The organism is Lysinibacillus sp. F12 (assembly GCF_057773605.1).
Genome location: NZ_JBYMLP010000004.1, coordinates 115,344 through 173,014, shown reverse-complemented (window position 1 = coordinate 173,014; position 57,671 = coordinate 115,344). Strand labels below are relative to the sequence as shown.

The window sequence follows — 57,671 nt, the reverse complement described above, 5'->3', positions numbered from 1 at the left end:
CAGCAGGGAAATTAGCTACTTTACAGTTGCGTAGTAGCCTAGTCGATGAAGAAGCCTTTTTAGCTCACTTTACGGAAGTAGTTGTAGTTGGACAGGAGGAAATTGGTAGTGAATGAATTAACAATTGCAATGCCAAAGGGGCGAATCTTTGAAGAGGCCTATCAGATGTTATTGAAGGCAGGTTTTCATTTACCAGAAGAGGTCGAAATGTCGCGTAAATTAATGATTGAAATACCAGAAGAGAAAATTCGCTTTATTTTATCTAAACCAATGGATGTGCCTGTCTACGTTGAGCATGGCGTAGCGGATATCGGTATTGCTGGCAAGGATGTTTTGTTAGAGCAACAGAGAGAGGTACATGAATTACTGGATTTGAATATTAGTAATTGCTATATCGCGTCAGCTGGTTTACCAAATACAGATATGAATGAAATTGCTCCTAGAATTGCGACGAAATATCCGAATATTGCGATGAAATACTATAAAGGCATCGGGGAGCAAGTCGAAATCATTGAGCTTAATGGATCTATTGAATTAGCACCTATGATTGGTTTAGCTGACCGAATTGTCGATATTGTTTCTACAGGACGTACATTAAAAGAGAACGGCTTAGTTGAATATGAATTTATTTCGACTGTGTCATCTCGGTTAATTGCTAATCCGGTTAGCTATCGTATGAAGGGTGAGCGCATCATTGACCTTGTTAGACGATTAAAGAAATGTGTGAATGAACAAAAAAGTAATCATATCTAGCTACATATGAGTAACTGAAGGGGTTTAATTCAATGAAAATAACTAAACTAGCAAAGGGTATTTCCTTAAAAAGACCACTTGAAGGTGGAAATGAGGAACAGTTAAAAGTTGTAAGACAGGTGTTAACAGATGTGAGGACACAGGGAGACGTAGCGTTACGTGCCTATACAGAACGTTGGGACGGGTATATGCCTACAAGCCTGCGTGTCACGAAGGAGGAAATACAAGAAGCTGTAAATGCTCTTGACCAACAACTCTATCAGGATTTGGTGGAAGCAGCTCAAAATATTCGACTTTATCATGAACAACAGTCACGACAGGGTTATCGCTTAGAGCTAGGTGACGGTTCTTGGCTAGGTCAACGAGTAACAGCTCTAGATGCAGTAGGATTATATGTTCCTGGCGGTACAGCTGCCTATCCCTCATCGGTGCTAATGAATGTGATTCCAGCACAGGTAGCAGGTGTGAAGCGTATTGTGATTGCTTCTCCAGCAGGCCTTGATGGAAAAATGCCAGCAGGTGTCCTAGTGGCGGCTCAGCTTTTAGGAATCGAAGAAATTTATAAAATAGGTGGGGCACAAGCAATTGCTGCTCTTGCATATGGCACAGAGACCATCGCACCAGTCGATAAAATTACAGGCCCAGGAAATATTTTTGTAGCCCTTGCTAAACGGGAGGTATTTGGGGAAGTTGCCATTGATATGATTGCGGGACCTAGCGAAATTGCAGTACTAGCTGATGACACTGCATTTCCAGACGAAATTGCTGCAGATCTGTTATCTCAAGCAGAACATGACCGATTAGCTTGTGCTGTTCTCGTCACGACCTCAGAGGAATTGGCCAAAAAGGTAGCTGAAGAAGTTGAAAAACAATTGGAGATTTTACCACGTCAAGAAGTAGCGCGTGCTTCAATCGAAAATTTTGGGGTCATTTATATAGCTGAAACGGTATCAGATGCAGTGGAAGCGATTAATTCATTAGCACCGGAGCATTTAGAAATTATGACAAATAATGCTGAGGCGATCGCTGAACAAATAAGGCATGCAGGTGGTATTTTTATTGGTCGTTATAGTTCAGAGCCTGTTGGTGATTATTTTGCGGGGACCAATCATGTGTTACCAACTAATAGCACAGCACGTTTTGCTAGTGGCTTAAACGTAGATGATTTTGTGAAAAAATCAAGTGTTGTTTATTACAGTGAAAAAACTTGGCAAGAGCATGCACCAAAAATTGCACGTCTCGCACGTATGGAGGGTTTAGAGGGCCATGCACGTGCAGTGGAATCTCGCGGATGGAAGAAGGAATAGTACAATGACGGAAAAGAAACGATATGCACAAGTAGAGCGAACAACCAATGAAACGCAAATTTCAGTAGCCATCGATTTAGATGGTGAAGGGAAGGCAGATATTAAAACGGGCGTAGGTTTTATGGATCATATGCTGGATTTATTTATCAAGCATGGTCTTTTTAATGGGACCATCCAAGCGAATGGGGATACCTATATTGATGATCATCATACAACGGAGGATCTAGGCATTGTGTTAGGGCAAGCTATTCGAGAAGCACTTGGTGATAAAAAGGGCATTAAACGCTATGGAACGGCATTTGTACCTATGGATGATGCACTTGCGCAGGTGGTGGTTGATTGCTCGAATCGCCCCCATTTAGAATACCGAGTGCCCCCTTTAAAAGAAAAGGTGGGAACTTTTGATACAGAATTAGTGCATGAATTTTTGTGGAAATTTGCCTTAGAGGCACGAATGAATGTACATGTGATTGTACCCTATGGGCATAATACGCACCATATTATTGAGGCAATTTTTAAAGCCTTAGCTAGGGCGATTGATGCTGCCGTAGAAATTGATCCACGTGTTAAAGGAGTACCATCGACTAAGGGGCTGTTAACGTGAAAATAGGTGTGGTTGATTATGGTATGGGAAATTTATTTAGTGTGGTACAAGCTTTGAATCGACTTGGCTGTGAGGTCATAGTGACAGCTAATCAACAATTGCTAGATACTACAGATGCACTCATATTACCAGGAGTTGGTGCATTCCCAGATGCTAGAAAGCGTTTAGCAGAGACAAAATTAGATTGTTATCTAAAAAATGCCCAAAGCCAGCATCGCCCTCTTTTAGGCATTTGTTTAGGGATGCAATTATTATTTGAAAAAAGTGATGAGGTCACACCAACAAATGGCTTAGGTTTCTTTAAAGGACATATTAAGCGATTTAGTGGCACAAATGAGGGGCGAGCATATCGGGTGCCACATATGGGCTGGAACGAATTAGTTATGGCGAATCGTCCTGCTTGGTTAGAAAATAGTGCTCCTGCAAAGCATGTCTATTTCGTTCATTCATTTTATGCCACTAATATTGAGAAGTCTGAACTTGTTGCTTATGCAGACTATTGTGGTATACAAGTTCCAGGTATTGTAGCGAAAGGTTCTGTGACAGGTATGCAATTTCACCCTGAAAAATCAGGTGAGCTGGGCGTATATTTATTAGAGCAATGGCTGAAAGGAGTGAAATCATGCTAACGAAACGAATTATTCCTTGCCTCGATGTCAAGGAGGGACGCGTTGTAAAAGGGATACAATTTGTATCCATTCGTGATGCTGGTGACCCAGTGGAGCTAGCAAAATTTTATGATGAACAAGGCGCGGATGAGCTTGTATTTTTAGATATATCTGCTTCACATGAAGGCCGCGAAACAATGATAGAGGTTGTCCAACAAACAGCAGCTACTCTAGCGATTCCGTTTACAGTTGGTGGTGGTATTCGAACGTTGGATGATATGAAGCGTATTTTACGCGCTGGTGCGGATAAAGTTTCTGTCAATACTTCTGCTTTAGAGCGCCCTTCCCTTATTCAAGAAGGCTCTGATTTCTTTGGTGCCCAATGCATCGTGGTAGCAATCGATGCTCGCTATAGTGAAGAGGACGGTACATGGATGGTTTATACACATGGTGGGCGCAATAAAACTACTTGGTCAGCTATAGACTGGGCAAAGGAAGCGGTGCGTTTAGGAGCTGGTGAGATTTTATTAACTAGTATGAATCAAGATGGAGAAAAATCTGGCTTTGATTTGGGATTAACAAAAGCGGTACGAGAGGCTGTGTCAGTCCCAGTTATTGCAAGTGGTGGGGCAGGTTATGCCGAACATTTTTACGAAGTATTAGCCGAAGAAGTTGATGCAGATGCAGCACTTGCAGCTTCTATCTTCCATTATAAAGAAACAAGCGTAGCCCAAGTGAAAGAATACTTACGTGCAAAAGGAGTGGCAGTGAGATGATAGAGCGAATTCGATTTGATGAGAAAGGTCTTGTAACGGCAGTAGTACAGGATGCCAATACGAAAGAAGTATTAACGGTGGCTTATATGAATAAAGAGTCATTCGTTAAAACGATGGAATCAGGTGAAACTTGGTTTTATACTCGTTCACGTCAGGAGCTTTGGCATAAAGGTGCCACAAGTGGTCATACGCAAAAGGTTGTAGCAATTAAAACAGACTGCGATTATGATGCAATAGTTGTGGAAGTATTACCAGAAGGTCCAGCTTGTCATAACGGTACAGCTTCTTGCTTTACGGAGGTTGTACAGCAAAATACTGAGGTAGGTTCTGTAGAAATAATTGCAAAACTTGTCCGTGTAATTGAAAAGCGAGAACAGGAAATGCCTGTGGGAGCTTATACTACATATTTATTTGAGAAGGGCATCGATAAAATCTGTAAAAAAGTAGGTGAGGAAGCAACAGAGGTGGTTATTGGGGCAAAAAATCGCGATGCCGAAGAAGTAAAGTGGGAGGCAGCTGATTTAATTTATCACCTTCTAGTATTACTACAAGAACAAAAAGTAAGTATATATGATGTCCTAGATGTGTTGAAAAAACGTCACGAGGAGAAATAACAGCATATTATAAATTGTGTGGTATAATAGGGTTTACTGTGTAAAGGAACGTTTAATACGTTCCTTATTTCTTGTTTCGGAGGAAATGTATTGGAAAAGAAACGTCAAAATAAGAACCAATCGAATATAGTGTCGTTCATTCCAACAGGCGACTATTATTATAAAAAATCAATTCAAGCTATGAACAGTGGACAAATGAATAAAGCCTATAAATATTTGCAGCGTGCAGTTGATCTTAGCCCTGATGATCCTATGATAATCTTGCAGCTTGCTATTATAGAGTTAGAAGGTCAACGTTTTGAAGAAGCGTATGATTTGCTTCGTCGTGCCTATCAAATTGATCCCGATAATCCAGAAATTATTTTTTACATGGCGGAAGTATCAGGTTGTGTAGGAATCATGCAGGATGCGAAACGCTTTGCTGAGGAGTATTTGCAGTTAGAGCCTGAAGGTGCTTATGCAGATGAAGCAGCAGAAATTTTAGAATTTGTTGCATTTGAGCAAGATGAGTTTGAGGAGCTTGAAGGATCTGGTGAAGATTTATATCGTCAGGAACAGGCTCGCCGTCATATGGAAAAAGGCGACTTTCCTGAAGCTATTACTATTTTAGAAGATTTAATTGAAGATCGCCCAGCCTTTTGGTCGGCGTATAATAATCTTGCACTTGCTTATTTTTATGTGGGAGAAGAGGAACAGGCAAAGGCTCTCTTACATACCGTATTACGTGAAAATAAGGGAAACTTACATGCACTATGTAACTTAACAGTGATTGCGTATTACGAAAAGAATGAAGAGGATTTGCAAGAGCTATTAAATGTGCTTGTTAAAATTCAGCCATATACATGGGAGCATCGTTATAAACTAGGTGCTACATTAGCTTTAATAGGGCAATATGAATTAGCTTATAAATGGTTGCGCAGTATGCAAAAAAGAGGCTATGTAGGCGACGCGGGCTTTTACTTTTGGTTATCTCATGCCGCTTATTTTTCAGGGCATGAGGAGGTTTCCAAAAGTGCTTGGGGTCAACTGCTAGAGGTAGATCCAGATAAAGAAGGCTTTGAGCCTTGGCGCCAACATGATAACGAATTTGCGCTAGACGCGTTGGAACATGATCGGAATTTCATCGTTGAAAAATTAGAAAGTAGCTATTTAAGTGAGCGCATCTTTGGTCTGTTTTTATTAAAAGCTACGGCTCATAAGCAAGAAATAATCGCCCATCCTAAATGGGTTAATATTGAGCAATTCGGTGCTTTTGAGAAATTATTTTTAGCATATGCACTTGGACATGAATTTGATAAGAAAAATAAAGTAGAGGCAAGCTTTCTGCGTGCTGTAAATGTGCCAGAAATTTTATTAAAGCAGTACGGCAAATTATCAACATTGATTGTACCTATGTTTCAAATGTGGTTTGTCCTGTGTGAACAAGCTTTAATTCAAAATTACCGTTTTACAAATCCTGTTGCAATTGCAGGAGCAAATGATTATCTATTTAGATCCTCTCAAATGCTCAAAGTAACAAAAAAAGAAATAGCTCAACAATATGGAGTATCTGTTGCCACTTTATCGAAGTATATTGATGAAATTTTAGCTTTTTTACCAAGCAGTCATAATTAGTGTGTGAGCAACATAGTTGAATAACTTTATACTTTCACATACGATGAACATACTAACGTTATCATTAATTTGCCCTGGCAACATTGCGTTCGATTGTTATTCCTTGCTAGTTGCCAATGGTTTATCTTCATCCCCTCTATTGTAAGTTGGGATCATATGTAGGTGACGTTACACTTTCACTACTATTTGTTGAATGAAGATAAAAAGTATTCTGTTTAGGGGGAAGTATTTATGTCGGAAGAAAAAATTTATGATGTAGTCATTATTGGTGCAGGCCCTGCTGGGATGACTGCTGCTGTTTATACATCACGTGCTAATTTGTCAACGCTTATGATTGAACGAGGAATCCCAGGTGGACAAATGGCCAACACTGAAGAAGTAGAAAACTATCCTGGTTTCGATACTATTTTAGGGCCTGAGCTGTCTACCAAAATGTTTGACCATGCTAAAAAATTTGGTGCAGAATATGCCTATGGTGATGTCACAGAAATCATCGATGGGGAAGAATTTAAAACAATTAAATCAGGTACAAAAGAATATAAAACACGTGCCATTATTATTACAACTGGTGCAGAGTATAAAAAAATGGGTGTGCCTGGTGAAAAAGAACTTGGCGGCCGTGGTGTCAGCTACTGTGCAGTTTGTGATGGTGCGTTCTTTAAACAAAAAAATCTGGTAGTTGTTGGCGGCGGAGATTCAGCTGTAGAAGAGGGCGTATATTTAACACGCTTTGCTGATAAAGTAACAATTGTCCACCGTCGTGATAAATTACGTGCACAAAAAATCCTCCAAGATCGTGCCTTTGCCAATGACAAAATTGATTTCATTTGGAATGCTACAGTAAAAGAAATTAATGAAGCAAATGGTAAAGTGGGCAGTGTTACATTGCAATCAACTGTGGATGGAACTGAGTCAGAGTTTACAACAGATGGTGTGTTTGTGTATATCGGTATGCTACCTTTAACAAAGCCATTCGAATCTTTAGGTATTTTAAATGATGCTGGTTATATCCTGACAAATGATAATATGGAAACGACAATTCCAGGTATCTTTGCAGCGGGAGATGTACGTGAAAAATCACTTCGTCAAATTGTTACAGCGACTGGTGATGGCAGTATTGCTGCACAAGCTGTACAGCATTATGTAGAAGAACTATTAGAGAAAATTAATGCATAACATGGCTATTATAAGGAAAAAAATACAATTTTAATGTGGTTTTAATATTGTTGTAACTTGAATGACATATAAAAGGTGTATGATTTAAAGTGTAATTAGCAATCCCCCTTTTATTTTGTTTAGTAGGTTGTTTCCGCCTCAATTAGGTGGGAACAACCTACTTTTTTATTTGTATAGAGTATGAAAAGAGCATGCGCTTTTTTTCATTAATTTCTTAGTTAAAACTAAATTGTTAAATGTCTAGGTATGAGAGTTGTAAATGAGGACAAATCCTGCAGTGTCTTGCTATAATGGAGAGTAGAATGCAAAAGTGATTAGAGGTGTGCCGATGCAAAGAATTGCAAATTTAATTGCCGTAAAAGACGGTAAAGTATTATTACTTCAGAAACCAAGACGAGGTTGGTACGTTGCTCCAGGTGGAAAAATGGAAAGCGGTGAGTCCATCTTTGAGGCTGCTATTCGTGAATTTCAAGAAGAGACAAATGTTATACCTTTACATGTACACCTAAAGGGTGTTTATACGATGGTCATTAAAGAAAATAATGAAGTCGTAGATGAATGGATGCTTTATACATTCGTTGCTAGGGATGTAGAAGGTGTACCGTTTGTAGAAACTAGAGAAGGTAAACTTGCATGGCACCCAGTAGAGGATTTAGTACATTTGCCAATGGCTGAAGGAGATCGCACTAATTTACAATTTGCTGTTTCGCAATCTGGTATTCAGTATGGCACGTTTGACTATACAACGAATTTTGAATTACTTCATCAGAAAATACAAATATCAAAAGAACAATAAAGGAGTTGCATGACAGTGGTGGTTGAAGGCCAACAAAGAACACATGAATTGGTTATTATTACAGGAATGTCTGGAGCTGGGAAGACCGTAGCTATTCAAAGCTTTGAAGATTTAGGGTATTACTGTATTGATAATTTACCACCTGCGTTACTTACAACTTTTTTAACTCTGTTAAGAGATTCTGGAAAAAATAGTACACGTATTGCGGCAGTGATGGATATGCGGGGAGGCAACTTTTTTGATGCGCTTATTGGGGCGTTAGACCATATACTAAAAGAAGGCGACATTGTAGCACGTATTTTATTTTTAGATGCGGATGATGCCACATTAGTAAGACGCTATAAAGAAACAAGGAGGGCCCATCCATTGGCAGTAAGCGGCTTACCTTTAGATGGTATTAAGCAAGAGCGAGCGCTTTTATCGGAAGTAAAGGGTCGTGCTAATTTTGTTTATAATACATCCAACATGAAGCCTAAGCAATTGCGAGAAAAGATAGTCAAAGAATTTGCCAGTGAGGCAGATACTATTTTTACCGTCAACATCATGTCTTTTGGCTTCAAGCATGGTATGCCAATAGATGCAGACCTAGTGTTTGATGTTCGCTTCCTTAAAAATCCTTATTATGTGGAAGAACTACGTCCGAAGACGGGTCTTCAAACAGAAGTTTCCTCCTATGTTTTAGCCTTGGAAGATACGCAAATACTTATACAAAAACTAACAGATTTGTTCGACTTTATGATTCCTCTTTATCGCCAAGAAGGTAAATCACAACTTGTCATCGCTTTTGGCTGTACAGGTGGTCAGCATCGTTCAGTAACTTTAGCGGAGTTTTTTGGGGCTTATTTAGCCAGCAAAGAGAATACGGTTATTACGCATCGTGATATTAATCGTAGAAAGGAATGAGTGAATGGGGAAAAAGCAAACAAAGCTTGTGGTAATTGGTGGTGGAACAGGACTATCTACATTACTTCGTGGGCTCAAGCACCATCCATTTGATATTACTGCTATTGTGACGGTAGCGGATGATGGCGGCTCTTCAGGACGTTTACGAGATGATTATGATATCCCACCACCAGGTGATGTTCGTAATGTCATTGCGGCATTATCAGATATTGAACCGCTAGTGGAGCAAATGTTTCAATACCGTTTTTCTGCATCAGAGGATTTACGTGGCCATTCCTTAGGGAACTTAATGTTAACAGCACTTACTGATATTACAGGTGATTTTAACCATGCTATAAGTGAGATGGGAAAGGTTTTAAAAGTACATGGCCGTGTAATACCAGCAGCCAATAAAAAAATCAACTTACATGCTGTCTTAGAGGATGGTTCTATCATTGAAGGTGAATCCAAAATCCCAACAGCGACAAAACGCATTGATCGCGTTTTTTTAGTACCCGAAAACGTGCAACCGTTACCAGAAGCTATTCGAGCAATTCAGCGTGCAGACTATATATTAATTGGTCCTGGAAGCTTATACACAAGTATCATTCCAAATCTACTTGTCAAAGAGATTGGGGAATCTGTTGTAAAAGCAAAAGGAAGGAAAATGTATGTATGTAATTTAATGACACAAAAAGGTGAAACCATTTCTTATACAGCAGGTGACCATGTATCTGCCATACATAAGCATGTTGGCGCTTCCTTTATTGATTCGATTTTAGTGAATGACGAAGAACTACCAAATCCTGTAAAAGAATTATATAAAGAGGAAAGAGCAGAGCCAGTGACATTTGATGTGGCAAAGCTTGAAAGTATGGGATTAGAGGTTATAAGGCGCGATATTGCTACAATTCGTCCAGATGGAACGGTTCGACATAATGCTACGAATGTTGCAGAGTGGTTGGTGGATTATGCCGGTATTTATGACCGCTAAGAGAACCAACCGGATAATAGAAACATAAAGTGTTTGTTGTATATGGTAAGATGAACATATACATAGAAATTATGATTGAAAGGGGGGCGTGATATGTCTTTTGCTTCAGAAACGAAAAAGGAATTAACCCAAATAGAAGCGGACAATCATTGTATGAAAGCAGAAGTTTCTGCCCTAATTCGTATGAATGGTTCATTATCCTTTGCGAATAAACAACTAAGCTTGGACGTGCAAACTGAAAACGCTGCAATTGCCAGAAGACTATATACGATTATGAAAAAGTTGTATCCATACAATGTAGAATTGCTAGTTCGTAAGAAAATGCGATTGAAAAAAAATAACGTATATATTTGCCGTGTAAGAGAAGGAGCACGCGAGCTGTTAATTGATTTAGAAATCATCTCAGACGACTTTCAATTTAATCATACGATCTCAAGAAAGCTCATTAAAAAAAATGGCCAAAAAAGAGCCTATTTAAGAGGCGCATTTTTAGCAGGAGGCTCTGTCAATAACCCAGAAACATCCGCCTACCATTTAGAAATTTATTCTTTATATAAAGAACATGGCGAGGCATTGATGGATTTAATGAATGAATTTGAACTCAATGCCAAAACAATCGAACGCAAAAAAGGCTTTGTTACTTATTTAAAGGAAGCAGAAAAAATTTCTGATTTTCTCAATATTGTGGGTGCCCATCAGGCAATGATGAAATTTGAGGATGTTCGGATATTACGAGACATGCGCAATAGTGTCAATCGTATTGTGAACTGTGAAACGGCCAATCTAAATAAAACAATTGGAGCAGCATTACGACAGGTAGAGAATATTCGATTTATTGAAAATTCAATTGGTCTTGATCAACTACCCGAAAAGCTGCGTGAAATTGCACGATTACGAGTAGAGTATCAAGATGTTACGTTAAAAGAGCTTGGCGAAATGGTATCCAGTGGCACTGTCAGCAAATCAGGTGTCAACCATCGTTTAAGAAAAATCGATGAAATAGCAGATGCATTAAGACGCGGTGAAAAAATAGGTGGTTAAGTTTTCATACTTTTCAGGTATGAATGTCATGCGTAATCGCTTATTGTTCTTTTGCTAGTAAGTAAGGTAAGATAAAACTAATAGATGAACGGTAGTGAAGGGGAGTTTTGAGAATGATCGAGAGAAGAGTCCAGGTTAAATTAAAATTAGGACTACAAGCAAGACAAGCGGCACTATTTGTGCAGGAAGCAAATCGTTTCAGTGCGGATATCTTTCTAGAAAAAGATGAAAAAAAAGTTAATGCCAAGTCGATAATGGGTGTCATGAGCTTAGCAGTTGCTAAAGGTACGGAGGTAACTTTAAGTAGTGAAGGCAATGATGCTGAGCAAGCGGTTACAGCATTAGCAACAATTATTGAAAATGAAGATTAACTAACAAGTAAAAAAGCCTCACAGAGGAAATTCTGTGAGGTTTTTTATTACTATTTATTATCAGTACTACGGTGCATAATGTGATCAATTAAACCATACTCTTTTGCACGTTCAGCTGTCATGAAGTTATCACGATCTGTGTCTCTTGCAATAACTTCAAGTGGTTGACCAGTACGTTCAGATAAAATGCCGTTTAATTTTTCACGTAAGAATAAAATACGTTTAGCAGCAATTTCAATTTCTGTCGCCTGGCCTTGTGCCCCACCTAGTGGTTGGTGAATCATTACTTCGGCATTTGGTAATGCAAAGCGTTTACCAGGTTCACCCGCAGCAAGTAGGAATGCACCCATTGATGCAGCCATACCGATACAAATCGTTTGAACTTTTGGCTTAATAATTTGCATTGTGTCATAAATTGCCATACCAGCCGTAATTGATCCACCTGGTGAATTAATGTAAAGAGAAATGTCTTTGTCTGGATCTTCTGCTTGTAGGAAAAGTAATTGTGCGACAATTGAATTAGCCACATTGTCGTCAATAGCACTTCCTAAAAGGATAATGCGGTCTTTAAGTAGACGTGAGTAAATGTCATATGCACGTTCACCACGGCTTGTTTGTTCAATAACTGTAGGAATTAAATTCATGTTAAATCCTCCTTCAAAAAACTAAATTCGATTACCTTTGCTGAAATCTCATTGTTATTTCAGCTGTAACCTTATCATACACATTATAGTCAGGGAAGGTCAAATATTAACCCTGCTAAAGTGAAATTAATTAAATAAAAAAAAATAAATTCTTTTTGTATTATATGGTTGAAATATATGTGATACGTTTGTATAATAGGTAAGGTTATAAGATTGAAAGTACAGAACACTATTTTGCAGGTATGCTCCAAAATGAGGATTATCTACATCATGCTTTTCGTAAGCCTAGGGTGAGTACTTTTTTTTTGTTTTTTTTGCCCTCGTGGTGTAATGGATAACACGTAAGATTCCGGTTCTTGCACTGGGGGTTCGATTCCCTCCGAGGGCGCCATTTTACTGAATATAGATATACTGTAATAGCTCAATCTCCTAATAAGTAGTTTAGCAGCCTGCTTAGTGGAGATAGAGAGGAAAAGTAATGGGAATACTGTCCTAGTTGGCATTATTCCCCTATTTATGCCTTTCAAACCTTCAAAAAAGCAACAACTCCAAATTATTTTTTAGTGAACATACTGACCGTGAAGGCTAGTAATAGCCGAAAAAAAGAATCCTTTCTGAGGGGATTCTTTTTTTTTGTTTAAATTTATCGAAATTTAGCATTTTTTCAATTGTATATATATTAATTTTAGGTTCATATTCTTGTTATTAATGCATTTTTTTTCTATTTAAATGATTTCTTTATTAATGAATATGAAAAAATATTTAGTTTTATGCGAAAAGTTGTTGTACAAATACTATAATATTAATATAATTGACCTAATAGTCTAATATTTCCGAATTGCGAAAAATAATACGCAGAATGGAAAATTATCGAAATAGGGGGAAATGCAATGAAAAAAACAGCTTGGATGTTACTTATGATAATAGCAGCGCTAACTTTAGCACTTGCAGGATGTGGGACAAAGGATACTGCCTCTTCGGGTAGTACACCTTCAGAAGGTGGAGATGGCAAGAAAGTTTATAAAGTAGGTACAGAAGCGACTTTTGCACCGTTTGAATCTGTTGACGATAAAGGGAAAATTGTGGGGATTGATGTCGATATTTTAAAAGCAATTGCTGATGAAATGGATTTCGAAGTAGAGTGGAATAATATTGGTTGGGAACCCGTTTTCCAAACAATTAAAAACGGTGAAACACATATTGGTGCTTCAGGGATTACCATTACAGATGAGCGCAAAGAATCATTTGATTTTACTGAGCCATACTATGAGTCTCAATTATTAATTGTTGTGAAAGAAGATTCAAAGATTAAATCATTAGATGAATTAAAAGATAAAAAGGTGTCCGTACAAATTAATGCTACGGGTCATATGGCAGCTAAAAAGCTACAGGGTGAAGCAAGTACAAATATCATGGCTTTTGAAAGTCAGCCAATCGCAATTCAAGAGATGTTAAATGGTAATGTTGACGCAGCTATTGGAGACAATGCAGTAGTATACGAATATATTAAAGCGCATCCAGATCAAAAAATTAAAGTTATTCAAGATGATGCATTCGAAAAAGAATACTATGGCTTTATGGTTCAAAAGGGGAATAAAGAGCTATTAGATAAATTAAATGAAGGTTTGAAAAAGATTAAAGAAAACGGCAAATTAAAAGAAATTACAGGTACTGATTTCGAATAACAAACTGGTAATGCCACTCGCAAAGCAGTATGCTAGCGACTCATTTAATGGATGTAACTTTAAAGGGGAAATGGGGTTTTCGGATGGACATCTTTGACCTACGCTGGGACATTGTCTGGAACTACCGAGATATGTTTATACGAGGTATTGGCGTAACACTTATTTTGACACTTAGCGGTTATTTTGGCGGTATTCTTTTAGGCCTATTTTTAGGACTAGGGAAATTATCAAGTAAAAAATGGATATACTGGCCATCAAAATTATATATTGATTTATTCCGTGGAACACCAATGCTTGTTCAAATTTTATTAATACACTTAGCTGTTATTCCAACCATTTTTGGTCATTCTTTAGGATATATGGTCTCAGGGATTACCGCGCTTATTTTAAACTGTGCTGCTTACAATGCTGAAATTTTTCGTGCAGGTATTCAAAGTATTGCAAAGGGGCAAATGGAGGCCGCTCGTTCTCTAGGTCTTACACATAACCAGGCGATGCGTAAGGTTATTTTACCGCAGGCATTTAGACGAATGATCCCGCCATTAGGGAATGAATTCATAGCACTATTAAAGGATTCCTCTCTAGTAACAGTCATTGCTGCACCTGATATTCTATATGCTAGTAAAGTTGTAGCAGGTGCAAGCTTCCGTTTCTGGGAACCGTACATGGTTGCTGCATTACTATATTTAATATTAACTTATGGTGTAACGAAGATTGTTGCATTTATTGAGAAACGATTTAGCAATAGTTATGTCCCTCGTAAGGCAGAAGGGCGGGAAGCAAGATGATAAAAATTGAAAACCTACACAAGTATTTTGGTAAGCTAGAGGTATTAAAAGGGATCGATTATGAAATCCAAGAAAAACAGGTTGTTTGTGTCATTGGACCTTCTGGTTCAGGAAAAAGTACTTTTTTACGTTGCATTAATATGCTAGAAGAAGTAACAGATGGTGCCATTTATATTGAAGATGTGAAGATCAATGATCCTAAAACGAACATTAATGCGATTCGAGCTGAGGTTGGAATGGTATTTCAACAATTTAACCTATTCCCTCATATGAACGTTATCGATAATGTCACGATGGCGCCAATGCAAATTCGTAAAATGAGTCGTTCTGAAGCTGAAGCGCTTGGCCATGAGCTGTTAAATAAGGTAGGTCTCGACAGTAAAGCCTATAATTATCCTGAACAGCTATCAGGTGGACAACAACAACGTGTAGCCATTGCACGTGCGTTAGCGATGAAACCAAAGGCCATTTTATTTGATGAGCCTACTTCAGCACTTGATCCTGAAATGGTAAAAGAGGTATTAGATGTTATGAAAAATCTAGCTGCTGAAGGAATGACGATGGTTGTAGTCACACATGAAATGGGTTTTGCTCGTGAAGTGGGTGATCGTGTAGTCTTTATGGATGGTGGCTATATAGTAGAAGAGGGGTTGCCAGAGGAACTATTCGGAAATCCACAAAGTGAGCGTACTAAAGCATTTTTAGGAAAAGTACTATAATTAGTAAAGGCAGTCCGTGGTGAGAATTTCTCACTATAGACTGCCTTTTGATTTTTAATGAAGGGGATTAGAGGTTGTATCGAATGCATTAAGCATCGTTTGCATATCCTGTTGTGAGTATTGAGGCACTTGATAGTAGCCATGTTTATTTTGGTAAATAGATAATTCGTAGGCCATTTCAATGCAGTTGGGAATACTATCAGCAACAACACGGCGAACTACAGGGTTTGTCGTTTCTGTTGCGGCAGCCGTCATACACTTTGCTACACCCTTCTGAGCGCCTAGTAAGAAACCTGAAATGGCTTCATCATTAATTTCATTAGCATTTTGCATCGGTTTTTTTGGTTGCCCTGGAGTTAAACCGTATTTAAAATCATTTCCTGTTTCCATTTGGTAACGCCCCGTAGGAACAGATGGATCATGACCTGTTTTAAAGGACTCAACAATTGTATTATACATGCCCAATGAAAAATTATATTGACGATCCAAAATGCTGAGTAGTTCTTGATCCTTTACTTGTGGACGTAAAATGATAGCTTGGTTCATACCTGCTATAATTTCACCAATTGCTTCATGCATGTCCATCATTTCGTGGCCACCATGATTTAGGCTATGTTGTTGATTTAAATTTGTTTGATTGGATGATTCATTGTAAAACGATTGTGACAAAATAAACGCCTCCTCAATTAATTTTTGTTGCAGTATTTAGTATGTCAAGCCAAATGAATTTCATACGGTATAAATGCAAAGACAAAAATGTAGACTAACACTAACAAAAGGAAATGCAAGTCAAGGAGGTTTTTGAACATGAAGAAATGGTTTGGACCAATTGGGATTATTGTCCTCATGCTTATTGTGTTTGCCTTAGTGCTGATTCCAAAATATAACAGTTTAGTCGCAGCTGAGGAAAATGTAGACTCCAAATGGGCACAGGTTGAAAACCAACTCCAACGCCGCTATGATTTAATTCCCAATTTGGTTGAATCTGTGAAAGGGTATACGAATCACGAGCAGCAGGTCATTGCCGATATTACCAACGCACGAGCTCAAATGGGCAATGCTAATTCTCCTGCGCAGCAAGCTGTTGCGAATGATACCTTAACTGGTGCACTAAGTCGTTTACTGGTAGTTGTGGAGAACTATCCTAACTTAAAAGCAGATGCAAATTTTCGGCAGTTAATGGATGAGCTTGCAGGCACAGAGAATCGCTTGGCAGTAGCACGTGAGGATTACAATAATGAAGTACAACAATTTAATAAACATGTTAAACGATTTCCTGGAAATTTAATGGCAGGGATGTTTGGTTTTGAACAAAAAGAATACTTTAAAGCTACTGCGGGTGCCGAACAAGCGCCAGCTATTGATTTTAGTCAATCGGGTACACAGTGATGAAACGTTGTATACTACAGCTGATTATCATTTGTTCTGTGCTTCTTTTTTGCAGGGATATAACGGAAGCGGCAATGCCGTCGCCAATGAAAAATACGTATATTCATGATTTTGCTAATGTCTTATCTTTAGATGTAAAACAGAAATTAAACCATTATTCAGAGCAGTTGGATAAAGGAACGGGTGCTGAAATTATGGTTGTAACCGTTGATAGCCTTCATGGGCAGGAGGCGAAGATGTATGCGACAAAGCTGATACGCTCTTGGGGCATTGGGGACAAAGAGAAAAATAATGGTGCCCTGATTCTCGCTACATTTGGACAGGGTAAAGGACAAAATGATGTGGTAATAGCTGTTGGTCAAGGCTTGGAGGGAGCATTACCAGATGGTAAATTAGGGCGTATTTTAGATAATGCTTTTTACCCTCTCGCAAGTGAAGGTGATAATGATCAAGCCTTTCTAGCTACATATGCTGAGGTATTTCGTGCTGTAGCAGAAGAGTATAACTGGAATGGTGAATTACCAGCTGGCGCAAATGCAGATGAAGAAATACCCATTTGGCTCATGATTGTCATCATTATAGCGGTCATCATTTTTTCCTCATTCTTTTCGAAAGGTGGAGGTGGACCACGTGGGAGAGGCTATGGTGGTTACCCTGGCAGCTTTGGTGGGAGACGCTCAGGTGGTGGCAGTTTTGGAGGGTTTGGTGGCGGTTCTTCAGCAGGAGGCGGGGCAAGCCGAAAATTTTAATATACGTCACAACAGCGGGCTAATGGTTTAGTTCGCTTTAAATATGAAAATATTGACAAAAATACATAAAATGGTATAATTTATAATATATCGACTATCGATATAACGTAAACTGATATAGGGAGGAATCATTTTGAAAAAAAGATTTTTAACTGCATCATTAGCAATTATTTTAACAACTGCTACGGTTATTCCTGCAACTTTGCAAGAAGTACGTGCTGCCAAGGAAACAAATATCGTATTAGCACAAGAGCAACAACTTTCAGCGCAGGAATTTCTAGATTTAGCAGTAACAGCTTTAACATTCCAGCATGGCTCCGATTCAATGCGACAACAAATCAAGGATCAATGGGTAAAGGCTGGAGAGATTACAGACTTAAGCGCCACTATTAAACGTGATCAAGCAGCTCGGATTTTAGTTAGAGCTGCCAATAAAGAAGGAAAAGAAAAGACACTAGCGGAGTATTTAAAGAAAGCGAATAAGCTTGGTTTCTTTAAGGGAATATCATCAAGCACAGATTTTATTTCGAAACAAGAGGCTAGTAAACTTCTTAACAATGTTAAAAAGATAAAAAATGGTTCCAGTAATAAAGGAGTAAAAGAAATTTCCGTGGAGGATTTTGTGAAAAACCCAGGGAACTTTGGCTACGAACTTTCTCCTGATGGGAACTACATTACATTTGCCTCTGCATGGGAGAATCGCTCGAATGTATTTGTGAAAAAAATGAATGATAATAGTGAGCCAGTTCGTGTATCAAGCTCAAAAGATCGGAATATTGCAGGGTTTTTTTGGAAGGACGATTCTTTACTTTATTTGAAAGATAAAGGTGGAGATGAGAACTTCCATATTTACTCTACAACATTTAACGGTTCTGTGGAAAAAGATTTAACGCCATACCCTAATGTGACAGTAGGGATATTGGATAGCCTACAGGGTGTAAAAGACGAAATTCTGATCATGATGAACAAAGAGGATGCAACCGTTTTCGATGTGTACAAGCTAAATGTAAAGACGGGTAAAACAACTCACGTTGCCAAAAATCCTGGCAATATTACGAACTGGTTAGCAGATCGTAACGGCAATGTACGTGTAGCTGTAGCTACTGATGGAGTGAAAGGTGCTATCCTATATAGAGATTCAGAAAAGGATGAATTCAGACCATTTATTAAAATGGGGGCTGGGGATGAAGTAATGCCACTAGCCTTCTCGAAGGACAATAAGTTTATTTATGCAACATCCAATAAAGGTCGAGATAAAGTAGAAGTAGTGAAGTATGACCTACAAGGTAAAGAAGAAGTAATAATGTCCAATGATGAAGTTGATGTTTCAGGTGTATTATATAATGCTGAAAAAGATAAATTATTGTTTGGTGCGTATGCTACGGATAAAATCCATTATCAATTCTTTGATAAGGACTTTGAAAAGTTATTCCGTAAAATTCAAAACAAGCTTGGTGTTCATGAAAGCGAATTGGGTATAAATGATTACAATAAAGAGATGACAAAATTTATTGTGAGTGTTTCGAGTGACACAATCTATGGGAAATATTATTATTACGATTCGACAACAGATGAATTAAAAGAATTAGCGACATTGAGCCCTTGGTTAAAATCTGCAGATCTTGCAGAAATGCACCCTATTTCTTATAAGAGCCGTGATGGATTAACGATAAACGGCTATTTAACTTTGCCGAAAAATAAAAAGGCCGAAAATCTTCCTCTAATCGTAAACCCGCATGGTGGACCATGGGCGCGTGATATGTGGGGCTTCAATCCAGAAGTACAGCTATTAGCAAATCGTGGCTATGCAGTGTTACAAGTAAACTTCCGTTCCTCCACTGGCTATGGGAAGGAATTCCTTCAAGCCGGTAATAAGCAATGGGGCTTGAAAATTCAAGATGATATAACGGATGGTGTTCAATGGGCAATTGATCAAGGTATCGCTGATTCTAAACGTATTGGTATTTACGGTGCTTCCTTTGGTGGTTATGCTACGTTAGCTGGTATTACGTTTACACCAGATTTATATGCAGCAGCAGTTGATTATGTAGGTGTATCTAACATTTTCACACTCTTAGACACAATTCCACCGTACTGGGAAACGATGCGGGACTTGTTTTATGAGCGAGTAGGTCATCCAGAGAAAGATAAAGAATTACTAACAGCAGTTTCTCCGGTATTCCATGTTGATAAAATTAAAACACCTTTATTTGTTGCACAAGGTGCAAATGATCCACGTGTCAACAAAGCAGAATCCGACCAAATCGTAGAAGCTTTACGTGCTAGAGGTGTAGATGTAGAGTATATGCTTAAGGATAATGAGGGCCATGGCTTCGCGAACGAAGAAAATAGAATCGAATTTTATAATGCCATGGTGAAGTTCCTTGATCATCATTTAAAATAACATAATAGCAAAAAGGCATTGATGTGATTGTTATTCGCACTCAATGCCTTTAATTTTTATAATAAAGTTTTGAATGAATCCATGATATGATTTACAATCGTTGTGGCTATCAATGCCGTTGCCAGTTTCAGCGTTAAAGCTCAACCATGAAGAAAACGAAAGCAAAAATCTTCGTTTATAATAGAGACAGGAGGTGACATCCATGATTGTTCAATTTTTTAGTCGAGCTAATTGTCCATTATGTGTAGAGGGCCTACATACTTTAAAGCTTGTACAAGAAGATGTAGCGTTCGATATTGAAATAGTAAATATTGAAGAGGATGATCACATACACGAAAAATATATGTTCATGATACCTGTAGTAGAAAAAGATGGGACCGTCATTCAATATGGTAATCTTGACTATGCCACATTAATGGAGCATCTGGGTAGTTAAATTGCATGCCTTTAAAAAGATAGTAACGGCGAAAATTGCTTTATTATTAGTTGTCATTCATACAATTCACAAATTGTTCAATGAAAGCGGTTTGAATTTGAACAGTTTGTGAAGACCTTCACATTAGTCTTTTCTTTTATAAAAATCGGAGTAGAATAGGTATCAAGTAAGACATTGTTATAAAACAGATAATGAAAAGTATCACAATTTTTAGTGGTTGTTATATTACAAAAGCGATGTGAAGGGAGATTTTACAATGTGGGTTATTACAGTATTTGAAAAAAAAGACGTTCGTATTTTTGAATTTACCAATAAAAATGAGGCAACAAAAGCTTTAGAAGGATTCAAGAAAAACGCAATTTTATCTTTCACAAAATAAGCAAACCAAAGTCTCGTAGCTTTTTACAAAGCTGCGGGGCTTTTTTAAATCCAAAACTATACAATTACTTGCACTTTCCAACTATGCGTATTATAATAAAATCATAAGTGGGACACAAAATAATATAGTGGGACTGAAAATATCCCACATCTATTAACAAGGGAGTAGATAAATATGTTCACTATTCCAGAGGCGCAACAAAGGCTACTTCCTGAAATGTATCCGCTTCTGCAATCTAGATATCGTATTTTGCAAGCCGTTCAACTCATGCAACCTATCGGGCGTCGAACACTCGCAGATTCATTGAAAATGACAGAAAGAGAAATACGCAAAGAAACTGACATTTTACGTGAACAAGGGTTATTAGATTCGCAAAAGTCGGGTATGGTATGTACAGATGATGGCGAAGAAGTCATTGAAAAACTAAGAGCCATCGTTTATGAATGGTCTGGTCTAACCCAGCTTGCGAAATTACTTGAAAAACATTTTGGCATACAACATGTTGTTGTTGTCCCAGGTGATTATAGTGAAGACAATACAGTCCTAACCTTGCTTGGCAAGGAAGCTGCATTGCAATTTATGTCTACTGCTTTTGATGAACAAGTTGTAGCGGTTACTGGTGGAAAATCAGTTGCCTCCCTAGCTCAATTTTTACATCCGTTAGATGGACAAAAAGATATTACCTTTGTTGCTGCACGTGGAGGAATTGGTCATGAAATGCAAATGCAAGCCAATACGCTTGTTGCAACATTTGCCATGCAGATGGAGGAACAATATCGTACATTATTTTTGCCTGAGCATTTAAGTGAGCAAGCATACAAAGCTATGTTAACTGAACCTATGGTAACTGAGATGATGGCGTTTTATGATCGAGCAGATTGTGTAATCCATGGCATTGGATCGGCAGAGGAAATGGCGATTCGACGTAATTCATCCTCCGAGGATTTGCGAATTCTTGAGGAGAAGGGTGCGGTAAGTGAGGCATTTGGCTATTACTTTAATGCCGAAGGTGAAATCGTACATCGTATCCGCACGATTGGCATTCAGCTTGAACAGGTTAAAAATAGCCAGCAAGTTATTGCCGTGGCAGCTGGAAAACAAAAGGTCAATGCGATGCTTTCTTATTTTAAAGTAGCGCCAAAGCAAACTATTTTTATTACAGATGAAGCAGCTGCAAAAGCAATTGCTGCTACTTTACCTTCTGACAACAGCCATTTTGAATGATGGGTGTGAGCATTACTATGTCACTCTATCTCAAAAAGTGTTGAAGCACTTTTTGAATGAGCATAAAAGCAATTCAATGTCTCTATTTCAAAAAGAGACAAACATTACACATTATTGGAGGAATTAACAATGGCATTAAAATTAGCGATTAATGGATTTGGACGTATTGGACGTTTAGTATTTCGTGAGGCAATGAAGCAAAGTGAATTTGAAGTAGTGGCTGTAAACGACTTAACAGACGCAGGTCAGCTTGCACACTTATTGAAATATGATTCAGTCCACGGTATCTATGATGCTGAAGTCAATGCAGATGAAGATTCTTTCGTTGTGAATGGACAACGTATAAAAGTATATGCTGAAAAAGATCCTTCACAATTACCATGGGGTGAATTAGGAGTAGACGTAGTTCTTGAATGTACTGGTCATTTCCGTTCATTGGAGGAAGTGGGTAAGCATATTGAAGCAGGAGCTAAAAAAGCAATTCTTTCTGCACCAGCAAAAGGAGCAATGCCTACATTTGTTATGGGTGTCAACCATACAGACTATAACCCAGCAACTGATGATGTTATTTCAAATGCTTCATGTACAACAAACTGTCTTGCGCCTGTTGCGAAAGTACTGGATGAGAAATTTGGTATTGAACGCGGGATGATGACAACCATTCACTCTTATACAAACGATCAACGAATCTTAGACTTCCCACACTCTGACCCACGTCGTGCACGTGCAGGAGCAGTATCTATGATTCCAACAACAACTGGAGCAGCGGTAGCCGTTTCTAAAGTATTACCACAATTAAAAGGTAAATTAGATGGCTTCTCTATGCGAGTACCAACACCTAACGTATCATGTGTTGACTTAGTTGTAGAATTAAAAGCAGATGTAACGAAAGAAGCCATTAATGCGGTATTAAAAGAAGCTTCTGAAAATGAATTAAAAGGCATTTTAGACTACAATGAACTACCATTAGTCTCTATTGATTATAACGGTAACCACCATTCTTCTACTGTTGATGGTCTTTCAACAATGGTATTAGAAAACAAAATGGTGAAGGTTCTAGCTTGGTACGATAACGAAATTGGTTACTCTACTCGCTTAATGGACTTAGCTTTATACATTGCTGAACAAGGGTTAAACAATAAATAAGTATCATATTTCGACATTTTGAGTAAAAAGTGTGACATAATACTGCTTTTTATGTACAAAAAGTATAGCCTTTATAATATCGAATAGATATAATATACAAGGGTATTGGGAGTAAGGGATAACCCTTACTCCTTTTTTGCTAAATTCAGCAGGAAACGCCCACCTCAATAGGTGAGGGTGATGAGCTGAATACACAAATGGCTCTCTTTCATTCAGTGCGTATCCAACCACTGACCGAATCAAGATGAAAACCCCAGCGGATATACAGATTTTGAAAAGGAGCTTAACAGTAAGCTCGAATAAATCTAGACGCTATGACACTGAGGCGTAATTGATACATGGTGATTGCAAGACATAGAAGGTAACTTTTGCTACTATAAAAACAAGTATTAGGGTTCATTATCCAAAGTTGGAGAATTATAATCACACTAGATAGTGACCCCGAAAAAGTACCAAAATGACTTTTCAATTTAGGAAGCATGGTGTGGAGCCAAGATGGGTAAAACACAAGGGTGTAAGACTAAAACAACTTTGAAGGGGGTTTCTTCATGTTAAATAAGAAGACAATGAAAGATATTGATGTAAAGGGTAAACGCGTTTTTGTACGTGTTGATTTTAATGTTCCAATGGCGGATGGTGTTATTACAGATGAAACACGTATTCGAGCAGCTATTCCAACAGTTGAATATTTAGTAGAGCAAGGTGCAAAAGTCATTTTAGCTTCTCATTTAGGCCGTCCAAAAGGTGAAGTAAAAGAGGACATGCGCCTAACAGCAGTTGGCATTCGCTTAGCGGAATTAATGAGCAAACCGGTGACGAAGCTAGATGAATCCATTGGACAAGCAGTTGAAAAAGCTGTTGCGAACATGCAAGATGGAGACATTTTACTACTTGAAAACGTTCGTTTCCATGCGGGTGAAGAAAAAAATGATCCAGCGTTAGCGCAGCAGTTTGCACAGCTAGCTGACATCTATGTCAATGATGCTTTCGGTGCAGCTCACCGTGCTCATGCTTCTACAGAAGGAATCGCCAAGCATATTCCTGCGGTATCAGGTTTCCTCATGCAAACGGAATTAGATGTACTAGGTAAAGCGCTGTCGAATCCTGAACATCCGTTTACAGCAATTATCGGTGGAGCCAAAGTTAAAGATAAAATCGGTGTGATTGAAAGTTTATTAGAAAAAGTAGACCACTTAATTATTGGTGGGGGATTATCATTCACGTTCATTAAGGCACAAGGCTACGATATTGGGAAATCTTTATTAGAAGAAGATAAAATCGAGCTAGCAAAATCATTTATTGAAAAGGCGAAAGCAAAAGGCGTGCAATTACATATGCCAATTGATGCGGTAGTGGCTAATGAATTTTCACAAGATGCGGAAACAAAGGTTGTGGATGTAGACGCTATACCAGCTGATTGGATGGGGCTAGATATTGGGCCTAAAACAGCTGCTCACTATGCAGAGGTCATTAACAATTCTAAATTAATCATTTGGAACGGACCGATGGGTGTTTTTGAAATGGATAAATTTGCGAATGGGACTAAAACAGTGGCTGATGCTATGGCAACTACATCCGGTTATACAGTAATCGGTGGCGGTGACTCTGCAGCGGCAGTTGAAAAGTTTAAAGTAGCTGATAAAATGGATCACATTTCTACAGGTGGCGGTGCATCACTAGAGCTAATGGAAGGTAAAGAGCTTCCAGGGATTGTTGCACTAAACGATAAATAAGCCAAATAAAAAATCGGAGGCAAGACGATGCGTAAACCAATTATTGCAGGTAACTGGAAAATGTTTAAAACATTTGAAGAAGCTATACAATTTGTAGATGCCGTACAGGATAAACTTCCTTCTAATGAGAAAGTAGACGCCGTAATTTGTGCACCAGCACTTTACCTGCCTACACTGGTGCAAGTTGCTAGTGAATCAGAGCTAGCTATTGGTGCTCAAACGATGCACTATGAGAATGAAGGTGCCTTTACTGGTGAAATTAGTCCTGCACAGCTAGCAAGTGTGGATGTGGATTATGTTATATTAGGTCACTCAGAACGTCGCGAATATTACAATGAAACTGATGAGGCTATTAATAAAAAAGTAGCAGCAGCACTCGCACATAATATTGTACCGATTATTTGCTGTGGTGAAACGCTAGAGGAACGAGAAGCGGGAACGACAGAGCAAAAGGTTGCGGGCCAAATAAAAGACGCACTTGCTGGATTTGAAGCGCAGCAAGTAGAGCATATGGTCATTGCCTATGAACCAATTTGGGCAATCGGTACAGGTAAAACGGCTACAGCAGATGATGCCAATCAAGTTTGCGGAGCGATTCGTTCGGTCGTTGAGGAATTATTTGATGCTGCAACGGCCAATGCAGTTCGCATCCAATACGGTGGCAGCGTTAAACCAGACAACGTTCATGAGCTTTTATCAAAAGAGCATATAGATGGAGCCTTAGTTGGTGGAGCAAGCTTACAACCAGAATCTTATTTAACATTATTGGAGGCGGCAGCAAATGCCTAAAAAGCCAGTAGCTTTAATTATTTTAGATGGCTTTGCATTTCGTGATGAAACATTCGGAAATGCAGTAGCACAGGCTAAAAAGCCAAATTTTGATCGATATTGGAGCCAATTCCCACACGCTACATTAACAGCATCTGGAGAAGCCGTTGGGCTACCAGAAGGACAAATGGGTAATTCCGAGGTGGGTCACTTAAACATTGGTGCTGGTCGTATTGTTTATCAAAGCTTAACACGCTTAAATAAATCGATACGTGAAGGTGACTTCTTTACAAATCAAGCATTTTTAGATGCGGTGGCACATGTGAAAGCTCATAATTCTAAACTGCATATTATGGGGCTGTTATCAGATGGTGGTGTTCATAGTCATTATGAGCACATGTTTGCTCTATTAAAGCTTGCAAAGCAGCAAAATGTAACTGACGTTTTCGTTCATGGCTTCTTAGATGGTCGAGATGTTGGACCTACAACAGCTTTAGACTATATTGAAGAAACAGAAAAACAAATGTCTGAAATTGGAATAGGTCAATTCGCATCTATTCATGGTCGTTACTATGCAATGGACCGTGATAAGCGATGGGATCGTGTCGCTCTTACGTATAATGTACTGGTAGATGGCGTAGGTCAAACAGCCGAAAGTGCAAAAAGCGGTGTAGCAGCATCCTATGAGCGTGAAGTGACAGATGAATTTGTCATTCCATTCAGCATTCAAGAGCATGGAGAGCCGGTGGCAACGATTGGTGATAACGATGCGGTCATTTTCTTTAACTTCCGTCCTGACCGAGCTATCCAATTATCAAAAGTATTCACAAATGAAGACTTTGATGGTTTTGCCATATCCGCCAAGCATCCAAAAAACTTAAAATTTGTGTCCTTTACTCATTATAGTGATGAAGTCAATGCACAGATTGCTTATGAAAATGACAACTTGAAAAATACGATCGGTGAAGTGTTAGCGATGAATGGTAAAACACAACTTCGCATTGCCGAAACCGAAAAATACCCACATGTCACTTTCTTTATGAGTGGTGGACGTGAGGAAAAATTCTTAGGTGAAGAACGTATTCTAATCGCATCTCCAAAGGTTGCCACATACGATTTAAAACCTGAAATGTCTGCTTATGAGGTGACAGAAGCCTTACTTGCAGAAATTGAGGCTGAAAAATTTGATGGTATTATTCTTAACTTTGCCAACCCTGATATGGTAGGTCATAGTGGAATGCTTGAACCAACAATTAAAGCCATTGAAGCAGTAGATGAATGCTTAGGGAAAGTAGTAGATGCACTCCTTGCAAAAGGTGGAGCAGCTATTATTACAGCTGACCATGGTAACTCTGATGAAGTGGTAACACTAGCAGGGCAGCCTATGACAGCTCATACAACAAATCCTGTTCCAGTGATTGTGACAAAACCAAATGTTGTTTTACGAAATGGTGGTATTTTAGCCGATTTGGCACCAACCATGTTAGAATTATTACAGGTGTCACAACCTACTGAAATGACAGGTCAATCATTAATTGAAAAAGAGGAGAATTAATTATGCCATTTATTACACAAGTTTATGCTCGCGAAGTTTTAGATTCACGTGGGAACCCAACAGTAGAGGTTGAAGTATTTACAGAGTCAGGCGCTTTCGGACGCTCAATCGTACCATCAGGTGCATCAACAGGTGAATACGAAGCTGTAGAATTACGCGATGGTGACAAATCTCGTTACCTAGGCAAAGGTGTATTAAAAGCAGTTGAAAATGTTAACACAATTATTGCGCAAGAATTAGAAGGTAACTATTCAGTTCTTGACCAAGTTGTTATTGACAAAGCTTTAATAGAGCTAGATGGCACAGAAAATAAAGGTAAGCTAGGTGCTAATGCAATTCTAGGTGTATCCATGGCAGTTGCCCATGCTGCGGCAGATTATTTAGATGTACCTCTTTATCAATATCTTGGTGGATTTAATTCTAAACAATTACCAGTACCAATGATGAACATTTTAAATGGTGGAGCACACGCAGATAACAATGTTGATATTCAAGAATTCATGGTTATGCCTGTTGGTGCAGAATCTTTCCGCCATGCACTACGTATTGGTGCTGAAATTTTCCACAACTTAAAGGCAGTCCTTAAAGATAAAGGCTATAACACAGCAGTAGGTGACGAAGGTGGTTTCGCACCAAACCTTGGTTCTAATGAAGAAGCGATTACAGTTATTTTAGAAGCTATTGAAAAAGCAGGCTACAAACCAGGTGAAGAAGTGAAGCTTGCAATGGATGTAGCTTCATCAGAGCTTTTCAATAAAGAAGATGGTAAATATCACTTAGATGGTGAAGGTGTTGTCAAAACTTCAGAAGAGATGGTTGATTGGTACGAAGAGTTAACAAACAAATACCCAATCATTTCAATTGAAGACGGCTTAGATGAAAATGACTGGGCTGGACACAAGCTATTAACTGAACGTATTGGTAGTCGTGTTCAATTAGTAGGGGATGACCTATTTGTTACAAATACAAAAAAATTAGCTGCAGGCATTGAGCAAGGTGTAGGAAATTCAATCCTTATCAAAGTGAACCAAATCGGTACATTAACAGAAACATTTGAAGCGATCGAAATGGCGAAACGTGCAGGCTACACAGCAGTTATCTCTCACCGCTCTGGTGAATCAGAGGATGCAACAATTGCTGATATCGCTGTAGCAACAAATGCAGGTCAAATTAAAACGGGTGCTCCATCTCGTACAGACCGCGTAGCTAAATACAACCAACTTCTTCGCATCGAAGATCAGCTTGGTTCAACTGCTGAATATCTTGGTTTAAAATCATTCTATAACTTAAAATAAGCATTTGTTTTAAGTTATACACAGCCTTTTTATACATTTTGAACTTTGTACATTTAGGTGAAACAACTGTATGGCTACAACCTCTGATTTATAAGTGTGATAAACACTTATAGATTGGAGGTTTTTTTAGTTGCTTAACAAAGATTTATTAAAAGAATTTACATTTGAATTACAGCTTTAAAATGAAGCAATCAGAACAACATATTTGAACGAGTTTCAGGAGGTGAAGACATTTCTAAAAAATATATCACTTGGTAAAAACCATTAACACTATAATTCAATTGTTGAGGTCGTTTTCCACGTATTTGGTGGCAGAAGAATATGTCACATTAATAGAAGTATACGATTTTAACACATAGTTAACCGCGGAAGCAAAGTCATGGGTCGCTTTGTTTGCAGATATAGCCATTAGATGTTCAGAATTAATAAATTTAGAAGTGGATTAGATGCAAGAGACAACAAGAGTACCTGCCAACTTTGAGGTTATGTTTAGTCATAAAATTGAGTATATGGAAATTTCTCTAGTAAGGGAGTCCTTGAGTTTTTCCAAGTTTTTCGGAAAAATACGACAAAACAAATGATGGACGTGGTCGATTTTGACAACATAGAATAGCGGACGTTAAGTAGTATCCATTGAACGCTATTTCAATATTTTGTTATTATTAAACTAATTACATAAAATAAACCAATTATAATAATAAGTGAGGTTTAATAAGATGCAGAGAAAAACCAAATCGGCTATTGTCATTATTGCAGTATTGGTCATTTTTGGAGGGATTTTTGGTTACTTCAAATTCACGGAACCAATGGAGAAACCTACGCCAGTAAAAGAAAAAGCAATTGTTGAAAATGCTGGAGTAACGCTTGATGATAAAAGAGTTACAAAAGAAGAATTACTTTATCCTGACAACTTAATAGAGCACAAAATGAACGAGGCTATCCATAGCATGTCTCACCAAAAGGTTGAAGCTAAAACAAAATGGGGTCATACGCAAATAACACAGGCTAAAGTTGACCGATTGTTGGAAATTTCCAAAGAAAGCAATTATAAATTTAGAGAGCTTTACATTGAAATATTGGAAAGATGGTCAAAAGGTGATTTTTCTCATGCTGTAGAAGATCATAACGCAATTTGGGAGATGCAAGGAGGTGACGAGTCAGGAAATTCAGGGAAAGCTATTCGTTTGTTGACTCCTGCTGAAGAGCAAGCTTATATTGAAAACAATTTAACCTATGACCTATATGATAAATAGCGCCCAATAATGAGCACCATTTTTTATGTATACGCCATTTTAGATTTGTTATCATAAAAGTAATGACTAAAATCCTCCAATCTTAAGATAAAAAAATAATCAGAGGAGGTTTTCTATATGAAAATTCTTGAGACCGAACGACTTATCCTGCGCTTACAAACAACGGAAGATGCGCTATTTATTCTTGAGCTAGTGAATGATCCCTCGTGGATACAATTTATTGGTGACCGCGGTGTGAAGACCGTAGAGGAGGCAGCTAGTTATATAGAAAATGGGGCAATACGTATGTATGAGCAATTTGGATTCTGCTTATATGTAGTTGAAATAAAAGAAAATCAAACCCCGATTGGGATATGCGGTTTTGTCAAAAGAGAAACGTTAGAAGATGTAGATATTGGTTTCGCGTTTCTCCCTGATTATTGGGGAAAAGGATACGCCTATGAAGCAGCGTCTGCTGTATTAGCCTATGGTTTAGTTACACTAGGATTTAATCGAATTGTGGCTATTACTACCCAAGAAAATTATGCGTCAGCTAAATTACTCGAAAGAATAGGCTTACAGTTTGAAAGAGACATCCAATTTTCCAATGACTCTGAAGAACTTAGACTTTTCTCATTAAATGGTGAAAAAAGCAAATGAAACAAAAAAGGTCAGTCTGTAGTGAATGAACACTTCAGACTGACTTTCCATTAGCTACTATAGATTATTGCTGTGCCCAATATTTATCCATATGCTGGTCTAAATAAACCCAGCCCTTCCAGCCAATATGAATCGTATCCATAATAAAATAAGGATCATACTCATGGTCTGTAAAATCAACATAGTCGACATCGGCATCCTTTAATAGTTGTGCCATCTTCTCATAATATTGTTGGCGTCGTTCCTTAGGATAGCCATTATAATCATACCAATAACCGTTAACGGGAATAGAGATAAATAATGGCTTAGCACCAGCATCCTTTAACACATCCATAACTAACTGAAAATCCTTATACTCAGGAGACTCCGTATAATCTTCATGCTTTCTCATGTCCTTAAACTTTGAAAAATTAGCGTTCACCAGTCGTTTAAAAGCTCGATTTTCAATCATATATTCATTGGAGACTCGTTTCTCCCCATAGGCTTCAGCATGCTGTATTTGCTGTTCAAAGCTTTGGTCTGTAACAAGCTTATCATTATTTTTTAAAGGATGCCCCTTCCGAGGAAATAGCGAATAGTAGAGGTCCTTTTTCTCTAGTAATTCCTTATGAAAGCGACCGGCTACCATAGCCATACGTCCAGTAACTGGATGTTTTTTGCCATTAGACATTTGATATTGATACATCGTTTTTAAGAGACGATCTCGCTCAACGGTATCAAATTCTAACAAGCGTTCCATAGCCTGTTTACGAAGATCAGCATCCATGTCATCATTAAACGCTAAGTCATAGGCATGTAACATAGAGTAATTCGGTGAAAAATGGAATTCACCCATGCCTTTTTCCGTAAACCATTGCGGTGAAATAATAAAGACTAATTTTTTGCCCGCTAAATTTTTCTCTTGCGCAGCAAAATTTAAGAAATGCGTAATGGACTGCATCCCCCCACGACCAATCATAAATGTCGAATACGGAGCGTCTGTTGCTCGCGCATAATTATAAGGATGAAACGGGTCAAACCGATTTAATTCAGAGGAACCGTATAAAGGCATGGAAGTAGGTTCCTGTAACATTCGCTCCTGTAAATACGTACCTTGAAAGACGAGTGGGGACATGTTTGTTTTGGCTTGCTCCACATCATCTTCTGATATCCAGGCTTTAATCCATGAGTTTGGAAAAAAGACAAAGCCAGTAAACAGGGCAAAGGCAATAAATAGTGATAGAAAGCCTTTTTTTATCATTGTCTTTCAGCTAATTTCCCTGCAATACGATTCGGCGTATTCCATTCTTCTCGATTAAAATCAGTGATAGGTACAGAAATATTAAAGCGATTCTCAATTTCCACTAATAAATTAATCGTACCAAAAGAATCGAGAAGACCTTCCTCGAATAGATCGATATCTGGGTTTTCTACAATAATTTCATCTTCACATAACTCCACTAGCATTTCTAAAACTTGTTGTTTATCCATTAATAATTCTCCTTTATTGAACAGGCTTTATTTGTAGAAAGCCTTTGGTTAAAATAATTTTCCTGAAAAAATATAGAAGCCAAAACATACGGCATTGAAAGTGATAAATACACCGATGGCATGGGTCCATTTATTTTTGGGCCAAAGCTTATGCTTTTTATTCCAGCGTTCGAATTTATCAAAGCTAATAATTAATAAAGCATGATAGAGACCATAAACGACAAAATGCCATTCAAGACCATGCCAAATGCCCATTAAAAAGAACAGTAAAAAGAATCCTATATATGAAATGGTGAATTTATTTTTCAACCATTTTTTCTTCGTCATCCAAAGTACAAAGCGCATATAGACATAATCTCTAAACCAGAAGGAAAGACTCATATGCCAACGATTCCAAAAGTCTTTAATATTGCGACTGGCAAATGGACGGTTAAAGTTAATAGGTGTTTGAATGCCCATTATTCGGCTCACACCCACTGCAAATGCACTATAGCCTGCAAAATCAAAGAATAAGTAAAAGCTATACATATACATATACGCCAGTTGTCCCTGGAAAGGTGTCAAATAGTTATACGTATGATTTGGCAAATAAATAAGTGTGTAGTTGTAGATTAAGTATGCCAAAATAAATTTATATAAAAAGCCTACAAAGATATAGTTAATGCCACTTAATAACAGCTTTTGATAGTCTTCCGAAGTGGGAACCGAATGAAAATCCTTTGTAAAACGGCGCCAACGATCGATAGGACCGGATGAAACTGTAGGAAAGAACAGTAAAAAATAGGCCAATTCTGCGATAGAGATTTTTTCCTTCATTAAGCCATCGCGTGTTTCTAAAATCATTTGCACAGCTTTAAACGTAATGTAGGACACACCTAGAAAGCCAAATAAATGATGCAGTCCAAGGATAGGCAAAACCTTCACTAGTACAAGCGGCAAAATCGACAGGAGCACGGCCATGACAAAAACGGGTCCATTATTTTGTCGTAGCCTATAGCGTTGATAGGCTGTAATCAGGATTATTTGAAAGACTGTAAACAAAATTAACGAAATTGATCCGTTCAATGAGTGTCCGAAGATAAGGGCTAAAACAATCAACGAAACAAATAAATTATAATGCTTCGCAGACTTACCACGTAAACCTAATAGGATGGTAGGTAGCAATAATAGTCCAATAATGAGAAAGAATGCTATATTTCCATAAGGCGTCATACTGTTTCCATAACCGCCAATCCTTTACGATCAACTTTACCATTTGCGTTTAGCGGTAAAGCGTCCATATATTTAAAAGTTCTAGGAATCATATAGGCTGGTAAATATTCCGATAATAGAGCCTTCAATTGCTTAGTCATTTTGAAAGCAGAATCTGCTAATGGTTCACGCAAAACGATATGAGCATTAAGAGAAACAATTTCCTTATCCTTATAAACAGGAACCACTACGCAGCTTGAAACAGGTGGTAGGTTACTAATTTGTTTCTCAATCTCCTCGATTTCTAAGCGATAACCATGTAGTTTTACTTGGAAATCCTTACGACCTAAAAAGAACAAATAACCATCCTGCTCATAGCCCATATCTCCAGTTTGATAGATGCGATGACCATCTACAGTCGGAAAGGCTTTAGCTGTTAGCTCGGGTGCTCCTAAATAACCTGCACTAACCGTTGACCCCGAAATGACAATTTCTCCATCATCTAATAAAGACACGTTCGGCTCAGAAATGGGTGCAATCGGTAATTGCTCAAATTGTTCTAATAATGCTTTGGTTACCTTTACATAGGATACAGCGACAGTCGTTTCTGTAGGCCCATATAAATTATAGATAGTAGCCTGTGGAAACCGTTGCATAAGCTCTTTTATGACGGCTATTGGTAAAACTTCACCACAGAATAAAAAGGTATCTAATGCAGGCATGAGCTGTTGCTCCCATTCCTTGTTCATTAAGCACATTTTGGCAAAGGAAGGGGTAGACGTCCAAACACGCGTATTGGACAAAGCTAATGAGTCAAATAATGCTCGCGGGTTGGCGATTTCTTGTTGTGTAATTGCGTAAAGCGTGTGTCCTCCTACAAGAGCTGGGTACAAATCCATTACGGATAAGTCAAAGGAATAGGGTGCTTGATTTAAAAATACACCTGATTTCTGTAAGGGAAAATGCTCCTGCATCCAAGTAACAAAATGGGCTAGATTATTGGCAGTTATTTGGACACCTTTTGGCTGCCCAGTTGAGCCAGAAGTGTAAATAATATAATGAATGTCCTCCTGCTGCACCCAGTCTCTTGTTGCCGGACTGTTTGGGAGGGAGGGTGAGTCTAACACGTCGCTCACTGCAACGACAGGTATGTTTGTGAGCATCTGTAATGGCTCTGTCGTGAATAGTAAACCAGCCTTCGATGCCTCTAAAATTAACTGTAATCTTTCAGAGGGTGTAGACGAGTCAACTGGTACGTATGGATGGCCTGCTTTTACAGCACCCAAAAAGGCAACAATCTGTAAAGGGGACATATGTCCATAAACGACAATTGGTTGCTGTCTCTGCAAATGATGGGTCATGATATAATCGGCTATACAATCCGAAAAATGCCAAAGCTCACCATATGTTAAGGAAGCATTATGGGTTTGATAAGCAGTTTTTTGTGGCTGTTGGATGGCCACACGTTCAATAGCTGCTAAAATACTTAACATCAGTAAAACTCCTTTATTTAAAATTCCGTATATATAAATGGTCCAGCGTTCATATCATGAAAGCCATGTATAAGAAACAATAGTACCAAAACGATTAAATAAAATAACGTGAATCCAATAAAGCGTAGATACTCATTATTTTTGATGGATTGCATTTGTCCACCTCCATTGAAAAAAAGTATAGGATTAAACTTTCAAAAAATACTAATTTACTAGTTAAAAATCCTTACCTTATGTTTTTAACACTGATTTGACGGAATGTGGAGAAAAATGTTGCTGGATTAAGGTGAATTCAGTAAATCATAAGATTAATTTAAGGTAAATTTAAGGTTTTGGGGGAATGTACATAAGTTACAAACGATTGGATGGCTATTTTTATGTAAAAAGGGCACGAACATAAGGGAATAATCTCAACTTATGTTCGTACCCTTGTCTTTATTTCACTGCATTAATAACTTTTTTAGAAACATAAAATTCAGAGCCATTGTAGACATTTATAGTATTGAATGTATGTGTTTTTGTTGTATTCTTTGAAGCTTGTTCATAAATCATGGTGTTTTTATTGACAGGAATTTTCACTGTCACATCCGCCTTTTGAGCAATGAAGATTGGGTTTTCTTTATCGGATAGATCTATTTTAGTTGTAAAACCTTTCTTTGTGAATGCTTTTGTCGCTGGCACATACAAATCATCTGTTAATGACTTCAGATCGAAGCCCATAAACTGCGCCATTGTATGAGCTACATCTGTATTTTCAACAAGTCCAGTTAATTTAGAAGGACCAAATGAGTAAAGAAATACATCTTCACCCGTATGACCGCCTGTTGTATAACCAATGTTTGCACGGTTTGCTAGCATTTTTACCATTTCACTGCCTACATCTTTAGCAGATTTTAAAGTTGAAAGCTCGTCCTTTGTCAATGGATCTAATCCATACAGAGCAGCTACCTCCACTAAGTTGGAGCGGTCTTCTTTTAGTTGGCTTAAAGCCCCTTCAACGGTCATGGAAGCCTTTTTCAGCGGATCAATATAAGCTGAAACAGGAATGCTTGAATAGGTACTAGTCGTATTGGCGTTCCCCATTGTAATTCCGCTATTCCCATGGTCTGTGACAGCAATAACTAATGTATTACCATCTTCCTTCGCAAAATCAACGGCTTCTTTTACCGCATCATCAAACGACAATATATCACTAATAATACCGATTGTGTCATTGGCATGTGCAGCCCAGTCTACCTTACTACCTTCAACAAAAAGGAAGAAGCCGTCCTTATCCTTTTTAAGCGTGTTGATTGCTTTATTCGTCATTTCAGCAAGTGTAGGCTCAGATTTTCTAGTTTTGGCACGATCTAAATCATATGCCAGGGCACTTGGTGCAAAGCTGCCCCAAATTTTTGATGAGGGACTATTCAATAACTCATCACGAGTATGCACTAAATCATATTGATGATCTTTTAATACCTTCAATAAATCCTCGCCGTCCTTGCGGGCATTTTTAGAGGTACCAGGTGTCAGCGATTCTAAGCCTCCACCTAGGACAACGTCAATATTTTGGTAAACCTGTTGTTCGGCAATATCTCCATATTGGCTCCTATTATTAGCATGTGCAGAGAAACCAGCAGGCGTGGCATGTTGAATTTCAGAGGTAGAAATCAAGCCAGTAGCTTTTCCCTGTTGTTTAGCACCTTCTAATACATTAGCTACGGGTCTAAACGCATCCTTTTTATCTATTTGCGCTAATCCAGGTGAATTAATCTCAGAAGGGAGTACACCTATATATTTATCATTCGATTTATTGCCCGTAGCTAACGCAGTAGCGGCAGGGGCAGAGTCTGTTATGGCTGATTCAGCAGAATATGTGCGCATCGCACCCGATAAAATTTCATCCATTGCTAAGCTCTCACCTTTATACCAACGGGAAAGTGTTACAGCATTATTACTGCTCCCATCCATCACCAGCATGATGACATTTGTCGGTTTCTTTACTGGAGCTGCTTGTACATCTTGCTGTGGAATACTGACTGCGGATAAAGTCACTGCACTTGCTAAAAACAATGAAGCCCATTTTTTTGCGTATTTCATGAATTTCCTCCTTTAGGTGAATGATCAACTGTAAGTGTAAAGGAAGGGTGTAAAGCTACTGTTAAAAACTTGTTAATAAAATATGGTAATACTGTAAATGTGAAGAGATAGCGGTGTATTAGCCAACTGAAGGTGAGGGGGAGAATCTGTGAGGCAGTCGCACAGATTCAACTTAGACTTACAAATTTTGTTGATGCTTGGAGCCGTCAAGCGTTTCGTAATACAAAATACCATCCTGGATGTTTAAGTTCAGTACCTCGTCTTCGAATAATACTTCCTCGGACCCGTCATGGACATTTATTTTTGTTAAATAGCCAGCATTATCATAGTCACTACAATAAATAGATTGTTGGTCAGTCACTAAATAATAGCAGGCAGTGTCTGTAATCTGCTTATTTTCATTTGTCGTTAAGTCGTAAGAATAAACGGTACTATCACTCATGCTGTTATAATAGATCACATGATCTACTGTGTTGGCATACCACATATCATGCATAAAATCATAGTCATTACTAGTAGCAGCAAAATAGTTTTCATTAGCCCATAAATGATCTTGGCTTAGTTTTTCATCATTGACCAAAAAGTATTCGTAGGAAATTGTAAAAGGCTCAGTAGGAGCAACGTCATTCCAGGTTGTATCGAGATGATACCAATTGCCATCAACATTGACTAGATTCCAGGCATGTAACTGATCCTCACTATAGCCATAAACATACTTCGCATCGAGATCAGATGCTGTTAATAGGCGGTATGTTAGTAAAGCATAGGCCTGACACACAGCAGTTTTTTCATTAATTAATTCGAAAACCGATTGACCCTCAGTAGAGCCCTTTTCCGTATAAGTGGCTAACTGTACAACATAATCATTAATGACTTTAGCGCGATCAAAGTCTGTCATATCTTTGGTAATATATTGATTGGCAAACATCTCTACATATTGGTCTACCTTTTGTTCCTTCTTGGCATCGGTTAAATATTGAATGGATAATTCAACTGAATAGCCATTATCGGTTTCCCAAGCTACCCATTCATAATATAAAAAATACCCAGCAGTATAAGGGTCAACAAAGGTAATCAGGTTATTTAAGTCATTCAACTGTACTTCAAAATCCTCAAAATCAAGCTTCCCAGTATAAGAAATCTCAAAGTGCTCTTCAAATTGAGCAACCTGCTTCTCCACTTTTTTCGCAAATTGTAGTAATGCTGGATCATCCTTAAATAAAGTGGTCGAAAATAAATCGGTAGGTGAAAATGAATCAGATAATGCTTTGCTTTCTGGCATCTTTACTTCTGCATTTGTTTCACTTGTTTCATTTGTTTCTTCTAAAGTTGTCATTGTGACATCCTCTTCTTCTTGTAATAGGATGTCGATTGCCTTTGAGCATGCTGTAAGAAAGGGAATGGTGCAGCATAATAAAAGCAACAGTACTATTTTTTTGTTCAATCGTTAAATCCTCCAATAAAATATCATTTTTTCCATTATAATCTAAAATTAGAGGGGGTGTTATCCACAAATAGTCGTATAATTCGACAAATAGAAATACGTGAGGAGGAAAAATTCCTACTAAACAGAAAGCTAAGTTTGTCATGGCACCCTTTTTTTGTTATAATATAGTCTGTTGTGATGTTTCAAAGTTCGGGAGGTGCAGTGAATGCATACAGTAGTATTAGTTTCATTAGTTATCGTATCATTAGCGTTGATCGTTGTGGTATTACTTCAATCTAGTAAAAGTGCAGGCTTATCAGGTGCCATCTCGGGTGGAGCTGAGCAACTATTTGGAAAGCAAAAAGCGCGTGGTATGGATTTAATCCTTCACCGTGCAACAATTGTGTTAGCTATACTATTCTTTATTTTAGCAATCGCTATTACAAAAATCTAATAGTTGAAGATATATCGCCTAACCACATTGGTTGGGCGTTTTCTTTTATCATAACCGAATGGGAAATTTTATCGATGGAGTAAAAATTGATATGTAAACTTATAGCCAATGTTATTCTCGAGGCATAATGGAGAGGGCTATAATGGGTATAGTATATATGAGTGTTTTAGGATGAAGGAGTGCTTACCATGAACAAATCATTATCGCAGCCATTTTTCTTTCAAGCAGGACCTCGTGCCGTTTTATTACTACATGGCTTTACAGGTAGCTCGGCAGACGTACGAATGCTTGGTAGATTTTTAGAGAAAAAAGGGTATACTACTTTAGCACCTCACTATAAAGGTCACGGTGTGGAACCTGAAGAACTAATCACAACAGGTCCAGCAGACTGGTGGCAAGATGTCGTGGCCGCCTACAAACAGTTACAGGATGCTGGCTATGAAGAAATTGCTGTTGCTGGCCTTTCATTAGGCGGTGTAATGGCATTAAACGTTGCCTTAAATAACCCTGTTAAAGGAATTGTTACAATGTGTGCACCTATGACTATGCGTACTACTGACGTCATGTTTGACGGTGTTTTGAAATATGCTAAAGACTATAAAAAGTTCCAAGGTAAACAGGAGGAACAAATCGAAACCGAAGTAGCACTCATTGCTGAAAAAGGCATGCCATCTCTTCAAGAGCTACGTGAATTTATTGTGCGTACTCGTCAAGAAATTGACATGATTTATGCCCCAATTTTTGTTGTTCAAGCTACAAATGATGAGGTAATAGAGACAGAATCTGCCAACATTATATATAATCAAACTGAGTCACTTGATAAGCATATTAAGTGGTATGAAAACTCAAAACATGTTATTACATTAGATCAAGAAAAAGATCAATTACATGAAGACATTTATCGCTTTTTAGAAAGCCTAAATTGGGCACAATAAAATTATAAATAGGATTTTCTCATGAAGGAGGGAATATGTATGAAAGACCAAAAAGATACACTACAAGGTCGGTTACTTGTTTTTTTCGGCCAAGATGATTACGAGCCATTAACTGTCGGCGAAATCGAGGATGAATTCGGCTTTGAGGATGCGGAAGAATTTAAGGAGCTTGTCAAAACATTAGTCCGTATGGAAGGACAAGGCTTAGTTGTTCGTTCTCGTTCCAATCGTTATGGCCTACCAGAACGTATGAATTTACTAAGAGGTAAATTTATCGGTCACGCGAAGGGCTTCGGTTTTGTAGCGCCTGATATGGAAGGCATGGATGATGTATTCATTCCACCACATGAAATTAATGGGGCTATAAATGGCGATATCGTTCTTATTCGTGTGTTAAAAGAATCATTTGGTGACCGCCGTGAAGGGACCGTAACAAAGGTCGTTGAACGTGGTCAAACAAGCTTTGTTGGCACATTCCAAGCTAACCGTGGCTTTGGCTTTGTTGTCCTTGACGATAAGAAGCTACCAATGGATATCTTTATCGCAAAAGGTGATACATTAGGCGCGGTTGATGGACACAAGGTTGTGGTCGAAGTAGCAACTTGGCCAGAAGATTTAAAATCTGCTACAGGTTATATTACAAAAATTTTAGGACATAAAAATGATCCAGGTGTGGATATTTTATCGATCTTATATAAGCACGATATTCCACCCGAATTCCCAGACGAGGTCATTGCTGCTGCACAACGAGTGCCAGATGACATTACAGAGGCTGATTTAGTAGGTCGTCGTGATTTACGTCATGAAACGATTGTGACAATTGATGGGGCTGACGCTAAGGACTTGGATGACGCAGTAACCGTAACAAAAAATGTAGATGGTACTTATAAGCTTGGCGTACATATTGCAGACGTTAGTTATTATGTAACGCAAGGCTCTGTCATTGATCTTGAAGCCTATGACCGTGCGACAAGTGTTTATTTAACAGACCGTGTTATCCCGATGATCCCGCATCGTCTATCAAACGGCATTTGTTCATTAAATCCGCAGGTTGATCGCTTAACACTATCCTGTGAAATGATTATTGACGCGAATGGAAATGTTATTGCACATGAAATTTTCCAAAGTGTTATTAAAACAACTGAACGTATGACGTATAAGGATGTCTACAAAATTCTAGAAGAGCAAGATGAAGCGTTAATGAAACGCTACGAGCCACTTGTACCGATGTTTAAAAATATGGCAGAGCTGTCTGGCATATTACGTCGTAAACGCGAATCGCGAGGGGCCATTGACTTTGACTTTAAAGAATCCAAAGTGATTGTAAATGAGGAAGGTTGGCCAGTTGATATTGAGCTTCGTGAGCGTACAGTAGCAGAAAAATTAATTGAGGATTTCATGCTAGCTGCCAATGAAACAGTAGCGGAGCACTTCCACTGGATGAATGTACCATTCCTATACCGTATTCACGAAGATCCAAAGCCAGAAAAGCTTCAACGCTTCTTTGAGTTTGTTACGAACTTCGGGATTTTAATTAAAGGTACAGGGAATACGGTGCATCCTAAAGCATTACAGGATGTCTTAAAGGCGATTGAAGGTATGCCAGAGGAGCCTGTTATTTCAACGATGCTGCTACGCTCGATGCAACAGGCAAAATATTATCCGGAAAGTCTAGGTCACTTTGGTCTATCAACGGATTTCTATACACACTTCACATCACCAATTCGCCGTTATCCGGACTTAATCGTACACCGTTTAATTCGTACGTATTTAATTAATAAGGATACTTCTCGAGAAACGGTCGCTCAGTGGGGAATGGCAATGGATGAAATTGCCGACCACACATCAGAGCGTGAACGCCGTGCGGTTGATGCAGAACGTGATACAGATGCTTTGAAAAAGGCACAATATATGTCAGATAAAATTGGCGAAGAATTCGAAGGAATCGTGTCATCCATTACCAACTTCGGTATTTTCGTGGAGTTGCCAAACACGATTGAAGGACTTGTCCATATTAGCAATATGACAGATGATTACTACCGTTTTGATGATCGTCAAATGATTATGATCGGTGAACGTACAAATCGTCAATTCCGTATTGGTGATGAAGTAACAGTCCGTGTGGCCAATGTCATTATTGAGGAGTCATCCATTGACTTTGAAATCGTTGGAATGGTAACTTCATATGGACGAACACGCAAAGCAGCGCCAACGGTTATCCACGCACGTAAAAATTATAATGACAACAAAGGTGGACGCAGTAGCAGAAGCACACGTAGCGATGACGAAAAAGGAGGGCGTGGTGGCAGCCGTAGAAGCAGTCGCCATGAGGAGGAAAGCGGAAGTCGTAGTACAAAACGCGGAGAACGCCGTGAAGGTGATCGCGACCCACGTGGACGTCGCAAAGATGACTCCAGCAGCCCAGGTCCTAAAAAACGCATGAAACAAAAGCAAAAATTCTATGAAGGCATTGCAAAGAAAAACAAAAAGAAAAAATCAAAACGTAAATAAGCATGCGCGAAAGTGTCCTAGGAAAGGATGCTTTCGCTCAAGCTCAACCTTTAAGTAGAGGGTGAATCAAAATGGCAAAAGGTTCAGGAAAAGTATTAGCACAAAACAAAAAAGCTGGACATGATTACTTTATTGAAGACACAATCGAAGCAGGCATGGTACTAACCGGCACAGAAATCAAATCCATCCGTGCAGGAAAGGCCCAACTAAAAGATTCTTACGTTCGAATTACAAATGGCGAAGCATGGATTAGCAATATGCATGTCAGCCCCTTCGATCAAGGAAACCGTTTCAATCACGACCCACTGCGCGCCCGCAAATTGCTTCTTCATAAAAAGCAAATCGGCGAGCTAGTCGGTGCCGTCAAACGTGACGGCTACACGATTGTGCCATTGAAAATGTACATCAAGGACGGCTATGCCAAGCTCTTAATCGGTGTCGGCAAAGGGAAAAAAGACTACGATAAACGTAACGACATGCGCAAAAAAGAAGCCAAACGCGAAATGGAACGTACCTTCAAATCCAAAAATCAATATTAAGAGATTAGGAGAAAGCTCACCTAGTGGTTGGTGAGCTTTTTTACTTTGGCTAGGAGGGTGCTGGAGGGCGAGGTGTGCGGGTGAGACAGATAGGGGCGCGAAAGTGATGGATAAAAGTAAGAATGGGGTGGATAAAGTAGAGAAAGTGGCGGATAGAAGTTAAAGGTGGGGGATAGAACAGGGAAAGTGAAGGATAGAAGTTACAGTGTGGCGGGTAGGACAGAGGGATGGATAGAACTTAAAATGTGGCGGATAGAACAGGGAAAGTGACGGATAGAAATTAAAAAGTGGTGGATAGGAGAGGGAAGTGATGGATAGAAGTTAGAGTGTGGAGGGTAGAGCAGAGAAAGTGATGGATAGAATCGAGAAAGTGACGATGGAATCGAGAAAGTTGCGGATAAAAGTTAAAATGTCACGGATAGCCTCTAAGTCCAAGCCTTATGTTTCCTACTAAAGCGGGACACTTGAACTATCGCTCATTATGTTCTATAATATAAATTACTGATTGCCAGATTTCATGGAAGCGTACTTTTAAGCTCCCACCGTACTAGAAGCAATTCTAGCTCTTTGTTTGAACGAGGCTCAACCGCTTCGATTCATATATCAAGGGGACGTTACGGATTCGACAGGGATGGTTCAAGCTTTAGTCGCGCGTCGGAGGGCTCGGCTCCGTCATCAACGACAGTTATATAATAACTGGCAAACAACAAAACTTAGCTTTCGCAGCGTAAGCTCGTAAGCGCTCTGCCTCTCTATCGCCCATGTAGAGAACGTGGGGCCCAACTTTAGTGGGATACGGTCGATGGTGCCACCTGAGTCATCGTCAAGAGATTTCCAGGTTAGCGTACAGGACGCCTGTTTGTCGGCATAATGTTACGCGAATCGTAAATAGGCAAACTACACGCGTAGAAGCTGAAGTATTGGAGTCTTTGGACGCGGGTTCGACTCCCGCCGTCTCCATAATACGATTTCATTGGATTTCAATGAACGTCAAAACCCTTGTATATCAAGGGTTTTTTATTTTGTCTATGTCATATAGTTTCATTGAGTATCAAACGAACGTAGTCAAAAACGTAGTCAAAGCGTAGTCGCTCAACTACATTTCAATGTAGCTGGCGAACTTCTGTATAGCTTCTTCTTTCGCTTTCTTCGTAACGTGTGCATAGATGTTCATTGTCGTTTGTACATCACTATGTCCTAAACGATCCTGCACTTCCTTTATACTAGCACCCGCTTCAAATAACAATGAACAATGTGTATGTCGTAAACCATGCGTCGTAATAGCACCTAGATTGTACTTCTGTTGTACATGTAATATCCACTTACGAGTTTTCGTTGGCTGTAAATATTTATTTTGTTCATTACTAAACACAAGCTGCTTAGGTTGCATTGTATTGAAGCCTAGTATTAAATAATCCTGCTTCTGCTTTTTCTTCCACTCTTTTAATATGGCCATTGTTTTATCGTCCATTTTAATAGTACGAGCAACACCTGTTTTTGTAGATTTTACATATAGCTGATTATCTTTTCCTCTTGAAAGGGCCTTATTAATGCGTAGCTCGTTTGTTGTGAAGTTTAAGTCATTCCACGGCAGTGCCAATGCTTCACCTTTACGCATTCCGCTAAACGCTAGTAAACGGAATAGGGCAAACGCTTTGTAGTTACTCTCTTGTTCTAAGCATGTAAGGAATTGAATAAGCTGCTCACGTGTGTAGAAGTTTTCATCTTCATCATCATTGGTAACGCTAGTTTTCTTGGTTAGATTAGTAGGCATTTCTACAAGTGCAAAAGGGTTAGTTTGAATGAATCCACGCTTCATAGCAAAATCTAATACTTTAGCGGCGTATGATTTTGCTATACGGAACTTCTTCAATTTTCCCGCCCACTCATTGACATGCTTTTGACATATGTCCACCGTGAGCTTTTCAATTTTGTACTTCCCCATTGCAGGCAAAATATGATTTTTAAAAATGCCAGTCGTTTTTACGAATGTACTTTCCTCAACCGTATTTTCATACTGAACAACCCACAAATCGTAAACCTCTTGATATGTTTCAGCACGCTCTTTTTTGTACGTACCATTTGCTACATCAAGCTTTAAACGTGCAAGTGCTAATTCAGCTTCTTTACGTGTTTTAAAGCCACGTTTCATTGTGCGCTTCTGTTTACCGGTTAATGGATCAATCCCTAAATAGGCTGGGAACTCATATCGTGTTTCACCGTTTTTCAGCTTATAGCTTTTGATAGGTGATACTTTCTTTTTCGTCATAGTATTTCCTCCTGAATCAGTTGCGGGGGCAAATGATTAAAAAGAGGATTTACCTCATGATTATTATAACGAATCATACGGTAAATCCCTACCATTAATTAAAAGCTATGTTCTTGAAAGAAGCGGTCAATCTCCTTACGTGATATACGCTTTACACCATCAATTTCACATACTTCTAAACCGAGCGTGCGGTATTTCATAAGTGTGTTATACGATACACCAGCGTATTTTGCTCCTTCTTTTAACGACAGCCACCCACTATCAACAAATTCATGATGCGCAGCCTGTAATGCCTTTTGTACGGCTTTTATAACTATTTCTTCAATCTCAGTTGTTGTTAAATTTACATTCATTTTTAGATACTCCTCTTTCATTTAATCCCCGCAATTTAATTGCTGTTATAGATTTATACGAGGCGAAAAGGGCATTGTTAAATACAATTTGAATCTGTTTTTAATTCATAGCCCATAAGAATATCCCATTTTTTTCTTTTAATTAAGTACGCTTTTAAAAATAGAGGATAGAATATGTTAAAATTATCTAAACGACACACACTTGAAATTAGACAAAAGTGCTCGTGTATTTCAACCTATATAAAAGAGTATTTTCGATGAAAGATGTAAAGACAGTATTTTTGCTATCTAGGAGGTTTTTAATTTGCATACTCACGGTGAAGTACAAAATGAAGTAGTACATGAACATATCGTAATGAATTCAGATTACGACAAATCAGGAAAAGTTATTGAATTTTCAAGACTAGAAAAATATGTTGTAAAAAAAGTTTACTGTGGTAAATGTGAAGAATGGATGGAAACAGATAGTCGTGACATTATAACTGATTATTTATGTCCTAATTGTTGTACAAATTGGAAATGATATTAACCCGCCACTTTAAATCAAAAAGCACTCAAAATGATAATATATTTACACGCAATTATAAAATGACAACAGCTAAAAGCAGTTACTAGAACACTTATATGTTTTAGTAGCTGCTTTTAGTTTTGTCCTGATGAATGAAAAAACTTTTAAAAATGATTTAACTCTGCTAAACAGTCCTCGTATAAGGCATATGTGAGCGAATATAACGACTTTATATAGTGAACTTACAAAACGATTTAACTATGTAATTTAGCTTGCGTATAAGGAAATGAAGGAGATGAAGCAGCATGAAAATTTACAACTAGTAAGTATCATTCAAATACGCTGTAAACTTCATTTAAATTATGTTTGATAAATACTTTAAAAATAATTTAACTCTGCTAAATATACCTCGTATAAGTCATTAACGGAGGTGAAGCAGCATGGAAGTTTACAACTAGAAAAGTATTATCGACTAAGCGTAACCTTTCAATGGAAATGAATTGTTATAGCTTGTCAAATCAAATTCAATCACTGAACGAATAAAAAGTAACGTTTTAATAGGAATCTTCTAAATACCCCCCCGGTGCCTACTAAATCAAGTATTAGAGTGGGATTGGGCGGGAGCTACGTGATACCTATGAGAAATTTTTCGTGAAAATTGATGCGGATTTGAAAAATTTTTTTAACTTTGCAAAATAAATTGCGTATATGTCCTATGTAAGCATAAAAAGTATTTTTAAATACGATACAAGTTAGAAACAAAAAAAATTAAAAAGTGATTTAACTCTGTAAAACAACTTGCGTATATGTACTGTGTAAGCATAAAAAGTATTTTTAAATACGATACAAGTTAAAAACAAAAAAATTAAAAAGTGATTTAACTCTGTAAAACAACTTGCGTATATGTACTGTGTAAGCATAAAAAGTATTTTTAAATACGATACAAGTTAAAAACAAAAAAATTAAAAAGTGATTTAACTCTGTAAAACAACTTGCGTATATGTACTGTGTAAGCATAAAAAGTATTTTTAAATACGATACAAGTTAAAAACAAAAAAATTAAAAAGTGATTTAACTCTGTAAAACAACTTGCGTATATGTACTGTGTAGGCATAAAAAGTATTTTTAAATACGATACAAGTTAAAAACAAAAAATTAAAAAGTGATTTAACTCTGTAAAAAAGCTTGCGTATTAATCAAATAAGGGGGCGAAAGCTTAGTAAAAATAAATATGCTACATGTTAAGCAGTAAATCCTATCTATGCTGCTATTCACTGTATAACCTTTCAGCATGAAAGTATTCGTTATAGAGTGTCAATCTTACATCACGAACATTACAAATAAAAATCAATGGTTTATCACAAATGATTTAATTCACCCCCCGGTGCCTACATAATCACCTATTAAAGTGTTATAGCATGGGGACTACGTGATACCTATGAGAAATTTTTCTGGAAAAGTGATGCGTATTTAAAAAATTTATTTAACTTTGCTACATACATTGCGTATATGGCAAATAAGGGCTAGCAACCCTATCAAAATTATAAAAGGAGGATTACTAAAATGAGTAATCAAAAAGTGAATCTATTAAAAGAATGGTTTAGCCAAACGGAAGGATATGTAGAATTTCGTTTAATCGGACAACAAGGTTTAGTGGAGCGTCGTTTTATTGAAGTAGAAGATGTAACAGAAGCGGTACTTGATAATTTAAATGAAGAAGGTAAGCAACAAAATGTAAATGTTTACTTTAGTGTTTCAACACGAAAGTGCAAATCTGGAAAAGAGGAAGACGTGTTACATGTACCAGGCTTATGGTTAGATATCGATCCAAAGCATGCAACATATGAAGAGGCGATGCAAGTAGTAAAATCACTACCTACACCGCCAACTGCCACTGTTTCTAGTGGAAATGGTATCCACGCATATTTTAAATTTAATGAACCATTTGAAGTGGTAGATGATCATTCATTCAAGTTCATTAAAGAATTGAGTTTAAAGCTGCATACATTTGCTAAGGCAGATAATACAGCAGATTTAGCCCGTTTATTACGAGTGCCAAATAGTATGAATGTGAAAAACTTAATGGACGTTAAGCTTTGCTCGCTAGTGGAATTCACAGGTGCTACTTATAGTTTAGACAGTTTTACATATTTAGATGATGTAGAAATTAAAACAGTAAGTAAAACATTAGAAACTATTGAAATCGAAGAGTTATCCCCTGTTGAAATCGATGCATTACAAGTGCCATTTACTATTAAAAGTTTAATAGTAAATGGCCCTGAAGAGGGGGAAGATCGTTCAAAGAAAATCTTCCATGTTGTAATTGAGTTATTAAAAGCTCAACATACACCCGAAGAAATCGCATTTGTATTATTAAATGATGAGTGGGCGATTGGAGAAAAAATTAGTGATCGACATCATGCTGCTAAGTTACAGTACATTGAAAGAGTCATTATAAATGCATCGCAAGTTTTAAATGAGGAACAAGATAATTTGGAGGTTGAGCAACTATTAAATAAGATAGATACAAATGAATGTTTAGTTTATGAGTATAATAATTGCTACTATGAAAAACAAAGAAGATTATCAAACTTCATCTTTGTACCTGAGGAAAGAGTACATGCAAATATAGATGAATATCTAAAAGGCCATATCGTTTTAAATAATGGCGAAATTTTAAAAAATATTGTATTAACAGCTAAAGCATTTAGTAGTAAGAAAGGCTTCATTGAGGAAATAAACAGTACTAAAATTAGCTGGTTAGGTGACGAAAAACATTTGCAATATTTAAAGGAACTATTTATGACAAAACAAGTTATAGACAAATATGCTGTAAGTAAAATTGGTCTACACAATAACTTATTTATTACTCCGAATAAAGTCATTGATAGTGAAGGTATTGTTGAAAACAGCAAGTATATTTACATGCCAAAGCTCACTGAAGGGCAAATGGATCTTGAATTATCAATGGATATGCTGTCATCTGATTACTGGAAGGATCTTGCAAAAGAAGTGTTGCCGTTATTAGCACAAGTTAATGAGGAGGGGGTTATTAATACGATTATTGGTTGGCACTTTGTTACACCTATAGTTCCTTTATTACGTAAATATACAGATAATGTATTTCCACAGTTAATGATTTGGGGTACACAAAGTGCTGGTAAAACAAGTACAGCACAGTTATTCGGCAAATTATTTGGTAATCCAGAGGTTCGTTCTTGTACCCGACCCGCCTTCTCAATTACAAGGGAGGTCGATTTATTAAACGGTGTTCCGCTATATTTAGATGAATTTAGACCATATAATATGTCAGCTTCTAACTGGAAAGGTTTAAAGAACTTGGCCTTAAATGCGTATAAAGCAGCATTAGATAGTAGAGGCAATAAAAATCAAGGTACTGTAACTTATAGACTAACGGCACCAATTGTATGGTTGGGGGAGACAAGTTTTGAGGAATCGAATATGTTAGAACGTTTGATTATTGCTCAACTTACACCAAATACATTATGCCAAAATGACGGCTATAAAAAGGCATATAAAAAGATTAACGCATTAAAAATGTCAGGGTTTATGCCTGGTTATGTACAGTGGTTACTAAATAAGATTGAAAGTGAAGATATTTTACTAGGTACGTTATATGAACATTATAAAGAAATGGTGGATTGTAAATATGATTTACATGAACGTCCGTTAGCGAATCTAGCTATGGTATTAGTTGGAGTGCATTTGTTTAATGAATTGGCTAATGAATTGCAAATTGATTGTACTATCGATCAATATGGCGTGATAGAAGAACAAGTGAAGCATTTTAGAGGTAACAAGATTCATAATGCCTTACAAAATTTATTCAAGCATACAGCAGCAATTGTACAAAGCGATAATAACGAATTTAAGAAAGGAACACATTATGAATATAATGCTACGCAAAATAAGCTAACTATTGCTAGAGAAATGTGGCTCCCAGCAGTAAGAAAGTACATGAAGGAACATGATTATGTAGATGAGCGCTTTTCTGATAAGCAAATTGAAAATTTATTAAAAGAAAATCAGTCACAATCAGGCTTTGTATTGCATACATCGTCTCCGAGAACTGTGGGCGGGAAATCCACTCGAAGCTATGTTATTGATACACAAAGACTAGAGGAAGAATTAGATATTCAGAAGGAGGTTTGGGAAGTACGTTTACATTTCTAGAAACACATAATTAGAATAGAAATAGCTGTAGTTCACAATAGATGTGGCTACAGCTTTTTTTGTTACTACTACACAAGAAATAAAAGCTGAAATTACATTCGTATCAGGGAGTTTATAGTACCAACTACAATAACTACAATATATAGATATATGAATATGAATAGTTGTACACAAAGATTTTATTACTGTACATACTTCAGGATAATAAGTAGTAATTGTAGTTCTATTTCATATTTATTACCGTAGAAATCCAATAGAAATCTACGGTAAGTTCGTATAAATCTACTATATTTACCGTAGAAATCTACGATAACTTTAATAACTTATACGTCAGATCCAATAGAAAATTATTTTATTGACTTAGTGTTTTTCTCTTGATAGCAAAAAATGCAGAGGTGTGGTGCGTTTTCAAAAGTTGTAGATGCACCAATACGCAATAAATTGCTCTCATAAAGTTATTACGCAACAGTTACTCATTATCCTTCCAAGCGATTAAAGACTCAATAAACATTAAAACAGCTTTTTGATCTTTCTTAGAACGACCCTCTAACAGATGTACAATTTTCTCTAACTCAAAGCTAAGCACTTTTGGATGGGTTTCTTCTTTATCATTAAATAGCTCTTCTAATGTGATTTCTAACGCAGTACATACTTTTGCAACGCTCTCAATTGTAGCGTTCTTTTCTCCACGTTCAAGTTGTCCAATATATGTGTTATGCAAGGAAGCACGATATGCTAGTTCTTCTTGGCTTAGTCCACGTTCTTTACGTAAGAAGCGGATTTTCTCCCCAACCACTTTTGTTAAATCCGTCATGTAATCACCTCATCATTAGGATTGACGAGAAGTGATTCTATAACCACATACTATAAATATATTTTTCTGTTAAAATAAAATATACTATTGATATTGTATTTGAGAGGAGGTAGTATAAGTACAGCCTGAAAACTATTTGAGGAGTGATAGAGTAATGGATCAAGAACAATTTGATGCTTGGACAATATGGGAACATGAACAAACGCTAGAAAATTTACAACAAAGTTATAAATGTAAAGAATTTAGAAAAGATTTGAAGCGAGGGTGGGGCTTTAAGTGTAGCAATTGTGATGAAAAGGTATCTAGTAAGACTCATCATGAATACTGGGGTTTTACAATATCGTTTTCACAGCAACCTGTACCAGATTTATACCGCTTCTGTTCAAAAGAATGTGGAGATGTTATTTATAATGGTTTATATCAAAAGCACTTAAATGAAATAGAACTAATTAAACAAAAGTATCGTTAATTCCATTTTTATAAGTTTGGTAAGCACAGTCCTTAGAGTCTGTGCTTTTTAATTTTGTCAAAAGCGATATACTGCTAGAAGGATTAGTGAAATAGAAATGGAGTTTGGGGATTTATCCCATTAAAGAGGGTAATTTATACGTTGCATATGTTATGATAGATGAAATTGCTTTTATAATATATTTTTTAAAGAAGCTAATTTTATTGATAGTAAGTTTTAGGAGGAGAAACTTCTATAACGATTATTGTTATATTGTCTATAATTGGTATTATGGGCAGTTTAAAGCAAGAACTCAAAATGGGGTTACTTAATGCCTATAGCGGGAATTATTCCGAATAGATTGAAAATATATATTATGGGGTCATAAAGTTACTCAAGATATATGATGAATTAATGGCACTATTTGTAGAAGTAGCTACATATTATTTTCGAGCTTGTCATTTTTAACGTACTGCGAGGAACTGCTTTCATTGTGGTGAAAGAGTTCGAAGTGATAAAGATGAATCATACTATGTCTTTACAATCGTTTGGAGAAATTCTAATAAGCAAGGTAAACGTTTTTGTTCTAAGAGATGCCATGATGTATTTTTCAATGAATCGATGGAATGATGTTGAAGACACAACAGGAATACAAAATTGAAAGAGTGTAATTACGCCAGATAAATAAATAGCAAGGTATTGACCGCGCAATGTCATTTGATTTTGCGTGTTTTTATCTTTTTAATGTACAGAGTGGGGAGTTTTGTGTGTTTAAGTGGTTTAGATAATTATTGAGATATTCATATATGCAAGATACAATTATTGTAAGGAAGAATAGTTAGAAATTACTTTAGAAGCCACTATAATATAATTGCTGGATTGGCTTGAAAGTTAATTGCTTGTGCAAGGATAATCATACGTCTAAAATGAGGGGATTTTCTTTCTTTTTATGTAGGTTTCGAAACTTAGGTATTCTATATTTTGATGAGGGAGGAGTATATCTATGAGAGCTCCACACAATGAAGATTCTCGTGTTAAGATACCCGCTTTAGTTCACTTTACACGATTAGGATATGAGTATGTTTCACTCAAGAATTATAAAGGTAGGATTGATGAAGATACTAATATTTTTATTGATGAATTTAGAGCTGCTATAAATAAGATTAATAATACAAATCTATCTATGCAAGAAATTGAAAAAATTATTGAGGAGATAAAATTTGTTCTTTCGGGGGATGATCTTGGGAAGGCGTTTTATACTATGCTTATCTCGGGTTATAATGGCTTAAAATTAATTGATTTTTCTACTGATAATGGAGTTGCAAATAAATATCAAGTTGTAACAGAATTGACCTATAAGAATGGGAACGATGAATTTCGCCCAGATATAACCGTTTTGATAAATGGCTTACCACTTTCTTTTATTGAGGTTAAGAAGCCTAATAACAAGGATGGTATTCAAGCCGAGTATACACGAATTAATAAGAGGTTTAAAAATAAAAAATTTAAGCGTTTTGTCAATATTACGCAACTTATGGTGTTTTCAAATAACAGTGAATATGACGATAATGAAGCTTTACCTTTAGAAGGTGCTTTCTATGCTACGAGTAGTTACAAGAAGTTATTTTTTAGCCATTTTAGAGAAGAAGATACTGCAATCTTTAAAAAAATAAAATCTATAGATTCTGAAAAGGAAAATTTCATACTAAAGGATACGAATCTCGTATCAATCAAAAATAGGCAGGAATATACAACTAACCTTTCTCCTGATTCTCCAACCAATAGAATAATAACATCTATGTTTACACATGGCCGTATTATGATGATATTAAAGTATGCCATAGCTTATGTTGAAAAAACAGATGATGATGGGATAACAAAGCTTGAAAAACACGTGATGAGGTATCCCCAAATATTTGCAACAAAGGCAATTGAAAAGAAATTAAATTCAGGTGTAAAAAACGGTATCATCTGGCATACACAAGGTAGTGGTAAAACTGCATTGGCGTACTATAATGTTCGATATTTAAAAGATTATTACCAACGGCAAGGTATTATAGCGAAGTTTTATTTTGTGGTTGATAGACTTGATTTGCTTACACAGGCAGCAGATGAATTCCGTGCTCGTGGTTTATTTGTTGAAGAAGTAAACTCAAAAGAGGATTTTATTTCAAATATCAGTGCGACAGGCACAAAAAATAATACTGGTCGTGATACCATCACGGTACTAAATATACAGAAGTTTTCAAAGGAATCAGTAGCTAGAGTATCAGATTATAATGTTAATGTACAAAGAATTTACTTCCTTGATGAGGCACACCGAAGTTATAAGCCTACAGGATCATTCTTGTCTAATCTTCTCGCTTCAGACCGTAATGCTGTCATGATTGCCCTTACAGGTACTCCATTGATAGGAACGATATATGATGACAAAACAGGTCTACCAATTGAAGGGAAAGGTTATGATTCTAAAGATGTTTTTGGTGCGTACATTCATAAATACTACTATAATCGCTCAATTGGAGACCGTTACACTTTAAGACTTATCCGTGAAGGTATAGCTACAACCTATAAAAAGAGAATGCAGGTAGCCTTAGACGAGATAGAAACTTTGAAGGGATCTGTTTCAAAAAAAGAACTATATGCACATCCGAAGTATGTAAAGGAACTTGTGAGGTATATTACAGAAGACTTTACTAAGAGTAAAATCTTATATAATGATAATACAATTGGTGGGATGATTGTTTGTGACTCATCAGAACAGGCAAGAGCAGTGTTTGAAGAAATGAAGAAATTTGAATTCTCATCAGCACTTATTCTTCATGATGAGGATGACAAAGATACACGTAAGCAATATCAGAATGCCTTTAAAAAAGGGAGAATTGATTTTCTTATTGTTTACAATATGTTGCTAACAGGCTTTGATGCGCCACGTTTGAAAAAATTGTACCTTGGACGTATAATCAAAGACCATTCTTTGTTGCAGGCACTGACTCGTGTTAATCGCCCATACGAGAATTTTCGCTTTGGATTTGTAGTGGATTTTGCCGATATCCGTTCTGAATTTGATAAGACCAACAAGGCGTATTTTGAAGAATTACAAGCAGAACTTGGTGATGAGTTCAAGCAGTATAACAATATCTTTAAAACCCCAGAAGAGATTCAAATGGATTTACAGTTGATTGCAGAAAAGTTATTTCTTTTTGATACATCTAATGCAGAAGTATTTTCACAACAGATATCTAACCTCGACGATAAGGCAGCTTTAATTGAACTTCGTAACGCTCTGGAAACGTACAAGGAATTATATAATATAACTAAACTATTCGATTATGAGGAGCTATCTGGAAAGTTCGAATTAGAAAATATTAGTGCCCTCTATAATGAGGTAAACAACCGCATTAATTTGATTAACCTAAAGCAAAATCTTGAAAATGCGGAAGATATGAGTGCCCTACTAAATATGGCGATGGATGAGATTGATTTCCAATTTAAAAAGATTTCAGAAGATGAACTTATAATAGCAGATAAATTTAGGGACAGTCTTGAACGTACTCGTCAGGAAATGCAACGTAATCTAGACCCTAAAGATCCAGAGTATGTTAAGTTGATAGATGAACTTCAGAGGCTATTAAGTAAGAAGCATATAGAAGAACTTAATGCAGCAGAAATGACGGAAAATATAGCTGAACTTGACCGTATCCGTAAGGCAGCGGAAAAAAGGAATCTTGTAGATCAGATGCTTACTGCAAAATATGAAAATGACCCTAAGTTTATGAGAACACATAAAAGGCTAAAGGAAACGCCAACACTTATTGCTTCTGACCCTCTTCTCCATAAAGTACTGTTAACATTGAAGCATAAAGTTGATAGCCGCATCCTTGCTAATGAAAGGCTTTTAAATAACGAGCCGTATTTTTTACAAGATATGTTTCCTTTGATAAAGCAAGAGTTGAATACAAATGGTGTAGCATTTAATGCATCGCAAATTAAATATGTAGGTAACTGCATTTCAAATGAATATTTAAGTGAGAGGAACTGGATAAGCTAGTGCAGATTTCAGATATAACATTACAAACTAAAAACATGATTGATGATCTCAAGGCTATTTGTACAAACTATGGTCTTGGCAATGCCAGTAGTGAGTATAAAATTATTACAGAGGTTTTTCTATACAAATTTATAAATGACAAGTTTATATATGAGGCAAGACAAGTTGTCCCTCATTTTTCACAGATGACAGCTGCAGAAGTAGAAGCCGCAATGGTTAATATGTCAGGGGATGACTATGAACTGATGTTGCTTGATTTTAGTGGTGCAACAGCACAACTGAAAAGGGAGCATTATATTTCTTATCTATTCAACCGTAAGCACCAAGAAGATTTTCATAAATTATTTGATGATACGCTCATTGATATTGCGAACGATAATATAGACATATTTTCTGTGCAAACGGGTGGGCAATCAAAAATTCGCTTGTTTGAAGCCCTTTCACAGTACGTTATCGAGGAGGAAAAGAAAGATAATTTTTGTAGAGCTATCATTGACAAACTAGCTAACTGCAGCTTTGACAATGTGTTTGCTCAAAAGTACGATTTCTTTGCTACGATTTTTGAGTACCTTATCAAGGATTATAATAAGGATTTTGGGAAATATGCTGAATATTATACACCGCATTCTATTGCTAGTATTATAGCCAAAATAATGGTGCCAGACGGAACACAAAACGTAACGGTGTATGATCCAGCGGCAGGTTCTGGCACACTGCTACTGGCTCTTTCCCATGAGATTGGGGAAAGCAACTGCACCATTTTTTCACAGGACATATCTCAGAAATCTAATGAGTTTCTGCGATTGAACTTGATTTTAAATAATCTGGTTCACTCCCTTCCCAACGTGGTGCACGATGATACGATACTCAATCCACGACATCTTAACCAAAGAAAAAACGGATTGATGACATTTGATTACATTGTGAGCAATCCGCCGTTCAATGTGGATTTTTCTGAGAGCCGTGATATTTTGGCTGGAGAGAAGTATCAGAAACGATTTTTTGCTGGGGTACCTAATATCCCTAAGAAGGATAAAAACGGGATGGCAATTTATCTGATGTTTTTGCAACATATAATCTATTCGCTGGATGAAAAGAAGGGGAAAGCGGCAGTTGTTGTACCGACTGGATTTTTAACTGATGGTAAGGGAATTCAAAAGAAAATCCGTGAGCATCTTGTAAATAATAGAATGCTTCGTGGCGTGATTTCTATGCCTTCTAATATCTTTGCAACCACAGGTACAAATGTATCTATACTTTTCATTGACCGTGAGAATAAAGAAGGCAAGGTTGTATTGATGGATGCTTCAAAAATGGGGACAAAGGTCAAAGAAGATGGTAAAAATCAAAAGACAGTTATGAGTGCAAAAGAAATCAATACAATTATAGATACATTTAACTCTGCTGAACCAAAAGATAATTTCAGTGTAGCTGTAGATTATGCGGATATTGAAGCTAAGAAGTTGTCTTTTTCTGCAGGGCAGTATTTTGAAGTTAAGATAGAATACTCTAAACTTACTGAAGATGAGTTTAAAGCTAAATTGTATAATCATAAAAATTCGCTTCAAAAACTTTTTCAAGAGGGGCAGAAGATAGAGAATGAAATAATAGCTGTCATGGAGCGGTTAAACTATGATATATAATGAAACGATATACAATAAACATTGGGATACAAAAAAATTAAATGAGCTTGGTGATTTTTCTCGTGGGAAATCCAAGCATCGACCTAGAAATGATCCAAAACTATTTGAGCATGGGAAATACCCCTTAGTCCAGACTGGGAATGTTAAATCGGCTAACTTTTTGATTAATAAACATGAGCAGGAATATGGTGAATTCGGATTGCAACAAAGTAAATTGTGGGAAGAGGGAACTCTGTGTATTACAATTGCTGCTAATATAGCAGAAACGGGAATCCTTGCATATCCAATGTGTTTTCCAGACAGTATTGTTGGTTTTAATGCATTTCCTACAGAATCTTCAGAAGCCTTTATGCACTATGTGTTTACCTATATTCGCAACGCTATCCAAAACTCGGTAAATGGAAGTATTCAAGATAATATTAATATCGAATACCTTCAAAATCTTGATTTTAAGGTTCCAGAAAAAAACTATCAGGATAAAATTGTTCAAATCTTGACTCTTCTTGATCGTAAAATTGAATTAAACCTTCAAGCAGTAAACAAACTAGAGACAGTTGCAAAAACAATCTATGACTATTGGTTTGTTCAGTTTGACTTTCCTAATAATGAAGGTAAACCATACCGTTGCTCTGGTGGAGAGATGATATGGAATGAAAAGCTGAAGAGGGAGATACCTAAGGGGTGGGAATCTTGTTCAGTAGGCGAACTACTTGACAGAACACCTAATACTACTCGCATTCAGTCATCGGAGTATATGTCAGCAGGTTCAATTCCAATAATAGACCAAAGTACAGACTTTATTGCAGGATACACAGATGATACATCAGCTATAATTTCAATAGATAGTGGTGTGATTGTTTTTGGTGACCATACAAGAATTGTTAAATTTATTGACTTTGACTTTGCAAGAGGAGCTGACGGAACACAAGTATTAATTTCAAATAACCT

General features: G+C 37.4%; 52 protein-coding genes, 1 tRNA gene and 1 other RNA gene (2 of these 54 cut by a window edge). 42 read left to right on the top strand and 12 right to left on the bottom strand.

Annotated elements, in window-relative coordinates; translation table 11 throughout:
- From AC3CH7_RS18655 to AC3CH7_RS18590, 14 genes are all read left to right on the top strand, one after another.
- Positions 1-116, top strand: the end of a protein-coding gene (locus AC3CH7_RS18655) for an ATP phosphoribosyltransferase regulatory subunit (protein WP_031417804.1). It extends 1,057 nt beyond the left edge of the window; the window shows 116 of its 1,173 coding nt (coding positions 1,058-1,173); the start codon falls outside the window, past its left edge; its stop codon occupies positions 114-116.
- The gene (hisG, locus tag AC3CH7_RS18650; RefSeq protein WP_012292223.1) at positions 109-753 is read left to right on the top strand and encodes an ATP phosphoribosyltransferase; all 645 of its coding nucleotides are present in this window, start codon (positions 109-111) and stop codon (positions 751-753) included. Before AC3CH7_RS18655 ends, hisG begins: the two co-directional genes overlap by 8 nt.
- Before the next feature lie 32 nt (positions 754-785).
- Positions 786-2,060 carry a histidinol dehydrogenase gene (hisD, locus tag AC3CH7_RS18645; RefSeq protein WP_036217819.1) on the top strand — a complete coding sequence of 425 codons (1,275 nt, stop codon included), beginning with the start codon at positions 786-788 and terminating at the stop codon, positions 2,058-2,060.
- A 4-nt stretch (positions 2,061-2,064) separates the two neighbouring features.
- Entirely contained in the window at positions 2,065-2,664 is a 600-nt protein-coding gene (gene hisB, locus AC3CH7_RS18640; RefSeq protein WP_012292225.1) for an imidazoleglycerol-phosphate dehydratase HisB, read from the top strand.
- Positions 2,661-3,293 (top strand): imidazole glycerol phosphate synthase subunit HisH, encoded by a 633-nt coding sequence (gene hisH / locus AC3CH7_RS18635; protein ID WP_012292226.1) that lies wholly within the window; start codon positions 2,661-2,663, stop codon positions 3,291-3,293. Before hisB ends, hisH begins: the two co-directional genes overlap by 4 nt.
- A complete protein-coding gene (hisF, locus tag AC3CH7_RS18630) occupies positions 3,287-4,048 on the top strand; it encodes an imidazole glycerol phosphate synthase subunit HisF (RefSeq protein WP_012292227.1) in 762 nt (253 codons plus the stop codon). Before hisH ends, hisF begins: the two co-directional genes overlap by 7 nt.
- Positions 4,045-4,662 (top strand): bifunctional phosphoribosyl-AMP cyclohydrolase/phosphoribosyl-ATP diphosphatase HisIE, encoded by a 618-nt coding sequence (gene hisIE, locus AC3CH7_RS18625; protein WP_488381820.1) that lies wholly within the window; start codon positions 4,045-4,047, stop codon positions 4,660-4,662. The genes hisF and hisIE overlap by 4 nt, the downstream gene beginning before the upstream one ends.
- 90 nt (positions 4,663-4,752) lie before the next feature.
- On the top strand, positions 4,753-6,276 hold the full coding sequence (locus AC3CH7_RS18620) for a tetratricopeptide repeat protein (RefSeq protein WP_031417798.1): 1,524 nt from the start codon (positions 4,753-4,755) through the stop codon (positions 6,274-6,276).
- A 231-nt stretch (positions 6,277-6,507) separates the two neighbouring features.
- A complete protein-coding gene (gene trxB, locus AC3CH7_RS18615) occupies positions 6,508-7,452 on the top strand; it encodes a thioredoxin-disulfide reductase (RefSeq protein ID WP_012292230.1) in 945 nt (314 codons plus the stop codon).
- 328 nt (positions 7,453-7,780) lie between these two features.
- A complete protein-coding gene (locus AC3CH7_RS18610) occupies positions 7,781-8,248 on the top strand; it encodes an NUDIX domain-containing protein (RefSeq protein WP_012292231.1) in 468 nt (155 codons plus the stop codon).
- Between the two features lie 9 nt (positions 8,249-8,257).
- Positions 8,258-9,151 carry an RNase adapter RapZ gene (rapZ, locus tag AC3CH7_RS18605; protein ID WP_012292232.1) on the top strand — a complete coding sequence of 298 codons (894 nt, stop codon included), beginning with the start codon at positions 8,258-8,260 and terminating at the stop codon, positions 9,149-9,151.
- Between the two features lie 4 nt (positions 9,152-9,155).
- Positions 9,156-10,124 carry a gluconeogenesis factor YvcK family protein gene (locus AC3CH7_RS18600; RefSeq protein WP_012292233.1) on the top strand — a complete coding sequence of 323 codons (969 nt, stop codon included), beginning with the start codon at positions 9,156-9,158 and terminating at the stop codon, positions 10,122-10,124.
- A 93-nt stretch (positions 10,125-10,217) separates the two neighbouring features.
- The gene (gene whiA, locus AC3CH7_RS18595) at positions 10,218-11,165 is read left to right on the top strand and encodes a DNA-binding protein WhiA (RefSeq protein ID WP_008173244.1); all 948 of its coding nucleotides are present in this window, start codon (positions 10,218-10,220) and stop codon (positions 11,163-11,165) included.
- 113 nt (positions 11,166-11,278) lie between these two features.
- A complete protein-coding gene (locus tag AC3CH7_RS18590) occupies positions 11,279-11,536 on the top strand; it encodes an HPr family phosphocarrier protein (RefSeq protein ID WP_004228023.1) in 258 nt (85 codons plus the stop codon).
- Between the two features lie 50 nt (positions 11,537-11,586).
- Here AC3CH7_RS18590 and clpP read toward each other — a convergent pair whose 3' ends face one another.
- Positions 11,587-12,180 carry an ATP-dependent Clp endopeptidase proteolytic subunit ClpP gene (clpP, locus tag AC3CH7_RS18585; RefSeq protein WP_008173241.1) on the bottom strand — a complete coding sequence of 198 codons (594 nt, stop codon included), beginning with the start codon at positions 12,178-12,180 and terminating at the stop codon, positions 11,587-11,589.
- 316 nt (positions 12,181-12,496) lie between these two features.
- On the opposite strand from clpP, the gene AC3CH7_RS18580 reads away from it, so the two are divergent.
- The 4 genes from AC3CH7_RS18580 to AC3CH7_RS18565 all read left to right on the top strand — a co-directional run bounded on the left by AC3CH7_RS18580 (position 12,497) and on the right by AC3CH7_RS18565 (position 15,372).
- Positions 12,497-12,571 (top strand) — tRNA-Arg (locus AC3CH7_RS18580).
- 499 nt (positions 12,572-13,070) lie between these two features.
- Positions 13,071-13,865: a basic amino acid ABC transporter substrate-binding protein gene (locus AC3CH7_RS18575; RefSeq protein WP_325881903.1), complete on the top strand. Its 795-nt coding sequence runs from the start codon at positions 13,071-13,073 to the stop codon at positions 13,863-13,865.
- A gap of 83 nt (positions 13,866-13,948) precedes the next feature.
- The gene (locus AC3CH7_RS18570; protein ID WP_031417795.1) at positions 13,949-14,653 is read left to right on the top strand and encodes an amino acid ABC transporter permease; all 705 of its coding nucleotides are present in this window, start codon (positions 13,949-13,951) and stop codon (positions 14,651-14,653) included.
- Positions 14,650-15,372 (top strand): amino acid ABC transporter ATP-binding protein, encoded by a 723-nt coding sequence (locus AC3CH7_RS18565; protein WP_012292237.1) that lies wholly within the window; start codon positions 14,650-14,652, stop codon positions 15,370-15,372. Before AC3CH7_RS18570 ends, AC3CH7_RS18565 begins: the two co-directional genes overlap by 4 nt.
- A gap of 54 nt (positions 15,373-15,426) precedes the next feature.
- Here the strand turns inward: AC3CH7_RS18565 and AC3CH7_RS18560 are convergent, their stop codons facing one another.
- On the bottom strand, positions 15,427-16,041 hold the full coding sequence (locus AC3CH7_RS18560) for a spore coat protein (protein ID WP_012292238.1): 615 nt from the start codon (positions 16,039-16,041) through the stop codon (positions 15,427-15,429).
- Between the two features lie 138 nt (positions 16,042-16,179).
- Between AC3CH7_RS18560 and AC3CH7_RS18555 the strand changes: the two genes are divergently transcribed.
- From AC3CH7_RS18555 to AC3CH7_RS18495, 13 genes are all read left to right on the top strand, one after another.
- Entirely contained in the window at positions 16,180-16,761 is a 582-nt protein-coding gene (locus AC3CH7_RS18555; RefSeq protein WP_031417793.1) for a LemA family protein, read from the top strand.
- Positions 16,761-17,510, top strand: a complete 750-nt coding sequence (locus tag AC3CH7_RS18550) for a TPM domain-containing protein (protein ID WP_031417792.1) — start codon at positions 16,761-16,763, stop codon at positions 17,508-17,510. The genes AC3CH7_RS18555 and AC3CH7_RS18550 overlap by 1 nt, the downstream gene beginning before the upstream one ends.
- Positions 17,511-17,643: 133 nt before the next feature.
- A complete protein-coding gene (locus AC3CH7_RS18545) occupies positions 17,644-19,914 on the top strand; it encodes a S9 family peptidase (protein WP_036217824.1) in 2,271 nt (756 codons plus the stop codon).
- Positions 19,915-20,116: 202 nt separating this feature from the next.
- Complete coding sequence (locus AC3CH7_RS18540) at positions 20,117-20,350, top strand: glutaredoxin family protein (protein ID WP_012292241.1); 234 nt, start codon at positions 20,117-20,119, stop codon at positions 20,348-20,350.
- A gap of 256 nt (positions 20,351-20,606) precedes the next feature.
- Positions 20,607-20,729, top strand: a complete 123-nt coding sequence (locus tag AC3CH7_RS18535) for a hypothetical protein (protein ID WP_255250346.1) — start codon at positions 20,607-20,609, stop codon at positions 20,727-20,729.
- A 174-nt stretch (positions 20,730-20,903) separates the two neighbouring features.
- Entirely contained in the window at positions 20,904-21,953 is a 1,050-nt protein-coding gene (locus AC3CH7_RS18530; RefSeq protein ID WP_012292243.1) for a sugar-binding transcriptional regulator, read from the top strand.
- Positions 21,954-22,082: 129 nt separating this feature from the next.
- Positions 22,083-23,099, top strand: a complete 1,017-nt coding sequence (gap, locus tag AC3CH7_RS18525) for a type I glyceraldehyde-3-phosphate dehydrogenase (RefSeq protein WP_031417788.1) — start codon at positions 22,083-22,085, stop codon at positions 23,097-23,099.
- Between the two features lie 548 nt (positions 23,100-23,647).
- Positions 23,648-24,832, top strand: a complete 1,185-nt coding sequence (locus AC3CH7_RS18520) for a phosphoglycerate kinase (RefSeq protein ID WP_012292245.1) — start codon at positions 23,648-23,650, stop codon at positions 24,830-24,832.
- A 27-nt stretch (positions 24,833-24,859) separates the two neighbouring features.
- Positions 24,860-25,621 carry a triose-phosphate isomerase gene (tpiA, locus tag AC3CH7_RS18515; protein ID WP_488381819.1) on the top strand — a complete coding sequence of 254 codons (762 nt, stop codon included), beginning with the start codon at positions 24,860-24,862 and terminating at the stop codon, positions 25,619-25,621.
- On the top strand, positions 25,614-27,155 hold the full coding sequence (gpmI, locus tag AC3CH7_RS18510; RefSeq protein ID WP_031417784.1) for a 2,3-bisphosphoglycerate-independent phosphoglycerate mutase: 1,542 nt from the start codon (positions 25,614-25,616) through the stop codon (positions 27,153-27,155). Before tpiA ends, gpmI begins: the two co-directional genes overlap by 8 nt.
- 2 nt (positions 27,156-27,157) lie before the next feature.
- The gene (gene eno, locus AC3CH7_RS18505) at positions 27,158-28,450 is read left to right on the top strand and encodes a phosphopyruvate hydratase (RefSeq protein ID WP_012292248.1); all 1,293 of its coding nucleotides are present in this window, start codon (positions 27,158-27,160) and stop codon (positions 28,448-28,450) included.
- A 716-nt stretch (positions 28,451-29,166) separates the two neighbouring features.
- Positions 29,167-29,703: a DUF6241 domain-containing protein gene (locus AC3CH7_RS18500; protein ID WP_031417783.1), complete on the top strand. Its 537-nt coding sequence runs from the start codon at positions 29,167-29,169 to the stop codon at positions 29,701-29,703.
- 117 nt (positions 29,704-29,820) lie between these two features.
- Complete coding sequence (locus AC3CH7_RS18495) at positions 29,821-30,342, top strand: GNAT family N-acetyltransferase (protein ID WP_488381818.1); 522 nt, start codon at positions 29,821-29,823, stop codon at positions 30,340-30,342.
- A 64-nt stretch (positions 30,343-30,406) separates the two neighbouring features.
- Here AC3CH7_RS18495 and dltD read toward each other — a convergent pair whose 3' ends face one another.
- From dltD to AC3CH7_RS18460, 7 genes are all read right to left on the bottom strand, one after another.
- Positions 30,407-31,582, bottom strand: a complete 1,176-nt coding sequence (gene dltD, locus AC3CH7_RS18490) for a D-alanyl-lipoteichoic acid biosynthesis protein DltD (RefSeq protein WP_031417781.1) — start codon at positions 31,580-31,582, stop codon at positions 30,407-30,409.
- Positions 31,579-31,812 (bottom strand): D-alanine--poly(phosphoribitol) ligase subunit 2, encoded by a 234-nt coding sequence (dltC, locus tag AC3CH7_RS18485; RefSeq protein WP_012292252.1) that lies wholly within the window; start codon positions 31,810-31,812, stop codon positions 31,579-31,581. The genes dltD and dltC overlap by 4 nt, the downstream gene beginning before the upstream one ends.
- Before the next feature lie 48 nt (positions 31,813-31,860).
- Complete coding sequence (dltB, locus tag AC3CH7_RS18480; RefSeq protein WP_031417780.1) at positions 31,861-33,024, bottom strand: D-alanyl-lipoteichoic acid biosynthesis protein DltB; 1,164 nt, start codon at positions 33,022-33,024, stop codon at positions 31,861-31,863.
- Positions 33,021-34,496, bottom strand: a complete 1,476-nt coding sequence (gene dltA, locus AC3CH7_RS18475) for a D-alanine--poly(phosphoribitol) ligase subunit DltA (RefSeq protein ID WP_012292254.1) — start codon at positions 34,494-34,496, stop codon at positions 33,021-33,023. The genes dltB and dltA overlap by 4 nt, the downstream gene beginning before the upstream one ends.
- 17 nt (positions 34,497-34,513) lie before the next feature.
- Positions 34,514-34,651, bottom strand: coding sequence for a teichoic acid D-Ala incorporation-associated protein DltX (locus AC3CH7_RS18470; protein WP_004228095.1), 138 nt, complete (start codon positions 34,649-34,651; stop codon positions 34,514-34,516).
- A gap of 280 nt (positions 34,652-34,931) precedes the next feature.
- Positions 34,932-36,578 carry an alkaline phosphatase gene (locus AC3CH7_RS18465; protein WP_012292255.1) on the bottom strand — a complete coding sequence of 549 codons (1,647 nt, stop codon included), beginning with the start codon at positions 36,576-36,578 and terminating at the stop codon, positions 34,932-34,934.
- A 178-nt stretch (positions 36,579-36,756) separates the two neighbouring features.
- Positions 36,757-38,022, bottom strand: coding sequence for a transglutaminase domain-containing protein (locus tag AC3CH7_RS18460; protein WP_200990637.1), 1,266 nt, complete (start codon positions 38,020-38,022; stop codon positions 36,757-36,759).
- A gap of 208 nt (positions 38,023-38,230) precedes the next feature.
- On the opposite strand from AC3CH7_RS18460, the gene secG reads away from it, so the two are divergent.
- The 5 genes from secG to ssrA all read left to right on the top strand — a co-directional run bounded on the left by secG (position 38,231) and on the right by ssrA (position 43,406).
- Complete coding sequence (secG, locus tag AC3CH7_RS18455; protein WP_008173196.1) at positions 38,231-38,458, top strand: preprotein translocase subunit SecG; 228 nt, start codon at positions 38,231-38,233, stop codon at positions 38,456-38,458.
- Positions 38,459-38,646: 188 nt separating this feature from the next.
- Positions 38,647-39,393, top strand: a complete 747-nt coding sequence (locus AC3CH7_RS18450; RefSeq protein WP_012292258.1) for an alpha/beta hydrolase — start codon at positions 38,647-38,649, stop codon at positions 39,391-39,393.
- 39 nt (positions 39,394-39,432) lie between these two features.
- The gene (gene rnr / locus AC3CH7_RS18445) at positions 39,433-41,904 is read left to right on the top strand and encodes a ribonuclease R (RefSeq protein ID WP_447402550.1); all 2,472 of its coding nucleotides are present in this window, start codon (positions 39,433-39,435) and stop codon (positions 41,902-41,904) included.
- Positions 41,905-41,975: 71 nt separating this feature from the next.
- A complete protein-coding gene (gene smpB / locus AC3CH7_RS18440; protein WP_012292260.1) occupies positions 41,976-42,443 on the top strand; it encodes an SsrA-binding protein SmpB in 468 nt (155 codons plus the stop codon).
- 607 nt (positions 42,444-43,050) lie between these two features.
- Positions 43,051-43,406: a transfer-messenger RNA gene (gene ssrA, locus AC3CH7_RS18435) on the top strand.
- Between the two features lie 133 nt (positions 43,407-43,539).
- Here ssrA and AC3CH7_RS18430 read toward each other — a convergent pair.
- Both AC3CH7_RS18430 and AC3CH7_RS18425 read right to left on the bottom strand, forming a co-directional pair.
- Positions 43,540-44,712: a site-specific integrase gene (locus AC3CH7_RS18430; protein ID WP_488381817.1), complete on the bottom strand. Its 1,173-nt coding sequence runs from the start codon at positions 44,710-44,712 to the stop codon at positions 43,540-43,542.
- 98 nt (positions 44,713-44,810) lie between these two features.
- Positions 44,811-45,065, bottom strand: coding sequence for a helix-turn-helix domain-containing protein (locus tag AC3CH7_RS18425; RefSeq protein ID WP_328024007.1), 255 nt, complete (start codon positions 45,063-45,065; stop codon positions 44,811-44,813).
- Between the two features lie 304 nt (positions 45,066-45,369).
- Between AC3CH7_RS18425 and AC3CH7_RS18420 the strand changes: the two genes are divergently transcribed.
- A complete protein-coding gene (locus AC3CH7_RS18420) occupies positions 45,370-45,588 on the top strand; it encodes a hypothetical protein (RefSeq protein WP_488381816.1) in 219 nt (72 codons plus the stop codon).
- Positions 45,589-47,136: 1,548 nt separating this feature from the next.
- The gene (locus AC3CH7_RS18415; RefSeq protein WP_488381815.1) at positions 47,137-49,767 is read left to right on the top strand and encodes a DUF927 domain-containing protein; all 2,631 of its coding nucleotides are present in this window, start codon (positions 47,137-47,139) and stop codon (positions 49,765-49,767) included.
- Positions 49,768-50,236: 469 nt separating this feature from the next.
- On the opposite strand, the gene AC3CH7_RS18410 is transcribed toward AC3CH7_RS18415, so the two are convergent.
- Positions 50,237-50,581 (bottom strand): helix-turn-helix domain-containing protein, encoded by a 345-nt coding sequence (locus AC3CH7_RS18410; protein WP_488381814.1) that lies wholly within the window; start codon positions 50,579-50,581, stop codon positions 50,237-50,239.
- Between the two features lie 154 nt (positions 50,582-50,735).
- Between AC3CH7_RS18410 and AC3CH7_RS18405 the strand changes: the two genes are divergently transcribed.
- The 4 genes from AC3CH7_RS18405 to AC3CH7_RS18390 form a co-directional block, all read left to right on the top strand.
- Positions 50,736-51,050, top strand: a complete 315-nt coding sequence (locus tag AC3CH7_RS18405; RefSeq protein WP_488381813.1) for a hypothetical protein — start codon at positions 50,736-50,738, stop codon at positions 51,048-51,050.
- Positions 51,051-52,032: 982 nt separating this feature from the next.
- Positions 52,033-55,080, top strand: a complete 3,048-nt coding sequence (locus AC3CH7_RS18400) for a type I restriction endonuclease (protein WP_488381812.1) — start codon at positions 52,033-52,035, stop codon at positions 55,078-55,080.
- Positions 55,080-56,723 carry an HsdM family class I SAM-dependent methyltransferase gene (locus AC3CH7_RS18395; protein ID WP_488381811.1) on the top strand — a complete coding sequence of 548 codons (1,644 nt, stop codon included), beginning with the start codon at positions 55,080-55,082 and terminating at the stop codon, positions 56,721-56,723. The genes AC3CH7_RS18400 and AC3CH7_RS18395 overlap by 1 nt, the downstream gene beginning before the upstream one ends.
- A protein-coding gene (locus tag AC3CH7_RS18390) for a restriction endonuclease subunit S (protein WP_488381810.1) crosses the window boundary here: on the top strand, positions 56,713-57,671 show its 5' portion. The gene runs 259 nt beyond the window's last position; only the first 959 of its 1,218 coding nucleotides appear in the window; it begins with the start codon at positions 56,713-56,715; the stop codon falls past the right edge of the window. Before AC3CH7_RS18395 ends, AC3CH7_RS18390 begins: the two co-directional genes overlap by 11 nt.

What these genes read in the sequence shown, in the direction of transcription:
- dltB (WP_031417780.1), bottom strand. Translation starts at nt 33,024, where the DNA reads ATGACGCCTTATGGAAATATAGCATTCTTTCTCATTATTGGACTATTA.
- AC3CH7_RS18495 (WP_488381818.1), top strand. Translation starts at nt 29,821, where the DNA reads ATGAAAATTCTTGAGACCGAACGACTTATCCTGCGCTTACAAACAACG.
- clpP (WP_008173241.1), bottom strand. Translation starts at nt 12,180, where the DNA reads ATGAATTTAATTCCTACAGTTATTGAACAAACAAGCCGTGGTGAACGT.
- AC3CH7_RS18530 (WP_012292243.1), top strand. Translation starts at nt 20,904, where the DNA reads ATGTTCACTATTCCAGAGGCGCAACAAAGGCTACTTCCTGAAATGTAT.
- hisD (WP_036217819.1), top strand. Translation starts at nt 786, where the DNA reads ATGAAAATAACTAAACTAGCAAAGGGTATTTCCTTAAAAAGACCACTT.
- AC3CH7_RS18400 (WP_488381812.1), top strand. Translation starts at nt 52,033, where the DNA reads ATGAGAGCTCCACACAATGAAGATTCTCGTGTTAAGATACCCGCTTTA.
- AC3CH7_RS18520 (WP_012292245.1), top strand. Translation starts at nt 23,648, where the DNA reads ATGTTAAATAAGAAGACAATGAAAGATATTGATGTAAAGGGTAAACGC.
- AC3CH7_RS18450 (WP_012292258.1), top strand. Translation starts at nt 38,647, where the DNA reads ATGAACAAATCATTATCGCAGCCATTTTTCTTTCAAGCAGGACCTCGT.
- AC3CH7_RS18535 (WP_255250346.1), top strand. Translation starts at nt 20,607, where the DNA reads ATGTGGGTTATTACAGTATTTGAAAAAAAAGACGTTCGTATTTTTGAA.
- AC3CH7_RS18550 (WP_031417792.1), top strand. Translation starts at nt 16,761, where the DNA reads ATGAAACGTTGTATACTACAGCTGATTATCATTTGTTCTGTGCTTCTT.
- gpmI (WP_031417784.1), top strand. Translation starts at nt 25,614, where the DNA reads ATGCCTAAAAAGCCAGTAGCTTTAATTATTTTAGATGGCTTTGCATTT.
- dltD (WP_031417781.1), bottom strand. Translation starts at nt 31,582, where the DNA reads ATGATAAAAAAAGGCTTTCTATCACTATTTATTGCCTTTGCCCTGTTT.
- eno (WP_012292248.1), top strand. Translation starts at nt 27,158, where the DNA reads ATGCCATTTATTACACAAGTTTATGCTCGCGAAGTTTTAGATTCACGT.
- gap (WP_031417788.1), top strand. Translation starts at nt 22,083, where the DNA reads ATGGCATTAAAATTAGCGATTAATGGATTTGGACGTATTGGACGTTTA.
- dltA (WP_012292254.1), bottom strand. Translation starts at nt 34,496, where the DNA reads ATGTTAAGTATTTTAGCAGCTATTGAACGTGTGGCCATCCAACAGCCA.
- AC3CH7_RS18610 (WP_012292231.1), top strand. Translation starts at nt 7,781, where the DNA reads ATGCAAAGAATTGCAAATTTAATTGCCGTAAAAGACGGTAAAGTATTA.
- AC3CH7_RS18405 (WP_488381813.1), top strand. Translation starts at nt 50,736, where the DNA reads ATGGATCAAGAACAATTTGATGCTTGGACAATATGGGAACATGAACAA.
- whiA (WP_008173244.1), top strand. Translation starts at nt 10,218, where the DNA reads ATGTCTTTTGCTTCAGAAACGAAAAAGGAATTAACCCAAATAGAAGCG.
- AC3CH7_RS18430 (WP_488381817.1), bottom strand. Translation starts at nt 44,712, where the DNA reads ATGACGAAAAAGAAAGTATCACCTATCAAAAGCTATAAGCTGAAAAAC.
- tpiA (WP_488381819.1), top strand. Translation starts at nt 24,860, where the DNA reads ATGCGTAAACCAATTATTGCAGGTAACTGGAAAATGTTTAAAACATTT.
- AC3CH7_RS18410 (WP_488381814.1), bottom strand. Translation starts at nt 50,581, where the DNA reads ATGACGGATTTAACAAAAGTGGTTGGGGAGAAAATCCGCTTCTTACGT.
- AC3CH7_RS18570 (WP_031417795.1), top strand. Translation starts at nt 13,949, where the DNA reads ATGGACATCTTTGACCTACGCTGGGACATTGTCTGGAACTACCGAGAT.
- trxB (WP_012292230.1), top strand. Translation starts at nt 6,508, where the DNA reads ATGTCGGAAGAAAAAATTTATGATGTAGTCATTATTGGTGCAGGCCCT.
- AC3CH7_RS18500 (WP_031417783.1), top strand. Translation starts at nt 29,167, where the DNA reads ATGCAGAGAAAAACCAAATCGGCTATTGTCATTATTGCAGTATTGGTC.
- AC3CH7_RS18465 (WP_012292255.1), bottom strand. Translation starts at nt 36,578, where the DNA reads ATGAAATACGCAAAAAAATGGGCTTCATTGTTTTTAGCAAGTGCAGTG.
- AC3CH7_RS18590 (WP_004228023.1), top strand. Translation starts at nt 11,279, where the DNA reads ATGATCGAGAGAAGAGTCCAGGTTAAATTAAAATTAGGACTACAAGCA.
- smpB (WP_012292260.1), top strand. Translation starts at nt 41,976, where the DNA reads ATGGCAAAAGGTTCAGGAAAAGTATTAGCACAAAACAAAAAAGCTGGA.
- AC3CH7_RS18565 (WP_012292237.1), top strand. Translation starts at nt 14,650, where the DNA reads ATGATAAAAATTGAAAACCTACACAAGTATTTTGGTAAGCTAGAGGTA.
- AC3CH7_RS18600 (WP_012292233.1), top strand. Translation starts at nt 9,156, where the DNA reads ATGGGGAAAAAGCAAACAAAGCTTGTGGTAATTGGTGGTGGAACAGGA.
- rapZ (WP_012292232.1), top strand. Translation starts at nt 8,258, where the DNA reads ATGACAGTGGTGGTTGAAGGCCAACAAAGAACACATGAATTGGTTATT.
- hisB (WP_012292225.1), top strand. Translation starts at nt 2,065, where the DNA reads ATGACGGAAAAGAAACGATATGCACAAGTAGAGCGAACAACCAATGAA.
- AC3CH7_RS18470 (WP_004228095.1), bottom strand. Translation starts at nt 34,651, where the DNA reads ATGCAATCCATCAAAAATAATGAGTATCTACGCTTTATTGGATTCACG.
- hisIE (WP_488381820.1), top strand. Translation starts at nt 4,045, where the DNA reads ATGATAGAGCGAATTCGATTTGATGAGAAAGGTCTTGTAACGGCAGTA.
- AC3CH7_RS18555 (WP_031417793.1), top strand. Translation starts at nt 16,180, where the DNA reads ATGAAGAAATGGTTTGGACCAATTGGGATTATTGTCCTCATGCTTATT.
- AC3CH7_RS18575 (WP_325881903.1), top strand. Translation starts at nt 13,071, where the DNA reads ATGAAAAAAACAGCTTGGATGTTACTTATGATAATAGCAGCGCTAACT.
- AC3CH7_RS18425 (WP_328024007.1), bottom strand. Translation starts at nt 45,065, where the DNA reads ATGAATGTAAATTTAACAACAACTGAGATTGAAGAAATAGTTATAAAA.
- hisF (WP_012292227.1), top strand. Translation starts at nt 3,287, where the DNA reads ATGCTAACGAAACGAATTATTCCTTGCCTCGATGTCAAGGAGGGACGC.
- rnr (WP_447402550.1), top strand. Translation starts at nt 39,433, where the DNA reads ATGAAAGACCAAAAAGATACACTACAAGGTCGGTTACTTGTTTTTTTC.
- dltC (WP_012292252.1), bottom strand. Translation starts at nt 31,812, where the DNA reads ATGGATAAACAACAAGTTTTAGAAATGCTAGTGGAGTTATGTGAAGAT.
- AC3CH7_RS18540 (WP_012292241.1), top strand. Translation starts at nt 20,117, where the DNA reads ATGATTGTTCAATTTTTTAGTCGAGCTAATTGTCCATTATGTGTAGAG.
- AC3CH7_RS18415 (WP_488381815.1), top strand. Translation starts at nt 47,137, where the DNA reads ATGAGTAATCAAAAAGTGAATCTATTAAAAGAATGGTTTAGCCAAACG.
- secG (WP_008173196.1), top strand. Translation starts at nt 38,231, where the DNA reads ATGCATACAGTAGTATTAGTTTCATTAGTTATCGTATCATTAGCGTTG.